A 57,671-nucleotide genomic window follows, 5' to 3' on the forward strand; every position below is an offset into this window, starting at 1 on the left:
CCGCCGACAAAGGCCTGCTCCGAGGGCTCCAGCGCTACATCCTCGAGCACGGCGACACTGCCGAAGACGACGCCAGGTATGCTGGCCTCGCCGACGGCCGAGCTTGCCCCCGTCGACATCCGCACCATCACCTGTTCGATCAGCATCGCCGCTGAGTCGATCGTCACGGTCGAATCGAGCTCGAGGCGCTGCACGCCCACGGCCGTGAGGCGACGGCTCCACGGCCAGTCGCTCAGTTCGTGCAGTGCGCGACCGGCGTAGACCGGCGCCCCGCCGAGGAAGAGGAGCACGGGGCGCGAGTCCACCGCGAGGAGCGAGAGGATGCTCTGATACAGTGCCTCGACTGACCGGCGGGTCGCGGGATGCCCAGGCGAATAGAGCGACGCCGCGGACATGGCTTGCGCGAACGCGTGCAGGAAACGGACGGCTTCGCTCATCCGTGACCACCCAGCATCGCGCGGATCTCCGGGTCGTTCGACTTGCTGGCGAGTTGCAGCGCAACGAGCACAGGCCGATGGTTGCGCCACCGACCCGCCAGCACTTCAAGCGCGGCGAGCATCACCGGCGTTTTCGGCAGCAATCGCTGACGTCGGAGCAACCCCTTGCGTGCGCGCACGAGCGCGAGCAATTGCGGAACAATCAGGGGATTCCCCGAGCCGGCCAGCAGACGGATCGCCTGCAAGCGGAGATCATCGCTCGCCGCGCCGAGCATCGTCAGCACCGGTGCCACCAGCGGGGCCGGACAGACCCCGTTGAGCGACGCAAGGGCGACGCGGCCGAGTGACTCATCGCCGCTCTCGAGCGCTTCGATGACGGCGCGATCGCGAATCGATGGCTGACGCAACAACACCTTGAGCGCTTCCTGGCGGACCCGGGGCTCCGGATTGTTGAACGCCGCGAAGACCTGATCGACACTGGTGATCGCCGGAAATTGCGCCAGGACCGCGAGAATGTTGCGTGCGAGGAACCACGGCGCACCGGCGAGTCGCGCGACGAGATCCTCTTCGGCAGACGGACCGATACGCGTGAGGATGTCGAGCAGGCGGCGCCTGGTGCTGCGTTCGCCGGCACGCGCGAGCGCATCAAGTAAGGGTGTCACTGCCGTTGCGCCGGAGTGCAGCGACACCCGCTCGACAAGGGTGAAGTCGGGTTGCGGTGCCGAGAGTAGTCGCTCGAGCAGGCCAGGATCCAGCACTGCATCGGCGATGGCTTGCACTGTCGCCTTGTCGTTCTTCTCGTGCTCCAGCAGCTGCAGCACTTCAACAATCTGGCCCTTCTCGCCGAGCGCGGCGGCAGCACTCAGGACAGGCGGCTCACTGCAGTTCAGTTCGAGTCCCATCGCCACGATCCGGGCGGGTTCCATCCCGAGGCGCGGATCGGTCTCCTCGTCCTGCTCGACACCGACCCCTTCCCACTGCTCCACCAGCGACGCGACCTGTGCCGAGAAGGCTCCGGCCACCACCGTGCCCGGGCCGCCCTCCACGCCAGCCAGCTTGCCGAGCAGCGATCGCAGCTGCGGCGAAATGGGCGAACCATCCGCCTCGGCGACGGACTCGAGCAGCAGCATCAACTGGGCGGGGGGAACGATCGACAGGGTGTCTCTGAGGAAACGTCGACGCGAGGCCATCGATGGCGCGGCTGCCACGACGCGTACGGTGGTCGGCTGCGACAACGCGGCGAGCACATCGACGAATCGTTTGCGCGCGCTGCCCGATGCACGATCGCCCCGTGCTGCCAGCGAGTGCGAAAACCCACCCAGCGCTTCGAAGACCCGGCGGGCGCCCTCAGGACTCTGGGTCGCACGCTCACTGATTGCATCGGCGAGGGCGGCCGTCGAGGGAGCCGTCTCCCCTTCGGCCAGACGGTGGCCGAACGCGGCCTCGACCAACTGGCCCCAGAAGACATCATCGATATCGCTCTCCATCGCCGGGTCGGCGAAGGCGAGGACATCGTAGACCATCGGCTCGATGCGGATGTGCTGCAGCCGAAGCCCTTCGACGCCGACCGTTTCGTCGGCATCGCTGGCAGCCAGGGCGCTGAGCATGATGCCGACTTCGTGCGCCGTGATGCCGGATTGCAGCGCCAAGGTCCCGATGTTGCGGCGATGCAGCCGCACCGCGAATTCGCGCAGGACGGTGGGGAGCGGCTCGACCGTGGTGCCATCGAGCAGCATACCACGAGGCGTCACACCAATGGTGATGGAATCGCGATTCATGAGTGCCGCGCCCAGTTTTTCAGTGAGCGCGGCAGCTGCGGTGACCACGAATCCGTGCCCTGCGGGGTACATCGCCGCCTTGCTCTGCGCGTTGACGAACTCGCGCAGCGCCGCCTCGACCGAGCGCGGCATCGCCACCCCGCGCGAGCGACCGCTCACTCGACGACCCGACTCCGCGAGGCGGCGACCTGCTCAGGCATGCGAGCCCATGTTCTCGACCATGGCGTTCCCGAATCCGCTGGTCGACACCTTGGTCGCACCCTCCATCAGTCGCTCGAAGTCGTACGTCACTCGCTTCTGTCCGATGGTTGCCGAGAGCGATTCAAGAATCAGGTCGGCGGCTTCGTTCCAGCCGAGGTAGCGCAGCATCATTTCGCCCGAGAGGATCACCGAGCCCGGATTCACCATGTCCTTGTCCGCGTATTTCGGGGCAGTACCGTGCGTCGCCTCGAAGATCGCGTGGCCGGTGACATAGTTGATGTTGGCCCCGGGCGCGATGCCGATGCCGCCGACCTGTGCCGCGAGCGCGTCGGAGATGTAATCGCCGTTGAGATTCAGCGTGGCGAGCACGCTATAGTCACGCGGACGCAGCAGAATCTGCTGCAGCATGGCATCGGCGATTACGTCCTTGATGATCACGCCGTTTGGCAACACCTGCCATGGGCCCCCCTCGTGGTCGACCGCACCGAATTCCTCCTTCGCCACCGCATAACCCCAGTCGCGGAAGCCGCCCTCGGTGTACTTCATGATGTTGCCTTTGTGCACCAGCGTCACGCTTGGCAACTTCTGGGCGATGGCATACTTGATCGCAGCCCGCACCAGCCGCTTCGAGCCCTCTTCCGACACCGGCTTGATGCCGATGGCGCTCGAGTCGGGAAAGCGGATGCTCTTGGCGCCCATCTCGTCCTGCAGGAAGGCAATGATCTTCTTCGCCTGATCACTGTGCGCTTCGTACTCGATGCCGGCGTAGATGTCTTCCGTGTTCTCACGGTAGATCACCATATCGACCGCGCCGGGATCCTTGACGGGCGAGGGCACACCGGTGAACCAGCGCACCGGGCGGACACAGGCGTAGAGATCGAGCTGCTGACGCAACGCGACATTCAGTGAACGGATGCCGCCACCGACCGGTGTGGTAAGCGGCCCCTTGATGGCGACCAGGTAATGGTTGATGGCGGTGATGGTGTCTTCGGGAAGCCAGGAGTCGAACTTGTTCTTGGCCTTCTCGCCGGCGTACACCTCGAACCACGCCAGGCGGCGCTTGCCGCCGTAGGCAATCTTCACCGCACTGTCGAGCACGTGCCGCGACGCGCGCCAGATGTCGGGACCAGTACCATCACCCTCGATGAAGGGGATGATCGGCGCGTCGGGCACCTGCAGCGCACCATCCTTGAGGGTGATCGGCGAGCCGTCGGTCGGCGCGGAAAGCTGCTGGAAGGCGGGCGAAGCCGCAGAATTGGTAGGCATCCCGGAATAATAGCGCCGGAGCTCGCCCCTGCCACGCAGCGCGGTGATATCCTTCCGATCATGGCGGACTCCCCCAAGCACCTCGCCCCTGCGCGACCGCTCCATCGCACCCACCTCGCCCTCAGCGCCCTCCGGACGGCATTCGGAGCGGCTGGCCGGCTTGCCCCTGGCATGACCGCGCGCGCGGCGGAGGCGCTCTTCTTTCGGACCCCGCGAGGGGCAGCACGGGCCGAGGAGGTCGCGTTCCTGAAGACTGCGAACCGCTTTACGGTCAGCGCCGCTGGAGAGCGGGTGGCGGGGTATCACTGGGGAGGCAGCGGGCCACTGGTGGTGTTCGCTCATGGCTGGCTCAGCAGCGCCGGTCGCGTCGCGCCACTCGCCAAGGCGATCCTCGCGGTCGGTGGTCAGGTAGCCACCTTTGACGCCCCGGGACACGGTGAGTCGACCGGCTGGCGTTCATCGATGCCCGAATTCGCCGCGGCGCTCCGAACAGTCGTCGCACAGGTGGGTCCGGCACACGCACTTGTCGGGCATTCGCTCGGAGGAGCTGCGTCGGTGTTTGCCGTCTCGCGAGGACTGCCCGTCAACCGGCTGGTCACCATCGCGGCGCCCGCCGACATCGCTGGCTGGGCCCACCGATTTCGCGACCTCCTCGGATTGTCGTCCGATGTCTACGCCCGGATGCAGCGCAATGCCGAGCAGCGACTCGCCATCACCTGGTCAGACCTCGACATTCCCATCGCGGCGCGCGACCTGCGCGTTCCCGGGCTTGTCGTGCACGACCTGGACGATCCGGACGTACCGTGGCAGGACGGCGAAACCCTATCGAGTGCCTGGCCGGGTGCCGAGTTCATGAGCACCACGGGCCTCGGGCACCGCGCCATCCTGCGCGATCCCGAGGTGATCCGTCGTGTAGTGGAGTTCGTGACGCGCTAGCCGCGCGCCAGGCCGGCTTCAGATCGGCTTGTAGATCGCAAACCACGCGGCGAGCGCACCGAGCAGGGGCAGCGCGAAGAGATAGACCTTGGCGACCTCCGGGCGACGGTACGGTAGCGTCCCGAACACTCCCAGAATCACCCAGATCGTCAGCTTGGCCCAGATCCATCCCGGAAAGGCGCCGCGCACCATCCCGAGTCGCGCGAGCATGCCGAATCCGCCGAGCAGGATCACAAAGAGCGCCACACCGTGCAAGGCGCCGGCGAGCTTGCGGCCGACGTTGCTTTCGCGCGTCCCGCCATTCAGCACATGCAGCGCGATGCCGCCCAGAATGGTGAAGAGCAGGAACATCCCGGACAAATGCACAATCTTGTAGATGCCGTACGAAATCATCGGTCAGCTTTCCCGCGGCCCGGGGCCGTCGCCATCAGTTGGAGAGGGTGTGAAGTATCGACCTACGGGCGCTCGATCGGAGTGCGCACGGAGTTGCCCCACTCGGTCCACGAGCCGTCGTAGTTGCGCCGTTGGCCCAGCCGAGCAGGTAGGTCAGCACGAACCAGCTGTGGGACGAGCGTTCGCCAATGCGGCAGTAGACGATCAGGTCGGCGCCGGGGCTGAGCCCCTGCTCCGTCTCGTAGAGGGTGCGCAATTCGGCCGCTGACCGGAGAGTATGGGTCTCAGGATCGACCGCCTTGGCCCACGGCACGCTGCGCGCGCCGGGGATATGTCCGCCACGTAACGCCCCTTCGTTGGGATAGTCGGGCATATGCATCCGCTCGCCGCGGAACTCTTCGGGCGAGCGCACGTCGACCAACTGACCGCCGCGCCCGACGTGCGCCAGCACATCGTCCTTGAAGGCACGAATAGTCGCATCCTGGCGCGGCCCCACCTCGATGTTGCCCGGCCGCACTACCGTGCGGTCGGTCACCAGCGGGCGGCCTTCTTCCTGCCAGCGTGCCCGTCCGCCGTCGAGCAGCCGAAGCTGCTTCAAACCGAAGAGCTGGAAGACCCAGAGCGCGTAGCACGCCCACCAGTTGTTCTTGTCGCCGTAGAACACGATGGTGGTATCGTCATCGATACCCCGTTCGCGCAGGAGTGCCTGAAAGCGATCGCGATCGACGTAATCACGGACGACGGCGTCGTTGAGGTCCTGTACCCAATCGATCTTCACCGCGCCGGGGATGTGCCCCGTCTCGTAGAGCAACAAGTCTTCGTTGGATTCGAGGAGCCGAACCTTCGGATCGTCGAGGTGCGCGGCGACCCACGCGCAATCCACCAGCACTTCCGGGTGGGCGTAACCACGGCTTCCGATGGCGGTGACAGCAGGAATGGACATCAGGGATTTCCCGGGCCAAGCAGGTCTTCGAGAACTTTGTCGACCACCTCGACGACTCGGCCCGACACAATGCGTGCGAGCACGTCCACGGTCTCGAGTGGCAGCGATTCAGGGTGTTTGCGGTCCCGCTGAAACCGGACGATCTGGCCGAGGAGTACGGCGGCCATCGGCGACGCGCTCTCCTCGCTGGTCTCAGCGTCGTCATCCTCTGTCGCGTCGGCAACGGCACGTTCATAACTCGATGATGGCACGGAGGACGACCACGGCTCCGACTCGTCATCACCATCCGGTTCGATCGGTGTCGGTGGCATGGGGACGATCGCGTAGAGCTCACAGCGCAGGCCCGGTTCCTCCTCGCGCGCCGCGAGCACCAGTTGCCGTGGCTCTCCGAAGACGCCGTGGCGCTCGAAATACTCGATCGCCCCCGGTGGCACTGCGCATCGAGCTACCAGATTGCCATCGAGGAAGGTGCCCAGGCATTTCATCCCTTCGGGGACGCGCTCGTCGCTGATCTCCTCGACACGGAGTGGCACCGGCGCGTCCGTCGCCGCCAGCACCGAAGCCGGCCGGGCTGCGTCGTCGTCGGGTGGTGTCAGGTCGAATGGCTCGTCGATCATCGGTTCAGCCCCGGCTGGTTCGGAGAGGAAATCTACTCTCGTCGGCGTATGCCCCCTCCCCTACGTATGTTCTACGCCTCCCGATGTCAGATCTCGCCGCGCTTCCGCCCTCGCTGGACCATACCGCCGCCGCCCGCTGGCCGACGCGCGCGGCGGCGCACGTACTGGGCGTCGGCCTGCTCCTGGCCGTGGTCGCGGCGTTACCGGCTTCGCCGAGCGACCTGGATCGACACCAGCTGCCGAAAGAGACGGCGGTCCATCTCGCCGTCTGGCTTGCGGTCGCACTGGCCCGTCCGTTTCCTGCTACCGGGCTTCGGCGCGCGACGAGCTGGAGCCTGGTCCTGCTGCTCGCGATCACGATCGCCGCTACCGCCGGCGCGACCAACCTCTGGATGGCCGCGCGCGCCGCGGGACTCACCATCTCCGGAATCGCCGCACTCGTCACGGCGCGGCAGCTCGCCGCTGCCGGACTTGCCGACACCTTGCTCGGCTGGGCCGCAGTCGCCGCGGCGACCGGCACCGCCACGGGGCTCGCCCAGGCTTACGGCCTGAGTTCGCCGTTCTTTGCCGCGACACGCGCACCGGGTGGGACCTTCGGCAATCGCAACTTCATGGCTCACTTCGCTACCCTCAGTCTGCCGGTGGCCGGGGTCATCGCGCTCGGTGCCCGGCGTCGATACGCCGTGATGGCGCTGCTGCTCACGATCGCGCTTGTCACCGCGATCGTCCTCTCCCGTTCACGCGCAGCGTGGCTCGGCACGGTTGCGGTCGCGGGCACCAGTGCACTGGTATTGCTGCAGGCGCGGCGACGCGGCGAGTTGCCGATCGCGCGTGGTCGCCCTGCGCTGCTCCTCGCGGCCGGCGCGCTCGGCGTGGTTGCCGCACTGACGATTCCGAATGTGCTGGAGTGGAAGGCCCGTTCGCCCTACGCCGAAACGCTCGGTGACATTGCCAATCGTCGCGAAGGGTCGGGGCGCGGCCGGATGGTCCAGTATCGCAACACGTTGAAGCTCGCGCTTGAGCATCCCGTGCTCGGTGTCGGTCCGGGAAACTGGCCCATCCGATATGGCGATGTCGCGCCCTCGTCCGACCCCTCGTGGGCCTTCGGCGATCCGGTGCCACTCAATCCCTGGCCATCGAGCGACTGGATGGCGGTGCTCAGCGAGCGAGGCATCATCGCCGTGGGAGCACTCGCCTTTCTCGGATTTGCCCTGGCCTGGCGCGGAGTGACCGCAGCGATGTCGGGGGGAACACGCGCATTGAACGGCGCGGCGCTCCTGGCGCTCCTCGCGGCGGTCGCTGTGATCGGGGTATTCGATGCCGTGCTGCTCCTGCCGACGCCGCTGCTATTCGTCGCACTCGCGGCAGGGGCGCTGCTGCAACGTGCCGATGGCACGGCGTTGATCGAAGACGATGCACCACGGCATAGCACCGCATTCGGCACCGCAGTCATGGTGCTGCTCTGCCTGATTGCCTTGCGCAGCGTCACCCAGACCACCGCGTACCTCGTCGCCGGCAATGGCCGCGACCTCCGCCGACTGACCTGGGCCGCACGCATCGACCCCGGCAGCTATCCGATTCGCATCGCCCTCGCTGAGCGCGGTAACTGTGCTGCCGTGCGTGATGACGCCGCGGCAGCGCTTCGGATGGCCCCGAACTGGCCCGCGCCGAGAGCGGCGGCGCGCAGGTGCGGTGTGCGGTAGGACGAGAAGGGGGAAGGGAGAAGGGAGAAGGGAGCCGCACCCGCACAATCAGGACCGCTGCTGCGTACTGATGATGACCGGTTCTTGCGCTCTCCGGCAAACTTCCCCACATGAAATCGCACCGAGACTTGATCGCTTGGCAGGTCGCCCACGAAAATGCACTCGAGGTCCATCGCTACGCGGAGGCGGCGTGGACTCCGGCTCGATCCACGATATTCGATCAGCTTCGCCGCGCTTCACTCTCTGTCCAGCTGAATCTCGCGGAAGGCTATGCGTCTGGAATCGGATCTCGTTGTCGATTTCACTTCCGAATCGCGCATGCGTCAGCCGTGGAGACGACCGAACTGTTGCGTTTCCTTGGGGACCTGGGTGCGCAGATCCCGACGCTCATCAGTATGTCCGTGCGAGCGCAGGGCTTAACGTATGGCCTTTGGAAGAAGTCCAGGGGCTAATTCTCCCTTCTCCCTTCTCCCTTCTCCCTTCTTATCTTATCGGCCATACTCCGCCCAACTCCCATCATACACCGCCACCGGCGCCCCCACTCCTTCCGGATCCGCGGCGCGAATCACCTCGACCGCGAGCGCGAGAGTGCACGCCGTCACGCCGGATCCGCAGGTGGAAATCATCGGCCGCGACAGATCGATGCCATGTTCACGCAACAGTGCGCGCAACTCGGCCGGTGACTTGAACAACCGCGTCGCCGGATTGGTGAACTCGGCGAAGGGCGTGTTCACGCTGCCGGGTATGTGCCCGCGCCGGAGACCGGCGCGTGGCTCGTCCTCGGTGCCATTGAACCGCGGAGCCGAACGGCAGTCGGCGATCTGCGCGGACTCGGAACCCGAGACGACTCGGTCGACCTCCGCCCGATCCCGTACCAGCGAACGATCGATGACGGGAACGCGGTAGCCGGTGGGAAGTCGGCGGACGACGCCACGCTGTACCGGACGAGTTTCGCGAGCCCACGCGCCGAAGCCGCCGTCGAGCACCGAGACGTTGTGGTGGCCGAAGACGCGGAACATCCACCAGGCGCGTGCGGAACTCAGATTCAGGCCACTGCCGTCGTAGCAGATCACCCGGTCATCGGGGCGGATGCCGAGACGCTCGGCGATGCCGGCAAACCGCTCTGCCGACGGCAGCATGTGGGGAAGATCGGCATCGGGGTCACTGGCGGCATCGAGATCGAACCGGACGGCACCGGGGACGTGGGCCGCGAGATATTCGCTATCGGCATCGCGCCCCATCGCCGGCAGATAATACGATGCGTCAAGCACGACGATCCCGGGCTCGTGACCGTGTGCCGTGAGCCAGTTGGCCGAAACCAGGGGAGGGGTCATCGGAGCGGCACTAGATTCCACGCGCAATCCTCGAGGATGATCTGGCGATGGTATTCGATACCCTGATAAATCGCTTCCGGGCCGCCGATCGCAACACCCGGCTCGAGACGCTGCTCGACTACTCCCGTAAGCTACCCGAGTTGCCCGCGGAGTTGCGGGTAGCGAGCGATCTGGAGGCCCATCGCGTCACCGAATGCCAGACGCCGGTTTTCCTCTGGGTCGGCGTTGCCGGCAGTGCCGTAACAATACATGCCGAGATTCCGCGGGAGTCGCCCACCGTCCGCGGCTTCGTCTCGCTCCTTGTTGCCCGGCTCAACGGGGCCTCTCCGGCCGATGTCGCGGCGGTCCCCGATGACCTGCTCGACCAGCTCGCGCTGGGCGAGACCCTCGGCATGATGCGCACCCAGGGACTCACCGCCATACTCGGCCGGATCAAGCGATCGGTCGCCGCAGCCAATACGGGGAGATGAGATGTACGCCCTTATCCTGATTCGCTATCGCCGGCCCCTCGAGGAAATCGTCGCGGCCACCGAGGGTCACCGGAATTACCTCAAGACCCTGAAGGCCGAGGGGGTCCTGCTTGCCTCCGGGCCGTTCGATCCGCGCGTAGGGGGTGCCTTGTTGCTCCGGGTGCCGGACGGCGACACGCGTGCGCTCGACCGGATTCGCGACAACGACCCCTTCTTCCGCGACGGGCTCGCCAACTACGAACTGTTACCCTGGAACCCGGTGCTGGGCGCCGAAGGCCTCGATCAGCTGTAGCGCGGAGCTTGGCCTGCCCGCGAAACCGCGACCGGGCATTCTCCGTTGTTGACCCACCCGACAACTTCTGGCAGTGTTAGTGGTTCCCGGACAGCTCTCCCGCCTCATCCCGAAAGGATCCTGATGCAACGCCGCGACTTCCTGGCCGTCTCCGGCTTGGCCGCGGGGCTCTCCCTGGCTCCGCTCCGCCGTACTGGCGCCCTGACTCCGATTCCCAGCGCCGACAAGAAGGCCCTCGCCGATGCCGCCCTCGGCGCGGCGCGCGGAGCCGGCGCCTCGTATGCCGACGTCCGGATCGGACGCTACCGCAATCAGTTCGTCTCGGCCCGGGAGCGAAAGATCAATGCCGTCGCCGACTCCGAATCATTCGGCGCGGGAATCCGGGTCATCGCACAGGGCACCTGGGGCTTCGCCGCCACCAACGATCTCACCGTCGACGGGATTGCGAAGGCCGCGCGGCAGGCGGTCGCTATCGCGAAGGCCAATGCGATCCTGCAGACCGAGCCGGTGCAGCTCGCCCGGGAACCCGGCTACGGCGAAGTGAGCTGGAAGACACCGATCGAAGTCAACGCCTTCGACATCCCGATCCAGCAGAAGGTTGATCTGCTGATGTCGGTCGGCGACGCCGCGATGACCGCGGGGGCGACCTTCATCAACATGAACATCGGCCTCGTCAATGAACAGAAATATTTTGCCAACACCGACGGCACCTACGCCGACCAGGATATCCACCGGATCTCCCCCGGCTTCAACGTCACCGTGGTCGACCGCACGACGGGCGCCTTCCAGACGCGAGCCTCGCTGAGCGCGCCGATGGGGATGGGCTGGGAATACCTGACGCTGCGCGCGCAGGATCGCCTGGTGGGCCCCGCTTCGGTGCTCTACAACCGATCGTACGACATGGTGGAAGATGCAAGGCTCGCCGCGGAGCAAGCGAAGGCCAAGCATGGGGCCACGTCGGTTACGCCGGGGAAATACACGCTGGTGCTCGATCCGACTCACCTCTGGCTGACCATTCATGAGTCGGTGGGGCATCCGCTCGAGCTGGATCGCATCCTCGGCTACGAAGCGAATTACGCTGGCACCTCCTTCGCCTCGCTCGACAAGCTCCGTTCGAAGACGTTCCGGTATGGCTCCCCTGCCGTCAACATCGTCGCCGACAAGCTGGAGCCGGGTTCCCTCGGCGCGTGCGGCTGGGACGACGAGGGGGTCAAGACGCAGAAGTGGGATCTCGTCAAGGACGGCATCCTCACCGACTTCCAGGCGATCCGCGACCAGGCGCATATCCTGGGTCACGCGCGATCCCACGGCTGCTGCTATGCCGACAACTGGAGCTCGGTGCAATTCCAGCGGATGCCGAATGTCTCGCTCGCACCGGGCAACGCACCACTTCTCCCCGCCGCGATGATCGCCAATGTCGAGAAGGGGATCTACATCCTCGGCAATGGCTCGTATTCGATCGACCAGCAGCGCTACAACTTCCAGTTCGGTGGCCAGCTGTTCTACGAGATCCGGAACGGCAAGATCACCGGCCAGCTGAAGGATGTGGCCTATCAGGCCAACACCCTGGAATTCTGGAACTCGACGACGGCGACGTGCGACAAACGCGACTGGCGGCTTGGCGGATCGTTCAATGACGGCAAGGGACAGCCAGGGCAGTCGAGTGCTGTCTCGCACGGTTGCTCCACCACACGGTTCGACGGCATCAACGTCATCAACACGGCGAGGAAGCTCTGATGGCGATGCTCACGGAAGCGCAGGCGCGCGAACTCCTCGATCGGGTGCTCAAGCAGTCGCAGGCCGAAGCCTGTGCCGCGAGCGCGGGCGGTTCGCACGGTGGCAACATCCGCTACGCCCGCAACACGGTGACCACGGCCGGCGAGGAAACCGATCAGCGCCTCAACGTCACGGCCATCTTCGGCAAGCGCAGCGGCTCGTCCAGCACGAACGACTTCTCGTCGGAGTCGATCACCGCCTGCGTGCGACGGGCGGAGTCGCTCGCGAAGCTCTCCCCCGAGAATCCGGAATCAATGCCGTTGCTCGGCGCTCAGAGCTACCGCCCGACGCCGGCATGGAATGACCGTACTGATGGCGTCACGGCAATGGACCGGGCCCGGATTGCGGCAGCCAGCATCCAGCCCGCGAAGGCGGCCAAGTGCGTCGCGGCCGGTTTCGAGAACGACTCGGCCCGCTGGACCGCCAATGCCAACTCGGCCGGACAATTCGGCTACCATCGCAGCACGGCCGCCGCGTTCTCCGTGACGATGCGCACGGACGATGAGACCGGTTCCGGTTACGCCACCACCGACGCCAACGACTTCGGCGGGCTCGGGGCCGAGCGCGCATCGCAGTCGGCGATCCAGAAGGCTGTCGCGTCGCGCCAGGCACGCGCGCTCGAGCCCGGGAAGTACACCGTGATCCTCGAGCCACCGGCATCCGAGGAGCTGCTCGGGTTCCTCTGGGGCCAGTTCAACGCCCGCAATGCGGATGAGGGCCGCTCGTTCCTTGCCAAACAGGGCGGTGGCAACCGGCTCGGCGAGAAGCTCTTCGACGAGAGCGTGACCGTGCGATCGGATCCGTGGGACGCGCGCATTCCCGGCGCGCCATGGGGCGGTGACGGCGCACCGGCGCAGGCAACGACCTGGATCGACAAGGGCGTGGTGAAGTCGCTCGCGTGCAACCGCTACTGGGCCGAGAAGACTGGCCGCTCGCCGCTGAACGGCCCCGGCAACATCATCATGGAAGGCGGCACAGGGAGCGTCGACGACCTGATCAAGGGCACCGAGCGCGGCATCCTGGTGACCCGCTTCTGGTATATCCGGTCGGTGGACCAGCAGACGGTGCTCGCCACCGGCCTCACCCGCGACGGCACCTTCTATATCGAGAATGGACAGATCAAGCACGCCGTGAAGAATTTCCGGTTCAATGAGTCGCCGGTAATCATGCTCAACAACGTCGACGCGCTGGCAGCCCCGGTGCGGATCAACGGTTCGCTGCTGCCGCCCATGCGAATCCGCGACTTCACCTTCACCTCGCTCTCGGACGCGATCTGAGACGGAGGAGCAATACCATGTCGACGCGAAGGGATTTCATCTCGACCACTTCGGCGGCAGCCGGGTTCGCCCTGCTGGCACGCAACGGGCGCCCAGTCGCCTCGTTCAGCGGACTGATCACGCCGCTGCCGACCGCCGACAAGAAGGCGCTTGCCGATGTCGCGCTCAACACGGCCCGCGGCAAGGGTGCCAGCTACGCCGATGTCCGCATCGGACGCTATCTCAACGAAGGCATTTTCTCGCGCGACCGGATGATCCAGGGGGTCCAGAGCACCGAGTCGTATGGCGCGGGAGTTCGAGTGCTGGTGGATGGCACCTGGGGCTTCGCCGCGACCGATGTCGTGACATCGGACGGCATCGCCCGGGCGGCCAATGACGCCGTTGCCATTGCCAAAGCCAATAGCAAGCTCGGCTCACGTCCGGTCGAACTCGCGGCGCAGCGCGGGTACGGTGAGGTGACCTGGAAAGCCCCGATCGAGAAGAACGCCTTCTCGATTCCGATCGCCGAAAAGGCGGCCCTCCTCACCGCCGCCGGTGATGCGGCGCTCAAGGCCGGCGCCTCCTTCCTCGACGGCGCGCTCTTCGTGGTGAACGAACAGAAGTATTTCGCCTCCACCGACGGCTCCTACATCGACCAGGATATTCATCGGCTCTGGCCGACCTTCACGGCGACGTACGTCGACGCCAAGTCGGGCAAGTTCGAGACTCGGGACGCGTTGTCCAGCCCGGTCGGCATGGGTTGGGAGTACCTCTCGACGCGGCCGCAGGACAAGGTCACCGGTCCTGCCGGCGTGCTGTACGGCAATCGGTATGACCTCGTTGCCGATGCAGCGCAAGCGGCACGCGACGCCAAGGGCAAGTTGACGGCGACCTCCGTCACACCGGGCAAGTACGACCTGGTGCTCGAGCCGGCGCACATGTGGCTGACGATTCACGAATCGGTGGGCCATCCGACCGAACTCGACCGCGTCCTCGGGTACGAGGCCAACTTCGCTGGCACCTCCTTCGCCACGCTCGACAAGTGGAAGAGCGGGACCTTCAAGTACGGCTCCCCGCTGATGAACATCGTCGCCGACAAGCTCCAGCCGGGATCGCTCGGCGCGGTCGGTTATGACGACGAAGGAGTGAAGACGAAGGAGTGGGACATCATCAAGGACGGCGTTCTGGTGAACTATCAGGCGATCCGCGATCAGGTGGGCGTGCTCGGGCAGACTGAATCGCAGGGCTGCTGCTACGCCGATAACTGGAGCTCGGTACAGTTCCAGCGGATGCCGAACATCTCGCTCCGCCCGGGACGCACCCCGCTCACGCCGACCGAACTGATTGCCAAGGTTGAACGCGGGATCTACATCGTCGGTGCGGGGTCGTTCTCCATCGACCAGCAGCGCTACAACTTCCAGTTCGGCGGCCAGACCTTCCACGAGATCAAGAACGGCAAGCTTGCAGGTCCGCTCAAGGATGTGGCGTACCAGAGCAACACGACCGAATTCTGGAATTCGCTCACCGCGGTCTGTGACGGCCGGGACTATCGACTTGGCGGCTCTTTCTTTGACGGCAAGGGGCAGCCTTCCCAGTCGAGCGCGGTATCGCACGGCTCATCCACGGCTCGATTCAATGGCGTAAACGTCATCAACACCGCGAGGAAGATCTGATGGCGCTCATTACCGAGGCCGAAGCCAAGGCCATCATCGACCGCGTGCTCGCCCGTTCGAAGGCCGAAGATTGCGTGGTGTACCTGAACGAGGGGACGAGCGGCAACATCCGCTTCGCCCGGAACGCGGTCAGCACCTCGGGCAGCGCGCACAACACCTCGCTCTTCGTGGTATCCGCGTTCGGAAAGCGATCGGGCGGCGCGAGCGTCAACTCGCTGGACGATGAGTCGATTGCCCGGCTCGTCGCTCGCTCGGAAGAACTCGCTCGCCTGGCTCCGGAAGATCCAGAATACATGCCACCGCTCGGGCCGCAGAAGTACGCCGTCGGACGCGACTGGGCGGATAGCACGGCGGCACTCGACCCCGACAAGCGTGCGGCCATCGCCCAGATCGGGCTCGACGCCGCCAAGGCGAAGGGATGCGTTGCTGCCGGCTATCTGGACCACAGCGACGGGATCAGTGCGATGGGGACCTCCAAGGGGCTCTTCGCGTACGATCGCTCCACGGCGGCCGGATACTCGGTCACCATGCGGACCGAGGATGGCCTGGGATCCGGCTTCGGCACGACGGACTCTCACGATGCATCGCGCCTCGATGTCGCCGGGGTATCGCGTCTCGCCGCCGAAAAAGCGGCGGCATCGCACGAGACTCGCGCGGTGGAGCCGGGCAAGTACACCGTGATTCTCGAACCGGCCGCGTCGGTGGACCTGATCCAGAACATTCTCTTCTCGATGGACGCACGCAGCGCGGAGGAAGGCCGGTCGTTCCTCTCGAAGCAGGGCGGCGGGACGCGACTCGGCGAGAAGATGCTCGATGAACGAGTGAACATCTACTCCGACCCCATGGACCCGATCGGCCCGGCCACGCCGTGGACCGGCGATGGGCGACCGTTGGAGCGGACATCATGGATCGAGAAGGGAGTGGTGAAGAACCTTTCCTACTCCCGCTACTGGGCGCAGAAGCGGAACGTTCCGGCGCAACCCGGACCGGCGAACTTCCTGATGGCCGGCGGGACAGCATCGACGGAAGAGCTGATCCGTGGGACCGAGCGCGGCATCCTGGTCACCCGCACCTGGTACATTCGCTCGGTCGACCCGCAGACCCTGCTCTTCACCGGGCTCACTCGCGACGGGACCTTCTACATCGAGAACGGCAAGCTCGCCTACGCGGTAAAGAATTTCCGCTTCAACGAGTCACCAGTCATCATGCTGAACAACCTCGATGCGCTTGGCGCGCCCGTGCGGGTTCGCAATGCCGAGACGGGGCTGGTCTCGGTGATTCCGCCGATGCGGATCCGCGACTTCACCTTCTCCTCGCTTTCGGACGCGGTGTAGGGGAACGCGCCCCTCGTCGCGATGCCCACTCGCCGACAGTTTGCCACCGCCGCGTTTGCCGGGGCCGCCTCGTTACTGGCCCCCGGCGCGGAGGCGCGCGCCCTCACCTTCGGGCGGCGACGGAGCGACTTCACCTTCACCCGGCTGCGCTATCGCTCGGGCGACTGGGATGTCGACCAGCGGATGCCGGCCAACCTGATCAACTCGCTGGCCGAGTACACCACCGTCTCGGTGGAGCCCCGGGAGAAGGTGATCGACCTCGAATCGACGGCAATCTTCGATGCTCCCTTTGCGTATCTCGCGGGGCATCGGCTGGTCGAGTTCACGCGCCCGGAGCGCGAGCATCTCACCCGTTGGCTGCAGAACGGCGGATTTCTCTTCGCCGACGACTGCAACCACGATATCGACGGACTCTTCGCGAGGACCTTCGAGGCCGAAATGGGGCGAATCTTCGGCGCAACGTCCCTCGTCAAGCTTCCGAAATCTCACGGGCTCTGCAACGCGTTTTTTCGCTTTCCCAATGGGCCACCCAACACCTCACTGGAGCTGAACGGGTGGGGCGATGACCTGGTCCATGACTACGTGAAAGGGATCACCATCGACGGCCGCCTGGCCGTCCTCTACAGCAACAAGGACTACGGGTGCGAGTGGGATTACGACTTCCGGAACAAGCGCTTCCTTGCCGAGGACAACACGAAGTTCGGCGTGAACATCGTCCTCTACGCCATGTCACGGTGACCGCATGAGCGCCCCTCGCACTCCCGAGGAGCGGGAGATTGTCGAGCTTCTCGACCGGCTCGCCGCGCTCCGCACCGCCATCGGCACGGTGATCGTCGGGCAGCGGGCGGTCGTGGACGACCTCCTCACCGGCTTCCTTGCGGGCGGGCACTGTCTGCTCGAAGGCGTGCCGGGCCTCGCCAAGACCCTGCTGATCCGCACCCTTGCCGATGCGGTGACACTTTCGTTTCGTCGCATCCAGTTCACCCCGGATCTGATGCCGAGCGACGTGATCGGCACAGAAATTCTCGAAGAAGATCACGGCACCGGGCGCCGGGTATTCAAGTTCACCAAGGGTCCGGTCTTCGCGAACATCCTCCTCGCCGATGAGATCAATCGTACGCCGCCGAAGACGCAGGCAGCCCTGCTCGAAGCGATGCAGGAGCAATCGGTGACCTATGCGGGCACCAGCTACCCGTTGCCGGCGCCGTTCTTCGTGCTCGCGACGCAGAACCCGATCGAGCAGGCGGGGACGTACCCTCTGCCGGAAGCGCAGCTCGATCGCTTCCTGCTGAAGCTCACCGTGGGCTACCCCGACGAACGCGAGGAAACGGCGATCCTCTCTCGCACCACGGGCCGTGGTCAGTCTCGCCCGGAGCCGGTGCTCGACGCCGCGCAGCTGCTGCGACTGCAGCAACTGGTGCGCGACGTGCCCGTCAGCGAGGCGCTCCTGCTCTGGTCTGCTCGTCTCGTGCGCGCGACCCGTCCTGGCCCGGGCGCGAACCCCCTCGTCACCGACGCGGTGCGCTGGGGCGCAGGCCCGCGCGCGGGGCAGGCGCTGATTCTCGGCGCGAAGGCGCGCGCGTTGCTCGCCGGCCGTTTCGCGGTAACCCTCGACGACCTCAAGGCCGTGGCGCCGGCCGTGTTGCGACATCGCGTGCTGCTCACCTTCCGGGCCGAAAGCGATGGCATCGACGCCGATCGGGTGACGTCACAGCTGCTGCACGATCTGCCCGCGCCGGCTGCCCCGATCGGCTGATGCACCCCCGCTGGTTCGATCCGTCGTTGGCCGACGCCTTGCGTGGGATTTCTCTCCCTGCCCGACGCGTGAACGCCGGGCGCGGTGACGGTCGTCACGCATCCCGCCTCCCCGGGCCGGGCATCGAGTTCGCGCAATTCCGCGGCTATCAGCCCGGCGATGATCCGCGGCGGGTCGACTGGAAGCTGCTCGCGCGCTCCGATCGCTTCTTCGTCCGTGAAGCCGATGCCGAAACGGCGCTGCCGCTGCGCATCGTGCTCGATGCTTCCCGATCGATGGCACATACCGAGGCGGGGATCTGCAAGTTCGACGTGGCCCGCCAGCTCGCAGCGACACTGGCGCGTCTCGCCATCCGGCAGGGAGACACGCCCGCGCTTCTCCTCCTTCCCGGCGCCACGATTCCGCCCTCGCGCGATAGCCGCCAATTCGAACGACTCCTCTACACCCTCGACGCAGCGACTCCCACTGGCGCACTCCCTGCGCAGATCGATCGGCTGATCGAATCGGCTGGTGCCGGGCGCGACGGCTTCCTGCTGGTGATCACCGATGCGTTCGACCGTGGTCAGCAGCTGCTGCGCGCCGTCGAGCTCTCGGGCCGGGATGCCGCATTTCTGGTGCTGCGGACCCAGCGCGAGCACGACCTCGATTATTGCAGCCCGGTCCTCCTCGAGGACCTCGAGAGCGGCGCGACCATCGCCCTCGATGTCGAAGCACTGCACGGGCGAGCCGCGGAACATGCCCGGTATCGCGAGGCCGCGATCCAGCTTGGCGTTGACTGGATCGCGCTCGACCCGGGTGTGCCGATCCTCGGCCCGCTTCGCGAGTGGCTGGCGAGGCGGGCCGGGCGTCGCTGATGGGATTTCTTGCCCCGCTCTGGCTCGGCGCACTCGCAGCGATTGCGATTCCGATCCTGCTTCATCTCCGCGCTGCGGCGCCTCCTGAGCGCATCCAGGTTGGCAGCATCGATGACCTGCAGGCGAGCCTTGCGACCACCTCCTGCCCGCGCATCCGCGAATGGTTGCTCCTCGCCCTGCGCGTGCTCTTCGTCACCTTGCTGGCACTGCTCCTCGCGCAACCGGTGATGCGCGACCAGCGCCCCGGGCGGATGGTCGCCGTTGTGCCAGCCGGAGCCGAGCGACTGGGCGACTCACTGCGCGGCGCCTCCGTTCCGATCGCTGAAGCTGCACCAACAGTTCGCGAACCCTGGCAGCTCGCCACGGAGGCGGAAGCGCAGCTCGGCGTCAACGACACCATCCTGCTGGTCACGCCAGATGGCGGCGACCGCTACCACGGCGCCCGCCCCACCCTCTCGCACAAGGTGCGGCTACTTCCCTTCGCCGACACCCCACCAGTCGCCCCAGCGCCGCTGCGCCTCCAGGTCACCGCCAGCAGCCCCCAGTTCACTGCACCACGCGACACAGTGGCTCGCTGGCTCGCATCACTCCCTGCCACACTGATCCAGGTCGCAGCGGTAGGTGAGCGTACCTCACGAACCATCGTCGTCGGCCGCGACACGGCACTCGCACTCGATTCGACTTCGCTCGCGCACGGTGCGCTGGTGCGCGACGGTGCCCTCGACACTCTGTTGACGCGACTGCTGCCACCTCCGGCGGTCGCGCCGCCGCTTGCGGAGCGAGCCCCGCGCCTTCGCGCTGGCGACGCGACCAAGGATCCGGCTCGCGACCTGAGCATGGTGTGCTGGTGGGTCATGTGCCTGGTGTTGTTCGTCGAACGCCTGGTCGCCGCGCGGCGCCCGTGATCACGCTCGAGCTCAGTCACGCGATTCGCAGGGCGCGCATACTGCGAACTTCAGCTTGGGCCATCGCGACTGCCGCGGTCGCCTTCGCCGCCTGGCGGATCGCCGAACGCCTCGGCGTCGTGCCGCTCGCTGCCGGGGTGTTCGCTGCCGGCTGCTGCGCCTTCGCTGCGATCTGGCTCTTTCGTCACCGTCCGATCGATGCCGCCACGTTGATCGAGCATTACAACCGCACCCTGCCCACCCTGGAGGAGAGTGCCGCCCTGCTTCAGGTGAGTTCCCCCGCCCTCACACCGCTCGAGCGATTGCAGCAGGAACGCGTGACTGCAGCGTGGAACGCGGTACCTGAACCACCTGCACTCCCCCTCCCGAGTGTCCGACGCGCGTTGATGGTCGCACTGTCGGCACTGGTGCTGGGCGTGCTGGTACCGATGATTCCGGATCGCTCTCGCGCAGGCGTACCACTGAGCGGCCCCGCTACCGCCGGCAGCGCGCCATTTCGCCTTGGCCAGGTCGCGCTGCGCTGGACACCGCCTTCGTACACCGGGCATCCGTCACGGGATGCCACCACGCTGGATAACATCGTCGAGGCTGGGAGTGCAGTGACCTGGCGTGTCACCTCACCCGAAGCCAGTGCAGTCATCATCGTGAGCGCTGCGGGCGATACCATCCGTGGCATCCGGGAACCGGGCGGTGGCTGGCGCGCCGATGAAGTTGCCGAGCGCGGCCGAGTGTGGCACGTCGAGGCCACCAGTGGCAACCAGCGCATTCGTGGAGAGGAGCACCTCCTCACCGTCGTCCCTGATCGCGAGCCGGTGGTCGCGGTGTTGGCTCCAGCCGGACGCATCGAACTGGAATGGCGGGAGCCGCACGAGGTGGTGGTTCGGGCCGTTGCGCGCGACGACTACGGCCTCTCCCGTATCCGACTGGCCGCGACGGTGGCCAAGGGTCGGGGCGAGGGAGTGAAGTTCAAGCAGAACTGGCTCTCCGTCGATGTCGAAAGGCGGACAGGCGCACGCGAACTCGTCGCCTCACGACTGGTGCACCTCGATTCCCTCGGCGTGGAGCCGGGCGACGAAGTGTTTCTCGCGTTCGAGGCCACGGACAACCGGAACCCGTCCCCGCAAAGCGCGCGATCGGAAACCATCTTTCTCTCCCTGATCGACACGCTTGCCGGGAACAGCGCCACCCTCAGCGGTGTCGCCATCCGTGTCGAGCCGGCCTACTTCCGTTCCCAGCGGCAGATCATTCTCGACACCGAAGCGCTGCTACGCGATGTGCGGGCAGGTCGCGTGCACGACGGCGGCTTCGCCCGGTCGCTCGAGATCGGAATCGACCAGCACCTCCTCCGTTTGCGCTACGGCGCGATGGTGGGCGAGGAGACCAACGAGACGGAAGGACCGGGGCAGGATATCTCGGGTCGACACGAGCACGATATGGCCGAGAATGCCACGCTGCTCAGTCCCACGGTGAAGGCGCTCTTGAAGTCCGCGCTCGCAGAGATGTGGGATGCCGAGCGTGAATTGCGCACCGGCCGTCCCGCGGGGGCACTGCCGGCCGAGTATCGCGCGCTGGCGTCGCTCGAGGAAGTTCGCCGCGCCGAACGCGCCTACGTGAAACGGATCGGTTTCGAGCCGAAGCCTGTGGACATCAACCGGACACGACTGACCAAGAAGGCCGACCGACTCGCCGCCCTCTCGATCCGCGATTCCACACTGGCCTCGACAACCGAGCCGTTGCTTCGAGATGCGATCATTGCCCTCGACGCGCCCACGAGTGAACCCTCAAAGCAGGCATTCGACGCGGCCGCACGCCGCCTCGCCGAGCGCGCGCTCGACGCCGAACCAGCACGGCACCTCGAGACCCTTCGGGCGCTTCGGCGATTGATCGACGGCCCCTGCGCTGAATGTCGCGAGGTCGCGCTGCGCGGCCTGCTCGAGGCCCTTCCGGCACCGCCACCGCCGATACGCTCGGCCCGCCCGTCACACGGCGCCCTCGGGAGCACTGCGCCGTGACCGCGGTGATGCTCGCACTGGTTGCGCTCGCCCTGATCGCGGTCACCACGCTTCGCCGAGACGTTGCCGGCCCGCGACGGCAGCTCCGTGTGCTCGCCACGATCGTCGTGGTGGTGATGCTCTGGCTCCTCGCACCTCGACCGCCGGGACGCGACCAGGATGTCAATTCGCAAGCTCGGGTCGCGATCCCTGCGGATTCGATTTTCTGGACCCGTCGCGTGACGGTGGGCGACCGGGTGGTGGTGCGCGGTCGCGTCGACAGCACCCGAATGGTGATGCTGCGCCTCCGTGGTCCGGATGGCAAGGTCGATTCGGTCGCGGCACAGGGAAAGTTCACACTTGGAGCAGCCACCCACGCGCCGGGACACTGGCAGTGGCGACTCGAGATGGGGAAGCGGACCATCGACATTGGCGTCGATGTCCGTCCGCAACCCTCCCTGCGACTGTTGATCGTTGAGGGGCGGCCATCCTTTGAGACCGCCGCGCTGGCGCGGAGACTTGCCGCGCAGGGCGCGTCGGTCACCACGGTGACGCGCCTGACCGCGGCTGATGAGCGAGTCACCCAGGCTGGTCCGCATCCGCCAGCCCGCACCTGGTCCAGCGACAACCTGGCTTCACTCGATGCCGTGATGATCGCGTCAGGCGGCGGCGCGCTGATTGATGTGGCGTCGCGGGCCAGGATCCTGGCCGAAGTCGATCGTGGTCTTGGCCTGATCCACCTCGTCGATTCGCTGCACTCACGTTCCGACTGGTTTCCGTTCACCACATCGGTGGCTGGTCTGGCTCCGATCTCGGTGCAGCCGCTGCTGGATGGCACGCGGGCGAGCACGCTCATCGCCGCTGCCCCGATCACTCTCAGTGGCGGCAATCCCCTGGCAATGGCAGCCGGCGGTGTCTCCCTTGCGCGGCAGAGTCCCCGGGGCATTGGGGTCGTTGTGGCGGTGCGCGCCCTGAATACGCGGAGTTGGTCCCTGGCAGGCAACGATTCCCTTGCAGGCGTGTTCTGGGCGCGGCTGCTCGCGGCAGCGTTGCGACCCGCGCGCGCCGAGTGGCGTGTCAGTGATGAGACCGCGGCGCAGGTAGACCAACCCATCGTGGTAGAACGCGTCGGCGAACCCACTCCCGAGGCCGAACTGCGTGAGGCTGGCGCCAGCCCGGAACGCGTACGCTTGCCTGCAGCCCCGGGAGACACGCTCAGGCGGCGCACAATGCTGTGGCCGAGCCACCCGGGCTGGCTTTCACTGTCCTCAGGAAGGGACACCCTGTGGCTCCTGATAGGGGCAGCTCCACCGGCTTCCCCTGTCAGCCAGGATTCCGATCCTGCCTCATCCTTTCGGTGGCTCGCCTGGATGGCGCTTCTGGCAGGAATTACCGTCCTGTGGCGTCGGCGCTGAGGCGATACCGTCGCACCTCGCGTCATCCCGCCTGCATCAGCCGCCGGACCGCGCTTTAGTTCCCGGTCCCGCTACCGACACTCAACTCGTTGCCGCATCGTGACCTCGGGGTCACGGCGCTGCGACGGTCCCCGGGCTTCTTCCGCGGACCTGGCCGTATGGCACGAAGTATGAGGTAGAAACCATTGCGCGACGGCCCGTCTCAGTGACGGCGCCGGATCCACCGCTCCACCGTGTCACCCGGACGCGTGATGGAACGACGCGCAAGCAAGGAGGGTCCCATGTTCGGCGATTCAATGTTTGACGAAGAAGACCGGCTGCGCCGCGCCGAGGAAGGGCGCGAAGACGAAATCGAGACCGGCCACGAGGAGCAGACCGACTTCGCTCCTGCGGGCAGCCTCGATGATCGCCTTCGCCGCCGCCAGGCCATCGCCCAGCTCCTGCGCGAAGTAGGCGGCTGCTAGGGTCGCTGGCGAGTAGCTCCCGCGAGCTCCTCGCCAGGATTCACGTAACGATCAATTGCCTGGCGGTACTGCCGGTCATAGAGTGAACGGTACCGCCCACCAAGTTCCACGAGTTCCGCGTGGGTCCCCCGCTCCGCGATCTCGCCTCCCTCCAGCACCAGGATCTGATCGGCCGCCGTGATCGTCGAGAGACGATGCGCAATGACGAAAGTCGTCCGGCCCGCCCGCAACTGTGCCAGCCCGTCCTGAATCAGCGACTCGCTTTCCGAATCGAGTGACGAGGTCGCCTCGTCCAGGATCAGGATCGCCGGATCCGCCAGAATCGCGCGCGCAATCGCGACCCGCTGCCGCTGCCCCCCGCTCAGCTTCACCCCGCGTTCTCCTACAATCGTCTGGTATCCCAGTTCGAACCGCAGCGCGAACTCGTCGCAGTGTGCGATCGCCGCCGCTCGCAACACCTCGGCTTCGGTGGCGTCCGGCTTCGCGAAGCGGATGTTGTCGAGCACGGTGCCATCGAAGAGGAAGTTGTCTTGCAGCACGATGCCGAGCTTGCTGCGGTACTCGCGCAGTCGCATGCCGCCCAGGTCGCGACCGTCGATGAGGATCCGGCCGCTGTCGGGCCGATTGAATGCCATCACCAGCGAGACGAGAGTGCTCTTTCCCGAGCCGCTGGTTCCGACCAGCGCGGTCGTCGAGCCGGCGGGGGCATCGAAGGTGACATCCTTGAGTACCGGAACGCCGGGTTCGTACGAAAAGGTGACGTGGTCGAATTCGACGTGCCCTGACACGGCTCCGATCGGCTCGAGTTCCGCATCCCCCTCGTCTTCAGTCGCCAGCGCCCGGAGCTCACGGATACGGTCGAGTCCCGCGAATGCCTCGGTAATCTGGGTGCCGATCGACGCGATCTGGATCAGCGGCGCGGCGAGGAGGCCGGTGAGGAAGACGTACTGGAAGAGATCACCCTTGGACATCCGCCCCGCGATGATGTCGTGGCCACCGACAATGATGAGCAGCGTGCCGATGATTCCGACAATCACCGTCGAGAGCGCCGTGGTCGCCGAGACGCCGGTCATCGTTGCCGCCACGTTGCGGAAGAGCTTGTTGGCCCCCTTCGCGAAGGCGTGTTGCTCCCGTCGTTCCGCCGTGTAGGCCTTGACCACCCGGATCCCGGAGATCCCTTCCACCAGTCGACCAGTGACCTCGGCGTTGAGCTTGCCGCGTTCGCGGAAGATCGGTCGCAACCTGGTGAACGCGAACGCCATACCGCCGCCGAAACCGATCAGCAGGACGGCAGTGACCGACGTCAGTCGCCAGTTGATGGCCATCAGCCAGATAAAGGCGACGATCGCCGTGATGGCTCCGCCGAGGAGTTGCACCAGGCCGGTGCCGACGAGATTGCGGATCCCGTCGGCATCGTTCATCACCCGGGATACCAGCTGGCCCGTCTGGGTGGCGTCGAATGTCCTGATCGGGAGGCGGACGAGATGGGCCTGCACCGCGCGGCGCATTTCGGTGATCGCCCGCTGCGCTGCGACGCCGAGAATCTGCGACACCCCGAAGGACGACGCCGCCTGCACCAGCGTCGCGACACCGACGGCCGCAGCGAGCGGCCAGAGCAGCGAACCGTTGTTGGTCGGGATCACGTTGTCGATCAGTTGCTTCGACGACCAGGGGAGCACGAACCCGGCGGCACGGTTGATGAGCATGAGCACGAAGCCAAGTGCGAGCCGTCGGCGATGCTGCCAGAGGAGCTCGCGCGCCTCACGCCAGGCCATCGCGGTCGTGATCTTCTTCTTTTCCTTCGGGGGGGTGGGACCGGTCCCGCGGGCTCCAGCCCGGATGGCGCCACTACCTAGCGGTGCTCGCAAGCGTGTCGAGGTCAGATCGGGCTCCAGGCGTAGAGAGACACCACCGGTAACCGTCCCGCACGGTAATTCGTTCCCGGCCGACGGCTACCAATGGTATTCCCTCGCTCGGCGCACAGCCACCCTCAGCGGGCGCCGAGTGATCGGAGCGCGTCGCGCACGGCAAACCTCAGATCATCGCCGCCTTGAGCGGCCAGCACGGTCGAGTCGATCGGGGTCCTCGACGACGCGGGGAGCGGTCGGATGGCGGCACCAGGGTGGAACACCCCATTGAGACGCCGGTCAGCCGCGATGAGTTTACCCTACTAGGGGCGCCGCATGGCGGCCCAGCCACCAGGAGTGACATATGAGCGTGTTCGACGAGCTGGATGAGAAGGCGCGGGAGTTCGCGGCCAAGGCCAGGGCGGCGCTCGATAACCCCGATGAATTCATGGCCAGAACCCGGGAACGGGTTGAGGAAGCGGTCGGCGAGGCGAAGGAAGATCTCGAGGAATTCGCCAAGGACGCCGAGGAAGAGTTCAAGGGAATCAGGGAACGGATGGCCGATTTCCTCGAGTGTGGACCCAAGGCCGAGAAGGCTGCCACACCGGAGCCGACGAAGCCGCCTGAGGAGCCGACGCCCCCAGCCGACCCGGCCTGACCAGCGTTCCAGCATCGGAACCCCGCCTACCCGGCGGGGTGGACAACTTTTCCAGATCTCCCGGCGTACCAAGGTCCGTGGTGCCACTCGGCGCTTCCGCCGAGTTCGTGCCGAAGGACCCCCGACACCGGGAAGCGTGATGCAGAGTCGATTGTTCGCCCGCCCAATGGGCTTCGTGATGGTGCTGGTCGCTCTCCTCGTTGTGGCGGCCCGCCCGGCGGGCGCGCAGACCGGCAGCTCGGTCGACGTGATCACCGGAACCATCACCGACGCGAACGCCAAGCCGGTCGCCGGTGCGATCATCGAGGCATACAGCATCGAGAGTCAGGTCACCAAGAAGACCACATCGAACGACAAGGGTCGCTACACGATCTTCTTCAATGACGGTACGGGTCAGTATCGCGTGACCGTTCGTCAGATCGGCAAGCAGCCGTTCATCCAGAACGTGTCGCGGCAGTCGGACGACGATCGCATCATCCTGAATGTGAAGCTCGGCGAGAAGCCGGTGGTGCTGCAGGAGATCACCTCGCGCGCCAACCGCCAGCCGGCCGGCAACCAGAACGACCGCCCCACTCCGGGCAGCACCGAGCGTAACATCTCGGCCGACCAGGCCGCCAAGCTCCCGATCGATGCCTCCGATCTCGCCGCGCTCGCCGCTCTCGCGCCGGGCGTCGTCGTCACGCCGGGGAGCGACTCCACCGGCGCCTCGTTCTCGGTGGCCGGGCAGAGCACCTCGCAGAACAGCTTCGTCGTCGACGGTTCCTCGATGAGCGGCGGCAACAGCTCGCTGCCGCAGGATGCCATCCGCGGCACGCGTGTCATCACCAGCACCTACGACGTCGCGCGCGGTCAATTCAGCGGCGGCCAGGTTTCGGCGACGACTCGCGGCGGCAGCAACGTCGTGCAGGGCTCACTCAGCGCGAACCTGCAGGATCGTCATCTGGCGTGGGGTTCGGCGACCAACAACGTCTTCACTGCGGGCCAGACCAGCCAGCAACTCGGTGCCGGCTTCGGCGGCCCGGTCAAGAAGGACAAGCTCTTCCTCTATGGTGCCGTGCAGCTCAACCGGGCGATGGCGCCGATCGCGACGCTCGACGCGGCGGATGCCACCACGCTCGCGCGCCTCGGGGCATCGAGTGACTCGGTCGCCCGCTTCATCACGCTCGCCGACGCGACGGGGCTGACCGCGCGCGCCGGCACCATCGACAACAATCGCACCACCGACCGCCTCACCAGCACGCTCCGCTTCGACTGGAACGCTGCCGACCGCCATACGGTGACCGTCCGTGGCGACCTGAACCTCAATGGCTCCGATCCGACGCGCATTGGCTCGACCCAGCTGGCGCAGGTCGGTGGCAACCAGACCGGCTCGGGCGGCGGCGTGCAGCTGTCGGTCGCGTCACGCTTCGGCACTGCCATCACGAACGAACTTCGGGTGTACGGCTCGAAGAACACCAGCAAGTCGGAAGGCTTCCTCAACGTCCCAACCGGCCGCGTCCAGAACTTCTCGACCCTCGATGACGGCAGTGTCTCGACCAGCACCTTCGGCTTCGGTGGCAATACCGGCCTGCCGCAGCACAACGACACCCGCGCCCTCGAAATCTCGGAAGAGATCTCGCTGCTTCCCGGTGGCGGCGCACATCGCTTCCGCCTGGGCCTGCTGACGAACGTATCGCACTTTGACCAGGACGTGACCAACAACCGTTGGGGCTCGTTCTTCTACAACTCGCTCGCCGACTTCGCCAGCAACACCCCGGCGTCCTTCAGCCGCACGCTGCAGCCGACCGTGCGCAGCGGCAGGGCCATGAACTCTGCGGTCTACCTCAGCGATGTGTGGCGCCCGGGCCAGAATCTCCAGCTGACGCTGGGCGGGCGGTTCGAGCGCAGCAGCTATGCAGGCGCACCGGCACGCAACGCCGCCGTCGAGAGCATCTTCGGGGTGCGGACCGATCTGCTGCCGACCGAGAGCTACTTCACGCCCCGCCTCGGTTTCTCGTGGACGATCCCGTCCGGCGAGCAGCAGGGCCAGGGCCAGCGCGGCTTCTCGCCGCCGGCGCTCGTGGTGCGTGGCGGTGCAGGGATCTTCCGCGGCACCATGCCCAGCACGCTCCCGGGCACGGCGCAGGCGCAGGCCGGCTTCCTGACGACCGAGACGCAGTTGAGCTGCGTCGGCGGCAACGTTCCGACGCCCGACTGGAACAGCTACGCCAATGATCCGAGCACGATTCCGACCGAGTGCATCGGCGGAGGTTCATCGCCGATTCTGACCGGGCGGCCCTCGGTGACCGTGTATGACGCCAACTATGGTGCGGCGAAGACCTACCGCACCTCGCTCGGCATCACGCGCCGGTTCTGGAATACCTGGTCACTCAACGTCGACGCCTCGTACGTGCGCGGCGTCGGTCAGTCGGCCTCGCGTGACCTGAACCTGAACGAGACCGCGCGATTCAATATCGGCAACGAGGGCAACCGCCCGGTGTATGCCGATCCGACCCAGATCATCACCACGACCGGCGCGATTCCGCTGTCGGCGTCGCGCGTTGACGTCAACTACGGCACCGTCAATCAGGTCTTCAGCAAGCTCGAGAACGAGACCAAGCAGCTGACCGCCGGCATCTCGGCGTTCACGCGTCGTGGCGCCCTGATCAACCTGAACTACACCCTGATGGCCGCGCGCGATCAGGGTGGCGCGGGTGGCGGGTTTGGTGGCGGCTTCGGTGGCGGCAATTCCACCGCTGGCGATCCGAATGTGTACGAGTGGGCGCGTTCGTCGAGCGATCGGCGGCACAACGTGCAGGTCAACGTGACCTGGCCCTTCAATCAGGGCCTCGAAATCACTGCCATCGGCAGCATGGTATCGGGGACGCCGTACACCCCGACCGTCGGCAGCGACATCAATGGCGACGGCTCGCGCAACGACCGCGCCTACATCTTCAATCCCGCGACGACGGCGGACGCCGATGTCTCGGCCGCGATGGCGCGCCTGCTGTCGAGCACTTCCGGCAATGCTCGCTCGTGCCTCGAGTCGCAGTTCGGCAAGATCGCGGCGCGCAACAGCTGCCGTGGCCCCTGGACGCCGCAGTTCAACCTGCAGGTCAACTGGCGGCCGGCGCAGTTCAATCGCCGGATGACCGTCTCGTTCGCCACGGTGAACCTGCTCGGCGGCCTCGATGAACTGGTGCACGGCGCCGACGAGATCAAGGGCTGGGGCGGCAATGCGCGTCCCGATGCGACCCTGCTCACGGTGAAGGGCTTCGACAGCAACACCCGCCTCTTCAAGTACGTGGTGAATGAGCGCTTCGGCGCCACCAGCGCCGCGTCGACGTCGATCCGCTCGCCGTTCCAGCTCCGGGTGACCGGGCGGTACACCATCGGTGCGGCGCAAGGTCGTGACGCCTTGCGTGGTGGCTTTGGTGGTGGTGCCCGTGGAGCCAACGGCGCCAACGGCGCCCAGGGCGGCGGCAACTTCGCCCAGCAGTTCCTGACGCGGATCCGCGAAGCAGCACCGAACCCGGCCAAGTCGGCGCTCGAGCGGAAGGATTCGCTGGCGCTGTCGGCCGCCCAGATCTCCCAGCTGCAGGCGATCGTCGATTCAAGCGATGCCCGGATCACTCCGTTGCTCGCCGACTTCGAGGCCGAGATGAAGAAGGCTGGTGACAACCCCGACTTCGCGGCGCTGATGCCGAAACTGCGGCCGGTGATGGAAGCGGTTCAGAAGGAACAGACGTCTGATCGCGCCAAGGCCAAGGCGATCCTGACTGACGTGCAGTGGGCGCTGCTGCCGGAGAATGTCCGCAACCCGCAGCAGGGTCTGTTCGGTGGCCAGCGCGGCCCCGGAGGCCAGCAGGGCGGCGGCCGCGGGCCGGCTCGGCCGTAAGCAACAACAGGGTGACGGATGACGGATGATCGATGGCTCCTTATCCATCATCCATCATCCATTATCCAGGGATCGAAAGCGGGGCCGCTGCAGTCGCAGCGGCCCCGCTTTTCATTATCGACAATCCCGTCGTTTTATTTCACGCGCTCGATGTAGGCGCGCTCGGCCGGGTTCACCCGCACGCGCTCGCCCTGCGCCACGAACTCGGGCACGTTGATGGTGACTCCGTTGCTCAGCTTGGCGGGCTTGGAGGAGGCGTTCTTGGTCGCCGTCTTCATCGCCGGGGCCGTCTCGATGATTTCCATTTCCATCGACTTGGGGAGCGTGAAGGAAATCGGCTTCCCCTCGAGCCAGACGGCGTCGAAGCTCATCTCCGGGAGCATCCAGGCGGCATCTTCGCCAACGAGCTCGGGATCGAGCGTGTACTGCTCGTAGGTGTCGGCATCCATCACGTGCACGCCGTTGCCGTCGGTGTAGACGACTTGCATCGCCTTGGTATCGAGCCGCGCTTCCTCGACCTGCTCGGTGGCCGAGAAGCGATGGTCGGTCGACATGCCATTGGCGAGGTTGCGCAGGCGAACCTGCACGAAGGCGCGGAGGTTGCCCGGCGTACGGTGGGTGAAGTCCATCACGAGGTGCGGCTTCCCCTCGTAGTAGATCACATTGCCCTTGCGGATGTCGTTGGCTTTCATCGTGGCTCTCGGTGGTGACGGTCCCGGGCGGGCTCCACGGCCCGCGCGGGGCGTAAAATCCACCGCTGGTGCCCCCGGGACAAGGGTCCCGCCGAGTGCAGGAGGCTCAGCTTCCCTCGCTTCGGACCGCCGCGAGGAGCTCCATCGCGGTAAACGGCTTGGACAACACCGGCCCATACCCGGCACGCGTCAGCTCAGTGGGGAGGAGATCTGCCCGTGCCCCCGACATCAGTACCACGCGCACGCCGGGATGGTCACGACGCACCGCCTCCGCCAGCGCCCGGCCATTGCCGCCCGCCATCAGGATGTCGGTGAGCACCAGCCGGACGCAGCCGCCGGCGACATCGCGGAGGAGTTCCATCGCCGAGGTCGCGTGGTCGGCTTCGAGCACTCCATAGCCGGCCCGCTTCAGGATTCTCGCCGTGACTGTCCGGACCCACTCGTCATCGTCGACGACGAGAATCGCTTCCGGGAGGTTGTTCACCGGCACCCGGCCCGCTGGAGCGGGCTTGGCGGGAATGCAGACCCAGAAGCCGCTCCCAGCTTCTGGAGCGCTCTCGACCAGCACCTGGCCGCCTAGTTGCCGGGCGAGGCCGTAGACCGCCGCGAGGCCAAGCCCTGTGCCTTCGCCCGGGCCCTTGGTGGTGAAGAACGGTTCGAAGAGATGCTCCAGTACTTCGGCATCCATTCCGGCACCGGTGTCACGAACCTCCAGCACCGTCCAGCTCCCGGCCGGGAGGGTGCCGTAGCGGTGGGCGCGTTGCCGCGACAATTCCCATTGCCACGTCGCGATGCGCAAGGTCCCGCCAAGCGGCATCGCATCGCGCGCGTTCGCAACCAGATTCAGGAGAATCTGCTCGAGCTGACCGACATCGGCCTCGATCCAGGCCCCATTGTCGGCGAGGCGTTCCTCGATCGCGACGAACGCGCCGCTGAGCCGCTGAATCAACGGGCGCATCTGCACCACGACCTGATTGAGGTCGGCGAGCGCCGGCCGGCGCGGCTGACGCCGGGCGAAGGTGTTGAGCTGCCTGGTGACCGAGGAGGCGCGCTGCACCGACTCGCGAAGATCCTCGAGCCTCTCACGCATCGGGTGGGCCTCGTCGCACTCCGCGAGGAGTTCGCGAACGTTCCCCGAGGCGGCCGTCAGCAAGTTTCCGACATCCTGCGCGAGGCCGCCCGCCAGACGAGCGACCGCGTCCATCTTCTCGACATGACGCAGACGCGCTTCAAGTTGATCGTCGTAGCGAACGTTGTCTTCGACGGCTGGAAAGGTCACGAGTGCGATTCCGGGCAAAGTCATTGGCGGCGTGTAGCGATGTGCCACACCACGTCACCCCCCTGAAGAGCAAGCGGCGGGCCGGGAGCAGCTACTCGGCTGCAAGACCGCAAATGCCTGTGTTGCAATGACTTACAATAGTTCTGCTCGCCGGCCCTCGATCCTTGTAGCGGTTTGGGGCGAGCGTGCCACACTTTGGCGCGACAACGTCTTCGCTATTGTGCCCGCGCCCAACCGGCGTGAGGATTCCTTGCAAACCCTTTCGTCAGGTGTGCCCTGAAGCTTACGCATCGCACTGTCACCATTGCCGCGGGCATCGTCCTCGGCCTCGCGCTGGTGGCGGGATTCCTGATCTATACGAACCGCTGGCAGATCGGGCGCGGCGCGGTGGCCATCGCCGATCCCGCGGTGCGGCGCTGGGCGACCAAGGAGGTACGGCGCCTGAGCGAGGGAGCGTACCAGCTCTCGGCGAGCACCATTCGAGTCGACGTCGAACGTCGGCGGATCGGGATCGACACCATCATTGTCATCACGGATCCGGTAGCGAACGGGCGACGCAAGGCACCGCTGCCATCGGTTACGCTGCGATTCCGCAATTGTTCGCTCGAAGGGATCGACCTCGATCGGCTCACGGCCGGCCGCGGGCTCCAGATCAGCAAGGTCGGCTGCGACACTGTGGCTCTGGTCGCCGAAGTCCCCAGGCCGGGGCCCAAGGGTGCCAGCAAGGGCCCGAATGACAGCAGCGCCTTCCTCGTATTGCAGAAGAACATCGACCTGCCACGCGAGGTCCCCTACGTCCGGATCGACACCCTCACCTTCCCGCAGGTGCGGCTGGCGATCGGCATATCGGGTCGCTCTGGACGGCGGACCGCAGTTGCCTTCGATCGCCTCGCGGTGCGTCTCGATTCACTCCACTACGACCCGAAGGAACCGGCGGCCCGTCGGAGTACCCTCTTTTCCCGCGACGCCACGGTGACGCTCGACGGCTTCGAGGGAAGTCGCGAATCTGCCACGCGGCTTGGCGTGCGCCACCTCGCCGCCAACCTGTCGCACGGCACCGTGCAACTCGACGGGCTGATCTATGAGCCACTGCCGGGCGGGCTCAGCGACTCGCTGGGATTTTCTGCGCTGTCGGTTGGGCACCTGGCACTGCGCGAGGTCGACTGGCGCGCCTTCGCAACGGAGGGCGACGTCTCGGTAGGGCGAATGAGCCTGGATTCCGGCTCGATCACCGTTCCGGTCGGCGGGCCCGCAAAATCCGAGGTGGGCTTCAGTCGGAAGCCTCGCACCGTCGAGGCAACCCTTCGCGCACTCGACCGCGCGATCCGGCTCGACACCTTTGCCGTGACCGCGCTCAGCGTGATCGAGCGGGGCAGCAGTCCGGGCGACGCTGCGACGACGTCGATCCGCTCACTCTCCCTGGCACACGTCAGGTTTGACAACGATTCCGCGACCTGGTCGAATGCGCTGCCGGTGGGTCCGGTGACGATGGACGCGCGCGGCATTGCCCGCCGGACCGCGACCAGTGAAATCTCGCTCGCCCGCCTCGATGTCGACTTGCCAGCCGGCAAACTCAATGCCGAGGGACTGCACGTCGCACCACTCGGCAATGATGCGGCATTCCTTCGGCGCAACCGTTATCGCATCTCCCGCACGGCGCTCGACGTGGCCGGGGTCTCGGTGCTCGGGGCGAAGGTCACCGAATATCTGCACGATGGCAGCTATCAGATCAGACGGGCCGACGTGCGCGGCTTCGCCCTCGACATCCTGTCTGACAAGGGGAAACCGTCGGCGCCCGGAAAGAGCCACCATGCCACGCCGCAGGGTGCGCTGCGATCCCTCGGCCTGCACCTGCACGCCGACACCGTTGTGGTGGCGGGTCGCGTCCAGTACCGGGAGCGCGACGCCAAGGCACCACGTCCGGGTGTCCTCACCTTCGAAGGGGTGCGGGCGACGCTGCTCAACGTGAGCACCGATAGCGTGCGGATGACCGAGCGCACGCCGCTGATCGTCCGTGCGGATGCCCGGTTGATGGGAGCGGGCGCGCTGCACTTCGAAGCCGAAGTGCCGCTGCTCGCGAGCGATTTCAGGATGAAGTGGCGCGGATCCGTGGGCGCAATGGACGCGACCGCAATGAATGGACTGATCGTCGATGCAACGGGAGTCCGATTCATTCGCGGCCAGATCACCAGCGTCCGCTTCGATGCGACCGTCACGAATGGCGTCGCGCGGGGAAGCGTAGCACCTCGATGGCAGGGGCTCGGCGTGGAAGTGCCCGGCTTTGCGCGCGAGCAGACCAACCTCTTCGGGAAACTGAAACGCGCGGTGGCCAAGTTTGCCGCGAATGCCTTCGTCATTCGCGACGACAATCCGGACAAGGAGAAGCCGCCGCTCGACGGAACCATCAACCACAACTGGAGCGCGGAGGAAACCCTGCCGCAGTTCCTCTGGTTTGCGCTGCGAGACGCGCTGCTCCCGCTCCTCAAGCTCTAACGCGCTCAGAAGCTGGGCGTTCGCTCCTGATCGATCCACTTCTTGTAGCGCTTCCACTGATCCTTGGACAGCAGCGGCTTGACCTGCTGTTCGAGAAAGTCGTCATCCGCCTTGCGGACTCGCTTGACGAGTTTATCAAGCATCAGCGCGAGCATCGTCTGTTCCTGCAGGGTCGCCGTGGACTTGAATTTTGCTCGGGCGATCCCGGCAGCCTCGGCGCTGCGGCCGACACTGTCCCGCAGGGCCGCGGTGGCCGCGAGGTGGGCCGTCAGCACCGTCGCGTAGCCGGCCGCCACCGTCGAATCGAGCTTCAGCCCCGACCTGACCGAGTCCGCCCCCGGGGGACCTGAAACGTCGCCCTGGACGAGTCGGGGGGCCTGCGGCATCCCTCCCCCGAAGCCACCCGCCATCCCGCCGCCCCCGCCTTGGGCACGGGCGCCCACCGGGAAAGCAAGGACCGCCGCGAGTACCAGGGTGGCCCGAAGGAATGGGGAGGACTTCACGGTGTGGCTCCTGGCTGCAGGGAACGAGTTGCGACCCGGCTCTGCCCGCCGGGTCTACGTTGCAGGTACGCCCTTAGGGTCGAGGCCGTTGGAGGGGGTCAGGCTGGCGGGTACCACCGTCCGTCGCCAGATTGTGGGGTCCTCGGGAGCCCGAGGCCCCCTTCACCGCCCAGGCATCGGACGGGAGACCTCGGTTTGGCAACACCGGCAGTATGGACATCGACCACGATCGCGTGGCCGCGAAGGATCTCTGCGGCCTTCACGCCGCTCGACAAGCTGACCGCGCTCTATACGGTCTGCTCCGCGAGTATCCTGATCGGCCAGTCTGTGGGACGATTCGGCGCGCCGATGCCGCACAGGGAAATCGGCTGGCTCCTGCTTACCCATCTCCTGCTCCTGAGTCTCGTCGGGCTCGCGTCCGAGGCGCGTCGTCGCGCCCAGCAGAAGGGATGCGTCCTGGCTGACTGGTACCCGCTCTTCATCCTGACTGCCGTCTATGCCTCGGTTGGACTGCTGAACGGCCCGCGGGCACTGAACGGCGCCGGGTTCGACCACATGGTCGAAGCGTGGGATCACGCCACCTTCGGACAGACACCCTACGACTGGAGCCGTGATGTGTCGCGTCCGGCACTCTCGTGGACGCTCGGTATTTCGTATCTCCTCTTTTTCCCGACCGTGATCCTTGCACCCGCAGCGCTCTGGTGGAAGGGATATCGCGCCCAGGCTCGTCAGACCATCTTCGGGATCTCGCTGGTCTTCCTCACCTGCTACCTGATCTTCCTGATCTTCCCGGTCGCTGGCCCCTCCTACGCTTGGGGTTGGCCGACGCCAGGGGCGGGAAGCGATTTCCCCACCCGTATGGTGCGCCAGCTGATTGACGGGGGTGATTCGTGGGGCTCCGCCTTCCCGTCGAGTCACGTCGCTGCATCCACGGCGGCCGTGCTCCTCGCGCTGCGGCACTGGCGCGCGCTCGGATGGACGCTTCTCCCGGTAGCGGCGGGAATCCTGATCGGCGTGGTGTACTTCCAGGTCCATTATGCCATGGATGCGGTCGCTGGTCTGGCCATCGCACTGGTCGCAGTCTGGGCGACCCCACGACTGGCCCCGCTCGACGACAGGACCACGTAAGAAGGGTGATGGGTGATGGGTGACGGGTTGTCACCCTGAACGCAGTGAGGGGGCGGAACTATCATCCGGAGTGATAGCGCCGCCCCTTCGCTTTGCTCAGGGTGACAACCCGTCACCCTTCTCCCTTCCCCCTTCCCGCTTCCCGCTTCCCCCTTCTCGCTGCTACAACCCCAGCCAGTACGTGGCCTTCACCGCAAAGACATTGGTGGCGGGCCGATTGAAGATGGCGTTGAAGTCGCGGCGGAACGAAAAGTCGCCAATGTCGACGGTCTCTTCACGCGATTGCTGCCAGACCAGGAAGAGCGTGGAGCCCGGCCGGTATTCCCAGCGCAGCACGGCGTTCGCACGCAATGACCGGAAGTTGAAGTTCTGGTCGCCGAGCGTGAAGGGTGCCGCCGCCCCGGCCCCGTCAGGGTCGATGGTGTAGCGGCCAGCGACATCGTCGTGCGTGATCGTGCCGCGGTCCTTGCCGTACACCGCGAAATTGAATGTCCCTGGCGTGGCGAACTCCTTGTAGTCGCTGAAGTCACCGGTCGAGATGAGCGGCTGGACAAAGAGCTGCGCCGAAAGCTTCGGGGTGAGCGTCCAGTTCAGACGGGTATTGAGCGCCAACTCGCGCTGGTCAAGGATCGCGAAGATATCCCTCCGGCCATAGGTCGTCAGCGCCTGCGGGTCATCGACCCGCTGGATGTATTGACTCACATCGTGAAAGCGCGCGAATGATGGCTCGAAACTCAACTGCATGTTTGGCCCCGACTGATAGGTCACACTCAGGCCGAGAGTACGTCCGAAACCTCCAGCAGGGTTCGAATTCAAGCTGGCGTCAACGCCGAGGAGCAGCGCGTGACGAGAGCTCGACCGCAGCGAGAGATTCACGTTGGTGCGGGCTGGGAGCTTCGCGAGTGGACCGCCCCGAGTGAACTGGTCATCGTAGGACGGCAGGTTGTGGAAGACATTGGTGTTCAGCTGCCAGAAATTCCGGAAGGTAAGATTCTGGATCGAGCCGATGAAGTTGGTGGTGTGATTGCCGTCGTAGTTCCATTCATTGCCGCTGAGCAGGCCGACGGTCCACTGACGAAACACTTTCCCGGGCTTGGTCTCGAAGTAATGAATGTCGGTGGCCACGCCGCGTCGACCGACGGTGTTGGTGAGGCCGATGTCATTGGTTTCATACCCGGGGCTCTTCTCCTGCAACGCGATGCTTCCCGCCCAGTGCCCGCCCGCGACCTTGGTGAGCCCGAGTTGCGCTGCGTGGCCGGAGAGCGACGTACGCGTCGGGTCGTAATCCAGATCGGTGGCATCGGGTCGCTGGAAGTAGCGGGCGCTCGAGCGCTGGGTCCGGGCGATCGCATTCGCGCTCCCTTGCAGCAGTGATGTCGCGAACGACGCATCGAGCGCCCAGTTGCGATTGCCCCAGAAGTGCGTGAAGTCGACACCGCCCAGATAAGCACTGCTACGGAGCAGCCCCGCGAGCACTGAATCGGAGAGTGAGCGGTTCACGCCTGTCACCAGACCGCCGATGGCGGTGTTTCCCTGATGAAACTCGCGGCGGACGCGAGCGGCGAAATAGTTGGTCAGCGGTTCCACTGCCGCGCGCTGGACGGCCCCGCCAGGTGTGGTCACATAGCGTCCACGCTCTTCCGGAGTCACTGCGTTGAGCAGGGCGACCGACCAGCCCCCCTTCAACTTGCCGGTGAGCTTCAGCGCCGCCGCGATCGTGGTCTGCGTGGGAATGTCTTCGTTGGTCGCGTCAGGATTGGCGATGAATCCCTGTGGTTGCCGGCCGATCCGCCGCGAAAAGAATGTGTTGGGTGTGCCGTTGCTGTTGAACACATGCAACTGACCGAATGAAAAGAGATCAGCGCCTTCGACGAAGAACGGCCGTTTTTCCGGAAAGGTCGTCTCGAAGGCCGAGAGATTGACGACCGCGGGATCGACCTCGACCTGCCCGAAATCCGGATTGATCGTGGCGTCGAGCGTGAGATCGCTGGTGAGGCCGAGCCGCAGATCGGCGCCGGCGTTGCGGGAGAAATCGGAGCCATCACGGAACGGATTCCCTGGCGCCGTCTGGTCGTACTGCTCCGTGGCCGAGACGTATGGCGTCAACTCGATCCGGCGTGGCGTGCTGAGCCCGCTCATGCCGGCGAGATGGCCGTAGCGGTTCACGCCATCGTTCTCATTGCGTGGCACATACGAAAAGACATCGACCTCCTCCTTCCGCTGGATCAGCCGGGCGATCTGGATACCCCACTCGTCGGCATTGCGATCGAAGCGAAGCTGGGAGAGCGGGATCCGCAGTTCCGCCGTCCAGCCGTCGCGATCGGTGGAAGTGGCGACTTCCCAGACCGGGTCCCACGACACATCGGGCTGACCGTCCGCGCCGATCGCGGCATCGCCCTTGTTTCCGGCCGGGAACACATCGAATTCGAACGCGGTCAGATGATCATGACGGGCGTCGAGACTGATGCTCAGTCCGTCTCCGCGAATGTTGTCATCGCGGCGCCCGAGTCGTCGAATGATCTTCGCGGCGTCGCGATCAAACATCCTCGCCCCGATGTAGAGGGCATTCGAGCTGATGAGGACCCGGATCTCGGTGCGTTCGGTTGGCGGCTTCCCCTCGTCGGGAGCGCGTTGCGTGGCGAGTTCGAACGGAGTCGCTGCCTGCCAGGCCGCGTCGTCGAGCCGACCATCGAGCCGGATCTCCCCGGTGAGCCGCGACGCCTGCGCCCGCGGCACCTGGGCGTGCGCCGCCGTGGTTGCCGGCAGCTGTGCAGTGACGAAGCTCGGGTGGACGGCCGCGAGCAGGAGCAGGACGGCAAACTGTGGTCGGAACGGCATCGGATTCTCGACTCCCGGGCAGGCGAGATGAGACACTGGAGCGGTTGCTCGCGGCCTCACCTCTACAGCTGTCGAGTTACGGTCGGGACGAGAGTGTGGTTTCTTGGGCGACTCGATTTGGCACGATGCTAACGCGGAGCCATTCCAGCAGGGTGGTTCTCATTCCAGCACGGACTGGAGCGACCGCGCGCGACTAGCGGGTCGGGTCGTGCTCCTCCACGTCAGGTGTGCTGTCGCCGGCTTCCTCGATCGACGCATCGTCGACCTTGATCACGTCAGTCTCGCTGTCGTCGTCGCTCCCGCCACGAAAGCCGTCGCGCAGATGATTGGCCGACTCATTCTCGAACAGCGTCGCGAGGTCTTCGTCCGTGCCGCTGGCGCGCCCCGTCAGTTCCTCGGGAAGGGGCTCCCGCCCTTCGAGGGCCGGCGTTTCTTCGCGGCGAGTGGTAGCGGGCGCATCACGGTGATCCTTGGGTGACTCTGATGATTTGGTCATGGCCAATCCTCGGGCGTCTGGCGTGTGCCGCAGGGTCGCGGGTAGCTGCCCTGTGGACGACACGATACCGTCCTCGCGCACAGCGGCGGCTTCAACCCGCGAAGAGCTGCAGCATCGGCGGAGGCCCCGATGCAACAGACTCGGCCACTACCAGCCGCACGCGGCGAAGGGTGGCTGTCGGAAAGCGGACGATTCGCTTATGGCCAATCGTCGTACCGGAGGCCAGTGGTAACCACCCGTCGTTCGCTTGACCCTCGAGTCGCCAGTGCGCCACCACCTGCCCCTGCGCAATATCCTCCGCGAGGAGGGCGAGTCCCACGGGCGTGGGGCGGCGGAAGTCATGCTGCACGGTCAGGCGCGTGGCACCGACGTGGCCCGGGGCCGCACGCGTCGGGACCAACGGATGTCCGAACAGCCGATCGAGCGCGCCCCGCATGCCGGCCAGTCGTGCGACATCCGTTGGATGCAGCAGACCTTCACGCGTCGGAGGAACGTTGAGGAGCAGCTTGGAATTTCTCCCCACCGAGCTGAAGTAAAGCGACACCAGATCATCCACGGTGCGAACCTTGTCGTCGTCGGCGGGGTGATAGAACCAGCCTGGGCGAATCGAGGTGTCGGTCTCGCCTGGCCGCCAGACCGTGCCGTCCGGATCGCCCTCCTGCAGCATTCGGATGACTTCGGGGCCATCACTGCCAGGGACAGGTACCACGCTCGGGTCCACGGTGGACCAGTTCGTTTCCCCAGCCGAGCCACTCTCGTTGCCGATCCAGCGGACATCGGGGCCGGCATCGGAGAAGATCACGGCATCGGGTTGAAGCGTACGCACGAGTCCCCAGTATCGCGGCCAGTCGTACAGTTGCCGGCGGCCAGTCGGCCCTTCACCGTTCGCACCATCGAACCAGACCTCGTGCACCGGACCATATCGGGTGAGGAGTTCGCTGAGCTGATCGCAGTAGAAATCGGAATAGAGCTCGGTGCCATACACGGGCGAGTTGCGATCCCACGGGGAGAGATACAGACCGAGACGGAGGCCGTCCGCCCGACAGGCATCGGCGACCTCACGCACGACATCACCGGCGCCGTTCCGGAAGGGCGATGCCGCGACCGAATGCTTCGTGGTGGCCGTGGGCCAGAGGCAGAAGCCGTCGTGATGTTTGGCTGTCAGCACGACGGTCCGGAAGCCGGCGGCCTTTGCCGCAGAGGTCCACTGGCGCGCATCGAGTGCGGGCGGATTGAAGCTCGCGGGCAGTTCCTTACCGTCGCCCCACTCGCGATCGGAAAAGGTGTTGACGCCGAAGTGCGTGAAGAGCGCGAGTTCATCGCGTTGCCAGAGCAGCTGTGACGCGGAAGGACGCGGCCGGAGCAGCGGCGAGCGGAAACGAAACGGATGGCCGAGCGCCGCCACGGCAGCAAGGGCAATGAAGTCGCGGCGGGGGAGCTCTGTTGCAGACACGGTCTGGCTCCGTGAAAGAATGGTAAGCAGTCTCAAGATAGCTCCCCGGTCGGAGCATCCAATGCGTACATTCCACGCGACGCTCTCTGCGAGGCATGATGCCGATCCGTACAGTTCTCTCCTTGCTGTTCCTCGCGGCCCCGCTCGGCGCCCAGGTGCAGGTGCCCGGCCTCCCGCCGGCGCCGCAGGTCTATCGCATCCGCTCGGCGATCCTCGGTGAAGTCCGCACCATCATTGTCCAGCCGCCACCGCCCGCCGCCACGCTACCGGCCCCCGCGGTAGTGCTCTACCTGCTCGACGGCGACGGACATTTCGATCACGTGCGCGGCATCGTTGACTTCCTCAGCAGCAACGGCAGGCTCCCGCCGGCACTGATCGTGGCGGTGACGAACACCGACCGGACGCGTGACCTCACGCCGCAACTCATCCGCACGCCCGCCGCGGAACGCGCGCGCGATGGGCACGGCGGCGGCAGCGAACAGTTTGCGGCCTTCCTCGAGCGCGAGCTGGTCCCGTTCATCGACAGTGTCTATCCGACCCTGCCCTTCCGGGTCCTGATCGGGCACTCGCTCGGCGGGCTCTTCAACGCGGAGATGCTGGCGAGGCACCCGAAGGTCTTTCAGGCCCATATCGCCATTGACCCGAGCCTCTGGTGGGACCACGAAGCGTCGGTCGACCGTCTTGCCAAGGCGATGCATAGCGGCGCGGTGAGCCGCCCCACCTTCCTCTACCTCGTGTCGGCCAACTCCGGAAGCGAGATGCTCTCGGCGGCACGCCGCGCCGTCGATTCGCTGCAACACCCTGCCCCCGACTTGCTGCGCTTCTGGTATCGCTACTTGCCCGATGAGGATCACGGCTCCGTGGTACACCGGGCAGTCTATGACGGCCTCGAGACGATCTTTCGCGAGTATCGGCTCCCGCCGGATTCCCTGGCACAGACGATGAATGTCGCCGCCGTTGACGGCTGGTTTGCCCGGCTTTCGCAATACTACGGCGTCACCTTCGGCACTCCCGAATTTGCCCTCAACCGTCTCGGGATGACGGTGTTGCGCGCGCATCCTGAAACAGGCCTCGCAATGCTGCAGGCGAACATCCGGCGCTTTCCGAAGTCGGCCAACACCTTCGACACCATGGGTGATGCGCTGCAACAACTCGGTCGGCTGACCGAGGCGCGCGCAGAGTACCAGAAGGCGATCGCCATGGCAAACCGGACCGGCGCGATCATCGGCCCGGTGTCACAGGCGAAACTGGCGGAGCTCGAGAAGCGGATTGGGGGGAAGTAGAGACGAGAGACGAGAGACGAGAGACGAGAGACTAGAGGTTGTCACCCTGAGCGCAGCGAGGGGGCCGAACCTCCATGCGGACCGAAAGATCCGCCCCCTCACTTCGTTCAGGGCGACATTCGTCTCTAGTCTCTCGTCTCTAGTCTCTCGTCTCTTTCGTGGCCCAGGCGCGGAGAATCATCGAACGCAAATCCTCGGGGCCACGTTGCGAGAACCCCGCCAGCCGGAAATACCACTGCGCTGCCAGCGACCGACTCCCCATCCGGATCGCCGCGACGACGGCGCCATCCTGAAGTTCTTCCCCACCGATCCAGCCATCTGTCACCGTGGCTGAATCGGCGAGCACACGCGCGGCGCTGAGCGCGGTCTCGGGATCCCATGCCTGCACTCCGCGACGAAAGTGCAACACCGCGAGCGCCCGCGGTGGCGCGCGATGCGTGATCGCAAAATGCTCGGCCTCATTCCAGAGGGTCGAGTCGATCCAGCCGGCGGTGCCAGAGTGCCGCACCGTCGCAACTTCCAGAAACTGCTGCAGCCACGGCCGCCAGTCGGCCGGCGCCGCATCTCCCGCGACGAGCTGTTGCCAGGCTTGCCAGGCGTATTGCGATCGGGCCACGTATTGCCACGGCAGGCTGTCGCTGGGCGCCGGCGCGCTCTGCCAGCTCCGTTGCCACATCGCTGCAGACCTTCGCAAGCCGGGAAAGAGGAGCGTGGAAAAGTCGACTGGCGCTGCACGTCGATCGCTCAGCGCCCGCGACAGATTGAACCAGCGGTCCCCCAGCGAAAGCATGCCGGTTGCTGTGCGGGATTCGTACCGGCGCCGTTCAGCCCCGAGATCGAGGACGGGATAGAAATCCGAGTTGGCCTGGCCGAATCGATCGAGGACTGGCGCGAGGAGCCGTCGATCTGCAAAGTGTGATGACTCCAACGCCACTGAGGTCAGCGGAAGATTGCGACAGAGGTCCGCTGCGAGTGCGGGCGAGGCGACCGCCGCCTGCCAGTCGGGCGTGGGCAAGGCACCGTCGCGAGACCCGACGAGGACCAGATCGGCGACACCGACCTGGTGAATCTGCCAGTCTGGAAACGCGCGGTGGAACGCGGTCAGGACCGTCAGCAGGAGTTCATCATCGAGTTCGTACGCCTGCAACCACTGAGCGAACACTCCGCCGGGCGCGAGTTGGGCGCGCACGCGGCGGTAGAACTCCTCGGTGAAGAGCCCCGAGACGCCGCTGACCCATGGATTGGATGGCTCCGAGACGATGATGTCCCAGCGGCGGTTGCTCGCCGCAAACCATGACTTGGCGTCGTCGACGACGATGCGTGACCGGGGATCCTCGAACACCCGACGGTTGGCCGGCAGGAAGAAACGGGCGCCATCGATCATGCGCGGCTCGATCTCGATGGTGACCAGTTCCTTGAGGCTCGCTGACGAGAGCATGGCGTGGCTGCTCATCCCCGATCCGAGCCCGATCACGGCGGCGTGAACGGCCTTCGGTCGGTAGGCGAGCGGCACAATTCCCAACAGGAGCTGGGTTGTCTCGTCGCCGTCGAGCGACCGCCTGGGCAACAGGGCGTCGCACGGCGCACGCGACAGCCGACCGAGCGATGCATCCGACTTGCCGTTGGTGGCGAGGACCCGCAGCCCGTTCGGCGACTCCGACACAGTCACCGTCGCGGTACGTCCGTCGCGGTAGTAGCGCATGTCGAGGTTACCGGTGGGGATCACCTTGCCGCTGCGAAAGACTCCCGACGTGAGCATCGTTTCGTCGAATTTTGTCAGCACGACGATCACCACGACCGCCGCAGCGCCCACCATTAACCGGGCTGAATTGCGACGCGAGAGGGTCGTCGTGCGGAGCAGTGCGATCCCGACCGCCACATCGATCGCGCCGCCAAAGATGATCAGCCCCTTGAGCCCGAGCCACGGCAGGAGGAGCAGTCCGGCGAGCGCGGCGCCGAGGATCGATCCGATCGTGTTGACAGCATACACCCTGCCGATTGCGGCTTCGCCCTGCTGCCGCGCGAGAAGCAGCCGGGTGATGAGCGGGAGTGTCATCCCGGCACAGATCGTGGCCGGCAGCATCACCACGAGACAGATGGCGTAGCGCACCACAGTAAAGATCCAGTAACCCGACGCGCTCCTGGTGGTCGCCGCCATCACCAGCTCGACGACGTGAAACGCACCGGTGTAGAGCGGCAGGGTCGCAAGCGCGAGCAGCCCCATCACGACCTGGATCAGTGCGAGCGCGCGGACCGGTTCCGGAAAGCGATCGGCGTTGCGACGAATCCAGAAGGCGCCAAGCGCAAGTCCGAGGATGAAGGCCGAGAGCATCAGTTCGAACGAGTGGGTGGCGCTCCCGAGCAGGAGCGAGAGCATCCGGATCCAGTCGATCTCGTAGCAGAACGAGGCGATCGCGGTAACGAAGGCTGTAGCGAGCAGCAGTCGCGCGAGGCCGTCGGCCGGGGCCGCGCTGGACGCCGCGGGCGCAGGTGCCGGCGGTGCGGCTCCGTGCCGAGCCACGAGAAAGGTCCCCAGCGCCACCACCAGATTGAGGATCGCGGCGGTGACCAGCACACCGGGCAACCCCGCCAGACCCACGAGCACAAATCCGGCGAGGAGGACGCCGATCGAGGCACCGATGGAATTGCTGAAGTAGAGCCACCCGAGAACGCGGCCGGGGGCGGCAGGGGCCCGGCGTAGCACCGCGGCACTCATCAGTGGGAAGGTGGTGCCAAGAAGGACCGATTGCGGCAGGATGAGGATCGCCGCGACTCCCCACTTGGCGAATCCCAGCCAGGGGGTTCCGGCGAGTGCCGGGAAGATGCCGCTGTAGGCCTGATTGGTGATGGCGATGAAGCCATCATGGAAGATCAGGCCGATGAGACCGGCCGCTCCTTCCATCAGCGCGTAGCCGAGCAGGGGATTGGCAAGCCGGTCCGCGCGACGTGCAACCAGCGCGGCCCCCAGTGACATCCCGCCGAGAAAAATCACCAGCACCAGAATCTGGGCATAGGCATCGTGGCCGACGAAGAGGCCGAGATACCGCGTCCATACCGACTCGTACATCAGTCCTGCCGCGCCACTCAGGAAGAAGAGGGCGTAGAGCAGAGGGACCATGCGGGCCGCCGGCATTGGGGACAAACAACAAGAGACTAGAGACTTCAGATTAGAGATGAGAGAGGGCCTCAACCCTCCCCAGTAATCTCGCGTCGGGCTCCCACAATCTCCAGTCTTCGGACTCTAGTCTCTAGTCTCTAGTCTCTAGTCTCTAGTCTCTAGTCTCTGGTTCTCACTCGCTCCGCATCGCCTGGATCGGATCAACTCGCGCCGCACGGCGTGCCGGCACAAACGTGGCCAGCAGGGCCGCGCCGCCAAGGACGGCAGTGACGACCACGAAAGTGATCGGATCTCGCGGGCTCACGCCGTAGAGCATCGAAGCAATGACGCGCGTCACCGCGGCGGCACCGATCAGGCCCAGGGCGAGCCCGGTCAGCACCAGCGTGCCGCCCTGGCGCATCACCATCGCCACGACGCCCCACGGTTTCGCGCCGAGCGCCATCCGGATCCCGATCTCGCGGGTGCGCTGATTGACCAGGTAGGCGATCACCCCGTAGAGCCCGGTGGCAGAGAGAACCAGCGCCACCGCTGCGAAGACTCCCAGCAGCCAGAGGTTGAGGCGACGGGAAGTGAGCGAGAGCGAGATCACGTCGTCCATCGTCATCTCGCGATAGAGTGGCTGGCCAACGTCGAGTTGCCGCAAGGCTGCCCGGATCGCGGGCGTCAGCGAGGTGGGCGGCACGGTGGAGCGAACGACCAGGGTCATGTCGCGCGCGTTCCCGCCGGCCCGGGCCGGGAAATGCAGCTCGGGCATCACCTCGCGATCGAGCCCACCCTGCTTCACGTCACCGACCACGCCAACAATCGTGTACTGCTCGTTCTCGTCGAACTTGATCCGTTGGCCGATCGGATCCTGGTTCGGAAATTCACGCTTCGCCAGTGTCGCGTTGATGAGGATGATACTGGTGGTGTCGCGCAGGTCCTGCTCAGTGAAATCGCGCCCCGCCTTGATCGGAATGTCGAGGGCTGTCAGAAAGCCCGGCGTCGTGTAGCGGAACTCCGCGAGCGGCTCCTTGCCGCGCTCGGGAGCGGGATGGCCCACCACGCTGTAGTTGCCGTTGGTTCCAGTCGACTGGATCGGAAGCCGCGAGATCATCCCCGCCGACCGAACACCCGGGATGGTCCGGATCGCCTCCAGCAACGGCATCGCGAAGTTGCCCTTCCCGGCCCCCGCCGAGTCAGGCAGTGTCAGGTGGGCTGTCAGCACATTCTCGGTGGAAAATCCCGTGGCGGTCCCCTGCAGCAGCAGCAGTCCGCGCAGCAACAGCCCGGCGCCCGCGAGCAGCACCAGCGACAACGCGATCTCGGCCACGACGAGCGCACTCCGGATTCCGGCCTGTGCCCCCGTGCTCCCCCGCATCCCCGCCTGCGTCAGCGATCCACGCAGATCACCGCGGGTCGCCTGCAGCGCGGGAACCAATCCAAAGAGCACCGCTGACACCACGGCAACACCCAGGAGGAAGACGAACATCTTGCCATCGATGGCGAGTTCGCTGGCACGGGGGAGCGCGCGCGCCACCATCGGCTGCAGCGCTTTCAGGCCGAACCACGCAAGCGCGCCGCCGATGATCGCCCCGCCGGTGGCGAGAATCAGCGATTCGATCAGGAATTGACGGACCAGCCTGGCGCGCGATGCACCGAGTGCGAGCCGCACCGACACCTCGTGCTGGCGCGAGGCAGCCCGGGCCAGCAGGAGGTTCGCGACGTTGGCGCAGGCTATGAGCAGTACCAGCCCCACGGCGCCGAGCAGGATCATCAGTGTCGGCTTGATGTTGCCGACGGCATCGGTAAGTACCGGACGGAGGCGAGCCGAACGCGACGGATCCTGGTCAGGATGTTCGCGCTTGATGGCCTCGGCGATCGACTTCAGATCGGTCTCGGCCTGTTCGATGCTCACTCCCGCGCGCAGCCGCCCGGTGACCGCCAGGTTGTGGCTGCCACGTGCCGCGGCCTCCTCTGGCGTCACGATCAGAGGCAACCAGGCCATCGTGTTGATGCTGGCCGCCGCGGGAATGATCCCGATGACCGTGCGTTCGCGACCATCGAGGTTGATGGTGCGCCCGATCAGCGCGGGATCGGCCCCGAAGCGGGTGCGCCAGAGTCGCTCATTGAGAAGCACGACATCGGCCTCGGCGGCCTGCGCATCGGTCGGCGCGAATCCGCGACCTCGCAGCGGAGCAATCCCGAGGGCGGTGAAGTAGTTGGCGGTGACGTTCGAGGCGCTCAGGCGTTCAGTCGCCTCGGTACCACGCAGGACGACACCTGTCGACTTGGAGGCTGCCAGCGAGGAAAAGCTCCGGTTGCGCGTGGCCCAGTCGTCGTAGTTGGGCCAGGAGACACTGCCGTAGCCGTCTCCGCTGCCCATGAAAAATGTTTCGTAAGCGTTCACGACTTCATCGGGCTTCTCGTACGGCAGCGGCTTGAGCAGCACGGTATTGATGATCGAGAAGATGGCGGCGTTGGCGCCAATGCCCAGGCCCAGGCAGAGCAGCACCACGAGGACGAAGCCGGGAGTGCGTGCGAGGGTCCGCAGCGAGAAACGGACGTCGCGACGGACATCGTCGAACCAGGTCAGTCCGCGGGCATCGCGCACTTCGTCCTTGGCGTGTTCCATCCTGCCAAACTCCTGCTCGGCCAGGGCACGAGCTGCATTGGGGGTCATGCCGCGCTCGATATTGCGCGCGGTCTGCATTTCGAGGTGGAAGCGGAGCTCGTCATCGAGATCCTGCTCGAAGCGTCGGCGCCGAAAGAGATTGCGCAGGGTCATCGGTTTCCCCTCACACCGGCTGGAGGACCCAGTGCACCGCCTTGGCGAACTGGGTCCACGTGTGAGTCTCGCGCACCAGCTGCTTGCGCCCGACCGTGGTGAGCCGGTAGAACTTGGCCCTCCGATTATTGGTCGAGATCCCCCATTCCGATTCGATCCACCCCTGCTCCTCTAGCCGGTGCAGCGCAGGGTAGAGCGAACCCTGGTTCACTGTGAGGATCTCGCGCGACCGGTCCTGGATCTGCTGGGCCACGCCCCAGCCATGGTCCGGGCCACGACTCAGCGTCTGCAGGATCAGCAGGGCGAGGGTTCCCTGAAGGAGTTCGGCGGCGGATTCGGGCATCGGAGGTCTCCCACGGTGCGAGGTGATCTCCTGTAGACGGATGAGGGGAGGAAAGGGTTGCAGAACAGAGAAGGGAGAAGCGACAAGGGAGAAGCGGGGGACCCCTGCACCCTTCACCCTTCACCCTTCTCCCTTCTCCCTTCTCCCTCATTGGTATCCGATTTTGCGGTATCTTAGGTCTCGCCCCTCAAACTCGGAGTTCCGCATGCGCCGCCTGGCCGTCGTCCTGTCTGCTACCCTGCTGATCGCCTGTGCCAAGAAGGAGCCGGAGCCGGCCCCGGCCCCACCGGCCGCCGAGCCGGCCGCACCGCCGCCGGCCCCGCCGCCGGTCGACCTCAATGCCGTTGCCGGCACCTGGGATATGAAGACGATGTCGGCGACCAGCGATAGCGCCCTCGTCAACTACACCGTGGTGGCGTCGGCCGATACCGCCGGCTGGATGCTCAACCTCCCCAAGCGGAAGCCGATGAAGCTCTCGATCATGGTCATGGGTGACAGCGTGATGTCGACCGGGCCGGAGTATGAAAGCGTGTTGCGCAAGGGCGTGAAGGTCCGGACCAATTCGACCTTCCACTTCGTCGGCGACAAGGTCACCGGCACCACAGTCGCGCATTACAACATCAAGGGCGCCGACTCGCTGGTGAACCTGCGCGTTGAGGGAACCAGGAAGCCGAAGTAAGGAACAGAGACTAGAGATTGGAGACTAGTGATTAGAGCTGAAGCACTCAGGCCGGCATCGCGTTCCGATGCCGGCCTTTGTGTTGTCACTAGTCTCTAATCTCTAGTCTCTAGTCTCTGTTCACGGCACCAACCCCTTCGCCCCATCTCCGAGACTCGCAACGAGCAGGACCAGCATCTTCGTCGCGGGCAGCGCACTCGGCCAATCAGCCCATTCGGTGACGGTATGCCCATTGGCCCCATACGCACGGCCGACGGCAATACTCGGAATCTTCCGCACCACACCCGGGTTCGCATCGGTGGCGCCACTCGCGACCGCCTCCGCGGCCCCCGGCATCCCGACACTGATACCAAGAGCACGCTGAATATCGACCGCTGTCTGCACCAATGGATGGGCGCGCGCCCCCGCGAGCATCGCGGTCGTCCCGCCCGCCTGATTGCGCGTGTCGATTTCCACACGGAAGCCGACCTTCTCCTTCTCCGCCGCAGAGCGGGCGATCTGCTCGATGCGACGATCAAGCGAATCGAGCAGCACCGGGTCGGGGGAGCGCAAGTCGACGGTGAAGTAGAGCTCCTGCGGGATGCCGTTGAAGATCACCCCGCCGTGCACCTGCCCGATGTTCATGACGGCGCCTTCGGAGAGCGGCGGGAACTGCAACCGGTAGAGCTCATCGACGGCAGTTGCCAGCGCCTTGACCGGCGTCGGCTTTCCCCGCGAGAGCAGCGTGTGCGACCCTGGCGACGTGTAGAAATACCTGGTCCAGTAGATGCCGAGGGCGCCATAGCTCACCGGCCCGAGGCCACCGTCAATAGCGATGAGCAGGTCAGGACGCGGATTGTGCTTGAGCCAGTAGTCCATCCCGCGGATCCCGATCTCCTCCTGCACGGTGCCAATGAAGATCAGATCGCCCCTGGTCACCAGCTTCGCCGCATTGAGCGCGCGGATCGTGGCGAGCATATTGGCCACGCTCGCACTGTTGTCCCACACGCCAGGGGCATGCAGAGTGTCCCCTGAGCGCCGCACCTTGAGCGAGATGTCGAGGTCGTGCACGATATCCATGTGGGCAGCGAAGGCAATGGTCGGCCCGCCGCCGCTTCCCTTCCTGATGCCAGTCACATTGCCGAGTGAATCGACGCTGACCCGCAGCCCCTCGGCCAGCATCGCCTTGCGCACGTACTCGCCGCGCTGCTGTTCGTGCCGCGACTTCCCCACCATTTCGGTAATCGCGACCCACTCATCCACCTGCTTCGGGAAGCCCTGCTCGAGATGCTTGAACGCGGCCTTCACGTCAGCGCGAGCGAGGATCGACGGATTCCAGGCCGAGGGGTAGCTCGGCTCCTGGGCGGGCAGGGTCGTGGCGGCAAGCGTGGCGATGCAGAGAAGCGTGCGCAGCATGAGCACCTGAGGGGGAGAAGGGTACTAGAGACTAGAGACTAGCGACTAGAGAAGGGCCAAAGTGTTGTCATCCTGAGCGAAGCTCGCGCAGCGAGCGGAGTCGAAGGAGCCACGCTCAGTCCCGGAGATTAATCTGTCGCCCAGGATGCAACTTGGTAAGGCGGGCCCAAGGGATGATATTTCGGTCATCCCACGACATGTCCGGAGCCGCAATGCGTCGCAGCTGCACCCTCCTCACCCTGATAGCGCTGGGTATCGCGCCGGCCGGCGCGCAGTCCTTCGCTCCGGTCGACCTGGAAGCAGCGAAAGCGCTGATCGCACGCGTAGTCCCCGGGAAGGCCAGCGGATTTGTCGTCGCCATGATTCCCGATTCTTCAGGTCATGATGTCTTCGAGGTGGAGAACAGCGGCGGGAAGATCGCGCTGCGTGGCAGCAGTGGTGTCGCCATCGCCTCGGCGCTCAACTGGTACCTCGAGCAGGTCGCGGGCGTGAACGTCTCGCTTCCGCTCAAGCCGATTCACCTCGCGGGCCCGCTGAAGCCGGTGCCACGGAAGGTGCGCCAGAGCACCCAGTTCCTGCTGCGCTACTTCTTCAACTACTGCACCTTCTCCTATTCGATGGCGTGGTGGGACTGGGCGGACTGGCAACGGATGATCGACTGGATGGCGCTCAAGGGAATCAACATGCCCCTCGCCGTGACCGGTCAGGAGGCCGTCTGGCGCGCAACCTTGCGTGACGTGGGTTTCAGCCGCGATCAGATCGCCGCGTTCCTGGTCGGCCCCGCCTACCTGCCGTGGGGATGGATGGGCAACATCGATGGACTCGGCGGCCCGCTCCCCGATTCGTGGATCGACAGCCATATCACCCTCGAACGACAAATCCTGGCGCGTGAGCGCTCCCTCGGGATGAAGCCGGTCCTGCAAGGATTCACGGGGCACGTCCCCGAGGCGATCAAGCAGGTGTTCCCTGCGGCGAAGATCCATCGCACGGGCGACTGGTCGGCCGGCTTCTCGGGCACCTGGTTCCTCGATCCGCTCGATCCACTCTTCCAGCGCATCGGGAAGCGCTTCATCGAGCGGCAGAGGGAACTCTTCGGCACCGATCATCTCTATGCTGCGGATCCGTTCAACGAGATTGATCCGCCGTCGAACGACTCGACCTTTCTCGCTGGCATGGGCCGCACCATCTACAACTCGATGCATTCGGGCGACCCCGACGCGACCTGGATCCTGCAGGGATGGTTCCTCTACTACCAGGCGAAGTTCTGGCAGGAGCCACAGGCCCGTGCCCTCCTCGGCGCGGTTCCCGACGACCGGATGATCGTGCTCGATCTCTGGGGCGATCGCCACCCGGTGTGGCAGAAGCGCCAGGCCTTCTACGGCAAGCCGTGGATCTGGAACGTGCTCTACAATTTCGGCGGCAAGGTCAGTGTCAACGGCGATCTGCCGAGCATCGCGACGAATCTCGACAGCGCCCTCGCGAGCCCGGCCAAGGGGAAGCTCAGCGGCCTCGGAATGATGATGGAGGGGCTCGGGGTGAACCCGATTGTCCCCGATTTCGTGATGGACCAGACGTGGCGATCCCGGGTACCGGCCATCGAGGGGTGGACGCGGGAATACGTCGCGCGACGCTATGGCAAGGCGAATACCGCCGCGTGGTCAGCGTGGCAACTCCTGCTCGGCACGGCATTCAAATCGCCAGCGCAGACCGGGAACTTTCTCGCGGAGCGGCCAGGGTTCTATTCGAAGGGGAGCGCGTATCGCACCGAGCCCGTGGCGCCGTACGATGGCAAGCTTCTGGAACAGGCGCTCGACTCGCTGCTGAGCGCCGCACCACAGCTCGGCGCGAACGATGCCTATCGCTACGATCTGGTGAACCTGGCACGACAGGTCCTGGGGCAACGCGGCATCACCTACGTGAACCGCGTTGAGAGTGCCTTCAACAAGCGCGATCGCGCGGCACTACTCGCGGCAGAGCACGACATCACCACGCTGCTGCGCGACCTCGATGCCCTCGTCGGGACGCGCGAGGAATTTCTCCTGGGCAAGTGGATTGCGGATGCCAGGCGCTGGGGCAGCACCGATGCCGAGCGACACCTCTACGAATGGAACGCACGGAACATCATCACCCTCTGGGGCACCAAGTGCACCGAGGGTCAGAACGACGACCTCAATCTCTATGCCTTCAAGGAGTGGGAGGGAATGTTCAGCGGCTACTTCCTGCCCCGATGGGAGGCGTTCTTTGCTGCGCTGAATCACTCGCTCGACACCGGGACGCCGTTCGATCGGAAGCCGTTTGCCAGCGCCATGTGTGACTGGGAGCAGCGGTGGTCGAAGGGGAGCGCGCCGTTCGCCACGATGACGAAAGGCGACGAGATCGCGATGACGCGGGCGTTGTGGAGGAAGTATCGGTGATCAATGGGCGCTGGGCGACGGGCCGATTGTCATCCTGAGCGAAGCGAGCCGCAGGCGAGCGCAGTCGAAGGAGCTGCTACCCGCCCGCGAAGAGACGCTCGAGTTCTATGCTGCACGGGGTCGCAATACCCGGATGCCGCCACTCCAGCCGCTCGCGCTCGATGACGGGGAACCGAGCATCGGGGGTCCAGACTTCGACCAGCTGCTGATCGAGATCCACGATCCAGTAGGTCGGCACTCCCTGCTCCTGGTAGAGTCGGCGCTTGGTGAAGCGATCGGCGCGGCTACTCGAGGGGGAGAGCACTTCGACGGAGAGATACAGCGTCCGGATATCACTCCAGCGCCACGTCTGGGTGAACCCGGCGAGGTCCGCCACGAAGAGGTCGGGCTGTACCAGGGTGTCGTCGCCGAACGAGATGTCGGCAGGTGAGACGAGCAAGTCCTCAATGCCGTGCGCGCGCAGATACGTATCGAGCGCGTACCGCAATCGCCCGAGGACGAACTGATGCTTGCCGCCGGGCGCAGGAGTCACCAGCAGCTCGCCGTGAACGGTTTCGTAGCGATTCCCGTCGTCCGGAAGGGCGCGAACATCCTCGGCGCTGTAATAGCTCGTGAGCGGCATGGACATAGTATCGTCTCGGCAGCGGATAGGCGGCAAGTGGGCGACATCTACCCAAGGTGATCGACCGCGGCTCACGGCCAACGCACAGTCCAGCGGCCGGCGGTACCTTATTACGCACTACCCCGAGGAGCCTCAATGCCATCCCGTCGCGAATTCATCTCCGTATCTGCCGTCGCCATGGCAGCGACCCGCTGGTCGATTCCCCGACTCGAGGCGCGCGGCACCGTGAAGACCATCCTCTTTCAGGGCGATTCGATCACCGACGCCGGTCGCAATCGCGCGAAGACCGGCGCGAACGACATCGCTGGCCTCGGCAATGGCTATCCCCTGCTCCTCGCGGCCGAACTTCGCGAGCGGAACCCGGCGGCGGATCTTCAGGTGCTCAATCGCGGCATCAGTGGGCATCGGGTGCCCGACCTGGCTGCGCGCTGGCAGGCCGATACCATCGCGCTGGCGCCGGATCTCCTGTCGATCCTGATCGGCGTCAACGACATCTGGCACACACGCAACAAGAACTACGACGGCACGCCAGCCAAGTACGAGTCGGGCTACAACGAGCTACTCGCGAATACGCGCAGCGCGTTGCCACAGATCCGGCTCGTCGTGATGGAGCCGTTCGTCCTGCGCGTCGGGGCCGTGGATGACACCTGGTTTCCGGAGTTCGATCACTACCGCGCCGCGGCGAAGCGGGTCGCGAAGAGTGCCGGGGCGACGTTCGTGCCGCTGCACGACTATCTCACTGATCTCGCGAAGAAGTCCGGGCCGGCATACTGGGCGGCCGACGGCGTCCATCCGACGCTTGCCGGGCATCAGGCGATTGCGGCGCAGTGGATGAGGGTCGTGAAAATGGGGTGAGGGAGAAGGGAGAAGGGAGAAGGGGGAAGGGAGAAGAAGAAGGGGGAAAGGGAACGAGGGAAGCGAGGAGGGGAAGGAATGGTCTGGAACATTGTACACGTGTCGCGCCGGCTGGCCGTGACCTTGTCGCTGTTGCTTCCGCTGGTGCGTCCCGCGCAAGCACAACGTCCCGCCGCCGACTCGATTCGCATCGCGCGCCTCACCTCGCTCGGCCACCTCTGGGGCGTCGTCAGGTATTTCCATCCCGCCCTCGCGGAAGGGAGTCGTGACTGGGACGCGAACACGACGATCGCGGTCGACGCCGTGCGTGCGGCCGGAAGCCGGGAGGAGTACTCCGCCGCCGTAAGCCGCCTGCTCGCCACGCTGCACGATCCTGCCACGCACATCGACTCACCCGCGGTGACAGCGCCCGGTGCTCCAGCCGCAGTTTCGGCATCGTGGAGTGTTGCAGGAGTCGACAGCACCCTGATCATTCGCATTCCGGAATGGACGAATCGATCGACGCGAGCGGTGCGGCAGCTATCTGCAGACATCCAGCGCGCTACGCACCTCGTCTTCGACGTGCGGGGCAGCGGCTCCGCCGATGCGGCCAACGCATCGGCACACTTTGCGGTGGCTGGCCTGGACTCGCTGCTTCCTGCGGTGGCGACCGCGATGCCACCGATGCTTCGGCGGCTGCACGATGGTTTCCGGTCGGAATCCGGCACGACGACCGGGCGTTACTGGTCGGGCACCTATGAGCGACCGGGGAAACGCTTCCCCGCCGGTCGCGGCGCCGCTCGGGGTCCGATTGCCTTCCTGATGAACCCCGACTCGGACATCCCTGACATCGTCCTGGCACTTCGGGAGAATGGTCAGGCGGCTATTGTGGTCGAGGGCGATTCGCGACTTCTCGCGGCCACTGCCGAGGGATACGAAGTCGACCTCGGCGAGGGGGTGCACGCCACGATCCGGGTAGGCGAGCTCGCCGGTGTCGTGGCCGACACCGCGGTCGCGCGTGGTGCGGGTGATGATGCCCCGCTTGCTGCAGCAGTGATGCTGGCACGTCGCGCAAGCACACCTCCACGCCAGACAATGACGCCCGCAGCTGCGGTATCAATGGCGAATGCGTTGCCGGAGGCGCCCTTCCCTTCCACTGGCTATCGGGTGCTCGCCGCCTATCAGTGGTGGAACGCCATTCATTATTTCTATCCATACCTCGCGCTTACCGGCGAGAATTGGGATGCCGTGCTCCCCGCCGGCATTCGGGTGATGGAGTCAGCACGGGACTCGATGGAATACGTGCTGGGCGTCGCGACGATGGCGACCAGGATCCACGACTCGCACGGTTTCATCATCTCGCCGACGATGGAGAGTCACTACGGCACCGCCTACGTCGCCGCACACGTGCAATACATCGGCGGCGTACCGGTCGTCGTCTCGGTCGGTGGAGACTCCGCGACGCGCGCGAGCGGACTCGCCGTAGGTGACGTCATCCTGCGGGTTGACGGCGAGAGCGCGGCGGCGAAACGAGCGAGACTGGCACCGTACATCCCGCACTCCACCCCGCAGTCGCTCGATGCCCTTGTGGCACGCGGGATTTTCTCCGGCCCGCCTGGCGCGGCCCAGGTCGTTGTGAACGATCGCCGCGGTCGGGTGCGCACGCTGACCGTCCCCCGGACGTCGGAGATGGCCGCCTTTCTCGGATCTCCGCGTTTCGGCCCGATCCTGCGACTCTTGCCGGGAAACATCGGGTATGCCGATCTCTCCCGACTGACGGTGCAGATGGTCGACAGCATGTTCGCGATGTTCAGTCAGACGACAGCCATCATCTTTGACGATCGTGGCTATCCCCAAGGCACCGTATGGGCGATCGCCGCGCGCCTCACCGAACAGCAGCACGTTGCCGCTGCCCGTTTCGATCGGCGGCTGGTGATGTCGCCCGATTCCACCAGCTGGGCCACCACATCATTTGTGCAGTATCTCCCCGGCCCGAAGGGGCCGCGGTATCGCGGTCAGACGGTGGTACTCGTGGATGAGCGCAGCCTGAGTCAGGCGGAGCACACGGTGCTCTTTCTCAAGGCGGCGAACCAGTCGCTCGTGATCGGGTCGCCGACGATGGGGGCAAATGGAGATGTCACCAACGTCGCGCTTTCCGGTGACGTGACCGTCTATTTCACGGGGCAGAGCGTGACCCATGTCGATGGCCGAGCGCTGCAGCGAGTGGGTATTCAGCCAGATATTTTCGTCCGCCCCACCCTCAAGGGCATCCGCGCCGGCCGGGATGAAGTCCTCGACCGCGCCATCCAGTACCTGCTTCCCAGGGCCCCAGTGAAGCCGTGATCTGCCTCACGCGCGCCGCCGCCATCGCGCTCTGCTGCACCGCAGCGGCTACCGGACTGCAGGCGCAGTCACTGACGCTGCATCGGGTCTCGACACCAATTCGACTCGATGGGATTCTCGATGAAGCCGCCTGGCTGACGCTTGACGTGTTGCCGCTGACGATGTTCCGCCCAACGGCAGGAGCCACGCCGACCGAATCCGCCGAGGTGCGGATCGGGTATGACGATCACGATGTGTACATCGGCGCGCGGCTGGGCATGCGAAATGCGCGCGCGATCCGCTCCCAGACGCTGACGCGCGATGGGCTCGGTGTCGACGACTGGTTCCGGGTGCTGCTCGATCCGTATCACGATCGGCAGAGTGGCGTCGAGTTCCGCACCAATCCCGCAGGCGCACAGTACGATGCCGCAGTGTCGGCCGATGGCGCCGTCGTGAACGAAAGCTGGAACAGCGTCTGGAGCGTGGCCACAGCGCGCAGCGCCTCCGGCTGGACGCTCGAAATGCGGATTCCCCTGTCGTCCCTCCGCTTTCAGGTCGTCAACAATCAGGTCACGATGGGCCTGCTGATTACCCGGTTCATCACGGAGTCGAACGAGTGGTCGACCTTTCCGGCGGTCGATCCTCACTTCCCGAACGCCGATGCGCAGCCCTCGCTCGCACAGGCCGTTATTCTCGAAGGGGTGCGGCCGACGCGACCGGCCTACCTGACTCCGTACCTGTTGGCGGGAGTCGCCTCAACCAACGACCCGTCGGCTGACGGAAGCAGCATCGTGCATTCGCGGTCGACGACTCGCGAGCTGGGGGGCGATCTCAAG

The 57,671-nt window shown here is 65.6% G+C and carries 43 protein-coding genes and 1 pseudogene (2 of these 44 only partly in view); 25 read left to right on the top strand and 19 right to left on the bottom strand.

The window, feature by feature from the left end; translation table 11 throughout:
- The 3 genes in view from V4558_14650 to icd are tightly spaced (at most 33 nt apart) and all read right to left on the bottom strand, a layout consistent with a single transcriptional unit that may run on beyond the window.
- A protein-coding gene (locus V4558_14650; GenBank protein ID MES2306740.1) for an HD domain-containing phosphohydrolase crosses the window boundary here: on the bottom strand, positions 1-437 show its 5' portion. It extends 685 nt beyond the left edge of the window; only the first 437 of its 1,122 coding nucleotides appear in the window; the start codon lies at positions 435-437; the stop codon falls past the left edge of the window.
- Entirely contained in the window at positions 434-2,374 is a 1,941-nt protein-coding gene (locus tag V4558_14655) for a hypothetical protein (GenBank protein ID MES2306741.1), read from the bottom strand. Before V4558_14655 ends, V4558_14650 begins: the two co-directional genes overlap by 4 nt.
- 33 nt (positions 2,375-2,407) lie before the next feature.
- A complete protein-coding gene (icd, locus tag V4558_14660) occupies positions 2,408-3,682 on the bottom strand; it encodes an NADP-dependent isocitrate dehydrogenase (GenBank protein ID MES2306742.1) in 1,275 nt (424 codons plus the stop codon).
- Between the two features lie 60 nt (positions 3,683-3,742).
- Between icd and V4558_14665 the strand changes: the two genes are divergently transcribed.
- Complete coding sequence (locus V4558_14665) at positions 3,743-4,618, top strand: alpha/beta fold hydrolase (protein ID MES2306743.1); 876 nt, start codon at positions 3,743-3,745, stop codon at positions 4,616-4,618.
- An 18-nt stretch (positions 4,619-4,636) separates the two neighbouring features.
- Here V4558_14665 and V4558_14670 read toward each other — a convergent pair whose 3' ends face one another.
- The 3 genes and pseudogenes from V4558_14670 to V4558_14680 form a co-directional block, all read right to left on the bottom strand.
- The gene (locus V4558_14670; protein ID MES2306744.1) at positions 4,637-5,011 is read right to left on the bottom strand and encodes a hypothetical protein; all 375 of its coding nucleotides are present in this window, start codon (positions 5,009-5,011) and stop codon (positions 4,637-4,639) included.
- A gap of 62 nt (positions 5,012-5,073) precedes the next feature.
- A pseudogene (locus V4558_14675) lies at positions 5,074-5,954 on the bottom strand (sulfurtransferase).
- Complete coding sequence (locus tag V4558_14680; GenBank protein ID MES2306745.1) at positions 5,954-6,571, bottom strand: hypothetical protein; 618 nt, start codon at positions 6,569-6,571, stop codon at positions 5,954-5,956. Before V4558_14680 ends, V4558_14675 begins: the two are co-directional and overlap by 1 nt.
- Before the next feature lie 83 nt (positions 6,572-6,654).
- Here V4558_14680 and V4558_14685 point away from each other — a divergent pair, with 83 nt between their 5' ends.
- The gene (locus tag V4558_14685) at positions 6,655-8,274 is read left to right on the top strand and encodes an O-antigen ligase family protein (protein ID MES2306746.1); all 1,620 of its coding nucleotides are present in this window, start codon (positions 6,655-6,657) and stop codon (positions 8,272-8,274) included.
- Positions 8,275-8,762: 488 nt separating this feature from the next.
- On the opposite strand, the gene V4558_14690 is transcribed toward V4558_14685, so the two are convergent.
- Positions 8,763-9,608: a sulfurtransferase gene (locus V4558_14690; protein MES2306747.1), complete on the bottom strand. Its 846-nt coding sequence runs from the start codon at positions 9,606-9,608 to the stop codon at positions 8,763-8,765.
- A 47-nt stretch (positions 9,609-9,655) separates the two neighbouring features.
- Between V4558_14690 and V4558_14695 the strand changes: the two genes are divergently transcribed.
- The 13 genes from V4558_14695 to V4558_14755 all read left to right on the top strand — a co-directional run bounded on the left by V4558_14695 (position 9,656) and on the right by V4558_14755 (position 23,794).
- Positions 9,656-10,078 (top strand): SufE family protein, encoded by a 423-nt coding sequence (locus V4558_14695; protein ID MES2306748.1) that lies wholly within the window; start codon positions 9,656-9,658, stop codon positions 10,076-10,078.
- A gap of 1 nt (position 10,079) precedes the next feature.
- Complete coding sequence (locus V4558_14700) at positions 10,080-10,370, top strand: YciI family protein (protein ID MES2306749.1); 291 nt, start codon at positions 10,080-10,082, stop codon at positions 10,368-10,370.
- Positions 10,371-10,493: 123 nt separating this feature from the next.
- Complete coding sequence (locus tag V4558_14705) at positions 10,494-12,107, top strand: TldD/PmbA family protein (protein ID MES2306750.1); 1,614 nt, start codon at positions 10,494-10,496, stop codon at positions 12,105-12,107.
- A complete protein-coding gene (locus V4558_14710; GenBank protein MES2306751.1) occupies positions 12,107-13,423 on the top strand; it encodes a TldD/PmbA family protein in 1,317 nt (438 codons plus the stop codon). Before V4558_14705 ends, V4558_14710 begins: the two co-directional genes overlap by 1 nt.
- Before the next feature lie 17 nt (positions 13,424-13,440).
- Complete coding sequence (locus tag V4558_14715; protein ID MES2306752.1) at positions 13,441-15,075, top strand: TldD/PmbA family protein; 1,635 nt, start codon at positions 13,441-13,443, stop codon at positions 15,073-15,075.
- The gene (locus V4558_14720) at positions 15,075-16,409 is read left to right on the top strand and encodes a TldD/PmbA family protein (protein MES2306753.1); all 1,335 of its coding nucleotides are present in this window, start codon (positions 15,075-15,077) and stop codon (positions 16,407-16,409) included. Before V4558_14715 ends, V4558_14720 begins: the two co-directional genes overlap by 1 nt.
- A gap of 21 nt (positions 16,410-16,430) precedes the next feature.
- Positions 16,431-17,147, top strand: a complete 717-nt coding sequence (locus V4558_14725) for a DUF4159 domain-containing protein (GenBank protein ID MES2306754.1) — start codon at positions 16,431-16,433, stop codon at positions 17,145-17,147.
- A gap of 4 nt (positions 17,148-17,151) precedes the next feature.
- Positions 17,152-18,165: a MoxR family ATPase gene (locus V4558_14730; GenBank protein ID MES2306755.1), complete on the top strand. Its 1,014-nt coding sequence runs from the start codon at positions 17,152-17,154 to the stop codon at positions 18,163-18,165.
- Positions 18,165-19,019 carry a DUF58 domain-containing protein gene (locus V4558_14735; protein MES2306756.1) on the top strand — a complete coding sequence of 285 codons (855 nt, stop codon included), beginning with the start codon at positions 18,165-18,167 and terminating at the stop codon, positions 19,017-19,019. The genes V4558_14730 and V4558_14735 overlap by 1 nt, the downstream gene beginning before the upstream one ends.
- Positions 18,989-19,924, top strand: coding sequence for a BatA domain-containing protein (locus tag V4558_14740; GenBank protein ID MES2306757.1), 936 nt, complete (start codon positions 18,989-18,991; stop codon positions 19,922-19,924). The genes V4558_14735 and V4558_14740 overlap by 31 nt, the downstream gene beginning before the upstream one ends.
- Positions 19,861-21,936 (top strand): hypothetical protein, encoded by a 2,076-nt coding sequence (locus tag V4558_14745; protein MES2306758.1) that lies wholly within the window; start codon positions 19,861-19,863, stop codon positions 21,934-21,936. Before V4558_14740 ends, V4558_14745 begins: the two co-directional genes overlap by 64 nt.
- Positions 21,933-23,330 (top strand): hypothetical protein, encoded by a 1,398-nt coding sequence (locus V4558_14750; protein MES2306759.1) that lies wholly within the window; start codon positions 21,933-21,935, stop codon positions 23,328-23,330. Before V4558_14745 ends, V4558_14750 begins: the two co-directional genes overlap by 4 nt.
- A gap of 281 nt (positions 23,331-23,611) precedes the next feature.
- Positions 23,612-23,794 (top strand): hypothetical protein, encoded by a 183-nt coding sequence (locus tag V4558_14755; protein MES2306760.1) that lies wholly within the window; start codon positions 23,612-23,614, stop codon positions 23,792-23,794.
- Here V4558_14755 and V4558_14760 read toward each other — a convergent pair.
- Positions 23,791-25,662 carry an ABC transporter ATP-binding protein gene (locus V4558_14760; GenBank protein MES2306761.1) on the bottom strand — a complete coding sequence of 624 codons (1,872 nt, stop codon included), beginning with the start codon at positions 25,660-25,662 and terminating at the stop codon, positions 23,791-23,793. The two genes, V4558_14755 and V4558_14760, sit on opposite strands and share 4 nt — an antisense overlap.
- A gap of 343 nt (positions 25,663-26,005) precedes the next feature.
- Between V4558_14760 and V4558_14765 the strand changes: the two genes are divergently transcribed.
- Together V4558_14765 and V4558_14770 are read left to right on the top strand one after the other, a co-directional pair.
- The gene (locus V4558_14765; GenBank protein MES2306762.1) at positions 26,006-26,299 is read left to right on the top strand and encodes a hypothetical protein; all 294 of its coding nucleotides are present in this window, start codon (positions 26,006-26,008) and stop codon (positions 26,297-26,299) included.
- Between the two features lie 139 nt (positions 26,300-26,438).
- Complete coding sequence (locus V4558_14770) at positions 26,439-30,176, top strand: carboxypeptidase regulatory-like domain-containing protein (protein MES2306763.1); 3,738 nt, start codon at positions 26,439-26,441, stop codon at positions 30,174-30,176.
- Between the two features lie 134 nt (positions 30,177-30,310).
- On the opposite strand, the gene efp is transcribed toward V4558_14770, so the two are convergent.
- Both efp and V4558_14780 read right to left on the bottom strand, forming a co-directional pair.
- Positions 30,311-30,868 carry an elongation factor P gene (gene efp, locus V4558_14775; GenBank protein ID MES2306764.1) on the bottom strand — a complete coding sequence of 186 codons (558 nt, stop codon included), beginning with the start codon at positions 30,866-30,868 and terminating at the stop codon, positions 30,311-30,313.
- Positions 30,869-30,974: 106 nt separating this feature from the next.
- Complete coding sequence (locus V4558_14780; protein MES2306765.1) at positions 30,975-32,171, bottom strand: ATP-binding protein; 1,197 nt, start codon at positions 32,169-32,171, stop codon at positions 30,975-30,977.
- Between the two features lie 312 nt (positions 32,172-32,483).
- Here V4558_14780 and V4558_14785 point away from each other — a divergent pair, with 312 nt between their 5' ends.
- Positions 32,484-34,640: a hypothetical protein gene (locus V4558_14785; GenBank protein ID MES2306766.1), complete on the top strand. Its 2,157-nt coding sequence runs from the start codon at positions 32,484-32,486 to the stop codon at positions 34,638-34,640.
- 5 nt (positions 34,641-34,645) lie between these two features.
- Here V4558_14785 and V4558_14790 read toward each other — a convergent pair whose 3' ends face one another.
- A complete protein-coding gene (locus V4558_14790) occupies positions 34,646-35,143 on the bottom strand; it encodes a hypothetical protein (protein MES2306767.1) in 498 nt (165 codons plus the stop codon).
- 195 nt (positions 35,144-35,338) lie between these two features.
- On the opposite strand from V4558_14790, the gene V4558_14795 reads away from it, so the two are divergent.
- Positions 35,339-36,271, top strand: a complete 933-nt coding sequence (locus V4558_14795) for a phosphatase PAP2 family protein (protein MES2306768.1) — start codon at positions 35,339-35,341, stop codon at positions 36,269-36,271.
- A gap of 162 nt (positions 36,272-36,433) precedes the next feature.
- On the opposite strand, the gene V4558_14800 is transcribed toward V4558_14795, so the two are convergent.
- From V4558_14800 to V4558_14810, 3 genes are all read right to left on the bottom strand, one after another.
- Positions 36,434-39,109, bottom strand: coding sequence for a DUF5916 domain-containing protein (locus V4558_14800; GenBank protein MES2306769.1), 2,676 nt, complete (start codon positions 39,107-39,109; stop codon positions 36,434-36,436).
- A gap of 193 nt (positions 39,110-39,302) precedes the next feature.
- The gene (locus V4558_14805) at positions 39,303-39,605 is read right to left on the bottom strand and encodes a hypothetical protein (protein ID MES2306770.1); all 303 of its coding nucleotides are present in this window, start codon (positions 39,603-39,605) and stop codon (positions 39,303-39,305) included.
- 91 nt (positions 39,606-39,696) lie between these two features.
- Complete coding sequence (locus V4558_14810; protein MES2306771.1) at positions 39,697-41,058, bottom strand: alpha-L-fucosidase; 1,362 nt, start codon at positions 41,056-41,058, stop codon at positions 39,697-39,699.
- 98 nt (positions 41,059-41,156) lie between these two features.
- Here V4558_14810 and V4558_14815 point away from each other — a divergent pair, with 98 nt between their 5' ends.
- Entirely contained in the window at positions 41,157-42,341 is a 1,185-nt protein-coding gene (locus tag V4558_14815; protein MES2306772.1) for an alpha/beta hydrolase-fold protein, read from the top strand.
- A gap of 139 nt (positions 42,342-42,480) precedes the next feature.
- Here the strand turns inward: V4558_14815 and V4558_14820 are convergent, their stop codons facing one another.
- The 3 genes from V4558_14820 to V4558_14830 form a co-directional block, all read right to left on the bottom strand.
- On the bottom strand, positions 42,481-45,459 hold the full coding sequence (locus tag V4558_14820) for a fused MFS/spermidine synthase (protein ID MES2306773.1): 2,979 nt from the start codon (positions 45,457-45,459) through the stop codon (positions 42,481-42,483).
- 172 nt (positions 45,460-45,631) lie between these two features.
- Positions 45,632-48,226, bottom strand: a complete 2,595-nt coding sequence (locus tag V4558_14825) for an ABC transporter permease (GenBank protein MES2306774.1) — start codon at positions 48,224-48,226, stop codon at positions 45,632-45,634.
- Between the two features lie 10 nt (positions 48,227-48,236).
- Entirely contained in the window at positions 48,237-48,569 is a 333-nt protein-coding gene (locus V4558_14830) for a PadR family transcriptional regulator (GenBank protein MES2306775.1), read from the bottom strand.
- Between the two features lie 205 nt (positions 48,570-48,774).
- Here V4558_14830 and V4558_14835 point away from each other — a divergent pair, with 205 nt between their 5' ends.
- Positions 48,775-49,248, top strand: a complete 474-nt coding sequence (locus V4558_14835) for a hypothetical protein (GenBank protein MES2306776.1) — start codon at positions 48,775-48,777, stop codon at positions 49,246-49,248.
- Between the two features lie 120 nt (positions 49,249-49,368).
- On the opposite strand, the gene V4558_14840 is transcribed toward V4558_14835, so the two are convergent.
- A complete protein-coding gene (locus V4558_14840) occupies positions 49,369-50,643 on the bottom strand; it encodes a M20/M25/M40 family metallo-hydrolase (GenBank protein ID MES2306777.1) in 1,275 nt (424 codons plus the stop codon).
- A 212-nt stretch (positions 50,644-50,855) separates the two neighbouring features.
- Between V4558_14840 and V4558_14845 the strand changes: the two genes are divergently transcribed.
- Entirely contained in the window at positions 50,856-53,057 is a 2,202-nt protein-coding gene (locus tag V4558_14845; GenBank protein MES2306778.1) for an alpha-N-acetylglucosaminidase, read from the top strand.
- Positions 53,058-53,133: 76 nt separating this feature from the next.
- On the opposite strand, the gene V4558_14850 is transcribed toward V4558_14845, so the two are convergent.
- Positions 53,134-53,685, bottom strand: coding sequence for a Uma2 family endonuclease (locus V4558_14850; GenBank protein ID MES2306779.1), 552 nt, complete (start codon positions 53,683-53,685; stop codon positions 53,134-53,136).
- A 129-nt stretch (positions 53,686-53,814) separates the two neighbouring features.
- Between V4558_14850 and V4558_14855 the strand changes: the two genes are divergently transcribed.
- The 3 genes from V4558_14855 to V4558_14865 all read left to right on the top strand — a co-directional run.
- Positions 53,815-54,534, top strand: coding sequence for an SGNH/GDSL hydrolase family protein (locus tag V4558_14855; GenBank protein MES2306780.1), 720 nt, complete (start codon positions 53,815-53,817; stop codon positions 54,532-54,534).
- 78 nt (positions 54,535-54,612) lie between these two features.
- Positions 54,613-56,856, top strand: a complete 2,244-nt coding sequence (locus V4558_14860) for a S41 family peptidase (protein MES2306781.1) — start codon at positions 54,613-54,615, stop codon at positions 56,854-56,856.
- Positions 56,853-57,671 carry the beginning of a DUF5916 domain-containing protein gene (locus V4558_14865; GenBank protein ID MES2306782.1) on the top strand. It continues 1,398 nt past the right edge of the window, so only the first 819 of its 2,217 coding nucleotides appear in the window; it begins with the start codon at positions 56,853-56,855; its stop codon lies off the right edge, out of view. The genes V4558_14860 and V4558_14865 overlap by 4 nt, the downstream gene beginning before the upstream one ends.

The organism is Gemmatimonadota bacterium (genome assembly GCA_040388535.1).
Classification (GTDB): domain Bacteria; phylum Gemmatimonadota; class Gemmatimonadetes; order Gemmatimonadales; family GWC2-71-9; genus Palsa-1233.

Bases quoted from the DNA above. Each gene is read 5' to 3' on its own strand.
- icd (MES2306742.1), bottom strand. From the start codon at position 3,682: ATGCCTACCAATTCTGCGGCTTCGCCCGCCTTCCAGCAGCTTTCCGCG.
- V4558_14665 (MES2306743.1), top strand. From the start codon at position 3,743: ATGGCGGACTCCCCCAAGCACCTCGCCCCTGCGCGACCGCTCCATCGC.
- V4558_14670 (MES2306744.1), bottom strand. From the start codon at position 5,011: ATGATTTCGTACGGCATCTACAAGATTGTGCATTTGTCCGGGATGTTC.
- V4558_14680 (MES2306745.1), bottom strand. From the start codon at position 6,571: ATGATCGACGAGCCATTCGACCTGACACCACCCGACGACGACGCAGCC.
- V4558_14685 (MES2306746.1), top strand. From the start codon at position 6,655: ATGTCAGATCTCGCCGCGCTTCCGCCCTCGCTGGACCATACCGCCGCC.
- V4558_14690 (MES2306747.1), bottom strand. From the start codon at position 9,608: ATGACCCCTCCCCTGGTTTCGGCCAACTGGCTCACGGCACACGGTCAC.
- V4558_14695 (MES2306748.1), top strand. From the start codon at position 9,656: ATGGTATTCGATACCCTGATAAATCGCTTCCGGGCCGCCGATCGCAAC.
- V4558_14700 (MES2306749.1), top strand. From the start codon at position 10,080: ATGTACGCCCTTATCCTGATTCGCTATCGCCGGCCCCTCGAGGAAATC.
- V4558_14705 (MES2306750.1), top strand. From the start codon at position 10,494: ATGCAACGCCGCGACTTCCTGGCCGTCTCCGGCTTGGCCGCGGGGCTC.
- V4558_14710 (MES2306751.1), top strand. From the start codon at position 12,107: ATGGCGATGCTCACGGAAGCGCAGGCGCGCGAACTCCTCGATCGGGTG.
- V4558_14715 (MES2306752.1), top strand. From the start codon at position 13,441: ATGTCGACGCGAAGGGATTTCATCTCGACCACTTCGGCGGCAGCCGGG.
- V4558_14720 (MES2306753.1), top strand. From the start codon at position 15,075: ATGGCGCTCATTACCGAGGCCGAAGCCAAGGCCATCATCGACCGCGTG.
- V4558_14725 (MES2306754.1), top strand. From the start codon at position 16,431: ATGCCCACTCGCCGACAGTTTGCCACCGCCGCGTTTGCCGGGGCCGCC.
- V4558_14730 (MES2306755.1), top strand. From the start codon at position 17,152: ATGAGCGCCCCTCGCACTCCCGAGGAGCGGGAGATTGTCGAGCTTCTC.
- V4558_14735 (MES2306756.1), top strand. From the start codon at position 18,165: ATGCACCCCCGCTGGTTCGATCCGTCGTTGGCCGACGCCTTGCGTGGG.
- V4558_14755 (MES2306760.1), top strand. From the start codon at position 23,612: ATGTTCGGCGATTCAATGTTTGACGAAGAAGACCGGCTGCGCCGCGCC.
- V4558_14765 (MES2306762.1), top strand. From the start codon at position 26,006: ATGAGCGTGTTCGACGAGCTGGATGAGAAGGCGCGGGAGTTCGCGGCC.
- V4558_14770 (MES2306763.1), top strand. From the start codon at position 26,439: ATGCAGAGTCGATTGTTCGCCCGCCCAATGGGCTTCGTGATGGTGCTG.
- efp (MES2306764.1), bottom strand. From the start codon at position 30,868: ATGAAAGCCAACGACATCCGCAAGGGCAATGTGATCTACTACGAGGGG.
- V4558_14780 (MES2306765.1), bottom strand. From the start codon at position 32,171: ATGACTTTGCCCGGAATCGCACTCGTGACCTTTCCAGCCGTCGAAGAC.
- V4558_14800 (MES2306769.1), bottom strand. From the start codon at position 39,109: ATGCCGTTCCGACCACAGTTTGCCGTCCTGCTCCTGCTCGCGGCCGTC.
- V4558_14805 (MES2306770.1), bottom strand. From the start codon at position 39,605: ATGACCAAATCATCAGAGTCACCCAAGGATCACCGTGATGCGCCCGCT.
- V4558_14815 (MES2306772.1), top strand. From the start codon at position 41,157: ATGCCGATCCGTACAGTTCTCTCCTTGCTGTTCCTCGCGGCCCCGCTC.
- V4558_14820 (MES2306773.1), bottom strand. From the start codon at position 45,459: ATGGTCCCTCTGCTCTACGCCCTCTTCTTCCTGAGTGGCGCGGCAGGA.
- V4558_14825 (MES2306774.1), bottom strand. From the start codon at position 48,226: ATGACCCTGCGCAATCTCTTTCGGCGCCGACGCTTCGAGCAGGATCTC.
- V4558_14830 (MES2306775.1), bottom strand. From the start codon at position 48,569: ATGCCCGAATCCGCCGCCGAACTCCTTCAGGGAACCCTCGCCCTGCTG.
- V4558_14835 (MES2306776.1), top strand. From the start codon at position 48,775: ATGCGCCGCCTGGCCGTCGTCCTGTCTGCTACCCTGCTGATCGCCTGT.
- V4558_14840 (MES2306777.1), bottom strand. From the start codon at position 50,643: ATGCTGCGCACGCTTCTCTGCATCGCCACGCTTGCCGCCACGACCCTG.
- V4558_14845 (MES2306778.1), top strand. From the start codon at position 50,856: ATGCGTCGCAGCTGCACCCTCCTCACCCTGATAGCGCTGGGTATCGCG.
- V4558_14850 (MES2306779.1), bottom strand. From the start codon at position 53,685: ATGTCCATGCCGCTCACGAGCTATTACAGCGCCGAGGATGTTCGCGCC.
- V4558_14855 (MES2306780.1), top strand. From the start codon at position 53,815: ATGCCATCCCGTCGCGAATTCATCTCCGTATCTGCCGTCGCCATGGCA.
- V4558_14860 (MES2306781.1), top strand. From the start codon at position 54,613: ATGGTCTGGAACATTGTACACGTGTCGCGCCGGCTGGCCGTGACCTTG.